Genomic DNA, 54,894 nt, shown 5'->3' on the forward strand with positions numbered 1-54,894 from the left:
CTGCACGACCCACCACTTCCGCAAGGTGATTCCTCTCTGAAGTAAATCCACCCAATGTTATGTATTGCACGTGTCGTGTAGGTGAGAACCTGCGCTCAGGTTTGAGCCGAGCGAAGCGAAACAGCAACGCGCTAGCGTTGACCCCAAAGGGGCGAGGCCAAAGGCCGAGTCATCCTGCACGACCCACCACTTCCGCAAAGTGATTCCTGTCTGAAGTAAATCCACCCAATGTTATATATTGCACGTGTCGTGTAGATAAAATTCTACTCAATTGCTCCGCATTAATTTTATTAATATTCAATAAAATACCGCAGCCTTACTCAGCTACGGCACCTAAATATCATGCCAGTACGGCTAAATCCGCAGCATCAAAACCGCGTAATTGATCAGTCTGACCAGAACGCACTTTTTGTACCCATTGCGCATCAGAAAGCAGGACTCGTCCTACCGCGATCAGATCAAACTCCTGTCGCTCCATCCGCGCATGCAGATTGTCCAATGCCGCCGTGCCAGAACCTTCACCACCAAACGCAGCAAAGAAATCCGAGCTCAACCCCACCGAGCCAACGCTGATTGTCGCCGCACCTGTCAGTTTTTTCGCCCAACCGGCGAAGTTCAGCCCTTCCGTCCCATCAACCTGCGGGAATTCAGGCTCCCAGAAACGACGCTGGGAACAGTGAAGAATATCCACACCGGCCTCAACCAGCGGCGCTAGCCAGTCCGTCATCTCCTGTGGGGAACTCGCCAGACGCGCGCTGTAGTCCTGCTGCTTCCACTGACTCACACGCAGGATCAGCGGGAAATCCTCACCAACAGCGGCCCGGACAGCACGAATTACCTCAGCGGCAAAGCGAGAGCGTTCGCGGATCGTTGCGCCACCAAAGGCATCTTCACGCTTATTCGTGCCCGACCAAAAGAATTGGTCGATCAGGTAACCATGTGCACCATGCAGTTCCAGCGTGTCAAAACCCAATCGTTTTGCATCCGCCGCAGCGCGAGCAAACGCCGCCACGGTATCAGCGATATCTTCTTCGGTCATCACCACACCGCGAGGCTCATCTGGACCGACGATTCCCGAGGGGCTTTCAACAGGCGCATCGGGCTCCCAGCCACGTCCATGGGTTGACCCCGTATGCCAAATTTGCGGCCCAATACGTCCACCAGCGGCATGAACCGCTTTCGCCACCGCGTCCCAACCGGCCAATGCGGCTTCGCCATGAAAAAGCGGGATTCCTGACATATTACGCGAAGCGGGACGATCGACTACCGTTCCCTCTGTCAGAATCAGCCCAACTCCCCCTTCGGCACGGCGGCGATAATATTCAGCCTGCGCTGCGCCAGGAATGCCATTTTCAGCCATACCTCGCGTCATCGGTGCCATAACAATGCGGTTAGGAAGGGTTAACCCTTTCAACGTGAAGGGACTAAACAGAACATCATCAGACATAAATATTTCCTTTTATGATTTAACGCTATCGCGGCGTTGAATATCGATTAGAAACTCAATTCATGCGGTTGTACAACAACTCTTGCCACATAACGCATCGTAACATCACCCTATATCTGGATTTTGATTATTCAGACCGAGTTCCTTTTTCATAACATCTTGTTATTGCATTATTCCCATCCATCATTAGACCGCCACAATCGCGGTGCTATGCTTATCTGCGTTTACGATATTCACGTAATTTTTTGACAGAAAATATCAAATTTATTGGTTTTCTATTCAGCCCCTAAATCGACGACACTGCCGCACTATACAAAGCATTGCCAACAAGAACTTTTTGCTCACTTATGAGGTTGTCTATTATGATTTCTCAGTTGAATCAGTGGTTCACGCGTTTAACCGATCATCCTGATGCAGGTAAACTTTTACTGCGTTTAACCGTGGGTATTCTGCTGCTGTTTCACGGCGTAGCAAAAATTGAGCACGGTGTAGGCTGGATCGTACAGATGCTGCAAGGCGCAGGTCTGCCTGGTTTTATCGCTTATGGCGTTTATATCGGCGAGGTTGTTGCTCCGATTCTGATTATTCTGGGCGTATTTACCCGCATTTCTGGCCTGATTGCCGCGCTGACGCTGGTTGTAGCGACACTGATGGTTGGCACAGGTAAATTCTTCACCCTGACTAAAGTGGGTGCCTGGGCGCTGGAAGTGGAAGCGCTGTATTTCTTCGCGGGCATTATCATCATGCTGGTCGGTAGCGGTCGCTATTCTGTTGCCTCTAACCCCGCTTATCGCTAATCCTTGCCACCCAGCAGGTGTTGACGACAAAAGCAAAAAACCCGCGGATTCGCGGGTTTTTTATTTCGATGCCGTATCGATCAAATTTCCCAATCGTGGCTATAACGCTTGGGTTTGAACTGAATCACATCGCCTTTCTGTAGCCCGTGCAAACTTGCATCGTCTTTTGCAACTTCCGCTTCAATCAGTTCAGACTGCTCACCCAGCTTCAACGACAGACGCGTCAAAGCACCGAGTGGGCGAATATCTCGCACTGTCACTGCCTGATAGCCTTCCTGCGCCTGAACGGATAACGACACTTCATGCGGACGGAACAAAATCGTCTCTTCCGTCTGCGCCACTTTCAACCGGTTACTGTCGCCAAGGAAATGGTAAACAAACTCGCTGGCTGGGTTGTTATACACCTCCGCTGGCGTGCCGATTTGTTCAATCACACCTTTGTTCATCAGCACGATGCGGTCGGCGACTTCCATCGCTTCTTCCTGATCGTGCGTCACAAAGACTGACGTCAGATCGATATCTTCATGCAGTTGAGACAGCCAGCGGCGCAACTCTTTACGTACCTTGGCATCCAGTGCGCCAAAAGGTTCATCCAGCAGCAGGATGCTCGGCTCGACGATCAACGCACGCGCCAGTGCAATACGCTGGCGTTGGCCGCCGGAAAGCTGTTCAGGATAGCGATCCCCCAGCCAATCCAGCTGTACCAAATTCAGCAATTCATGCACTTTCTTTTCGATTTCACTCTTTGATGGCCGGATATTTTTCGGCTTCATTCGCAGCCCAAACGCCACGTTATCGAACACCGTCATGTGACGGAACAGCGCGTAGTGCTGGAATACAAACCCCACGTTGCGTTTACGCACATCGTGAACGGACACATCCTGGCCGTGGAAAATAATACTGCCGCTATCCGGCTGTTCCAGCCCGGCGATAATACGCAGCAGTGTTGTTTTACCGCAGCCCGATGGCCCCAACAACGCCACCAGCTCGCCGCTGTGGATCGACAAATTAATCTCGTTCAGCGCCCGGAACTGACCAAATTGTTTATTAATATTGCGAATCTCAATGCTCATTTTTGGCCAACTCCTGTTGTTTCTCTATTTGCTTCGTCAATCGGCTTTCACTCCACTGGCGCAGCAGCAGCACTACCAGTGACATAATTAGCAGAAGGATCGCCACGCTGAAAGCCGCAACGATGTTGTACTCGTTATAAAGAATTTCAATATGCAACGGCAGCGTGTTCGTCAAACCGCGAATATGGCCGGAAATGACGGAAACCGCGCCAAACTCCCCCATCGCACGCGCAGTACACAACACCACACCGTAGATCAGCGCCCACTTCACATTCGGCAGCGTGATGTGCCAGAACATTTGCCAGCCATTCGCACCCAGCAGCCGAGCCGCTTCTTCCTCCTGCGAACCCTGCTCTTCCATCAGCGGAATCAACTCACGGGCAACATAAGGCAGCGTAACGAAAATTGTCGCCAGCACGATGCCTGGTACGGCGTAAACAATTTGCAGATCGTGTTCGAGCAGGAAGGGATAGATCTTACTTTGCGCCCCAAATAGCAGCACATACACCAGCCCCGCAACCACAGGGGAAACGGAAAATGGCAAATCGATCAGCGCCAGTAGAAAGCTCTTGCCACGAAATTCGAATTTCGTCACGCACCACGCTGTCGCCAGCCCGAACACTACGTTTAGCGGTACAGAAATGACGGTCGCAAGCAGCGTCAGCTTAAGTGCAGAAATCGCATCCGGCTCGGTAATTGCGTCCCAAAATGCGCCGACGCCTTTATCCAACCCCTGAGTGACGACCATCATCAGCGGCAGCACCAGAATCAGGAAAAAGACGACCCACGCGAGTGAAACCAGAATGTAATAGGCGGCGGGCTGTTTTTTTCTTTTAGCCGCGCTGGCCTGAGCGGAAATAACCTGTTCCATGAAGACCAGCCCTTACAGTTTCGGTTGAATGCGGCGCTGCAACACATTAATCAGCAGCAGCATAATGAAAGATACCAGCAGCATGAATACGCCGATCCCAGTTGCTCCTTTGTAGTCATACTGATCGAGCTTAGAGACGATCAGTAGCGGCAGAATTTCGGTTTTAAACGGAATATTCCCCGCGATAAATACTACGGAACCGTATTCCCCAATGCCGCGAGCAAAGGCCAGCGCAAAGCCCGTCAGCCACGCGGGTAACAGCGCAGGCAGCAAGACATGGCGGAAAACCTGAAGCGGACGCGCGCCAAGGCAGGCGGCAGCTTCTTCCACTTCTTTCGGAATATCGGCCAGCACCGGTTGTAGCGTCCTGACCACAAAAGGCAGCGTGACAAAAATAAGTGCCAGCGTGATACCGATGCCGGTGTAGGCAATTTTGAACGGAAACAACGAGCCAATCAGGCCATTCGGCGCATACAACGCCGTCAGCGCAATCCCCGCCACGGCGGTTGGCAGCGCAAAGGGCATATCGATCATGGCATCGATCACTTTACGGCCGGGAAAGGTATAACGCACGAGCACCCAGGCCAGCAGCGTCCCGAGAATGCCGTTAATCAACGCTGCGGCCAGCGCCGTACCAAACGAAAGCCGCAGGGAGAAAAGCACCTGACGGCTGGTGATCAGATCCCAAAACTGACCAAACGTTAGTTGGCTGGCATACAAAAACATCCCCGCCAACGGAATGAGGACAATTAATCCTAAATAGCTCAGGCTAAACCCTAACGTTAGCCCGAAACCGGGGATCACTGAGGAAGAACGTTGTGACATACCGTGCCTTTAATTTTCATACTCACTACCCAGCCAACAACTGCTTGCCGACGCGCGCAACCTGACAGAAAGGTTAAAGCGGCAGATCCTCTGCCTTCTTAACCTGAAAAAAGCCGCTAGGGTGATAGCGGCCTTAATCCGTCAGACATTAAAAACTTACTTATTAATCTCTTTAAAGATGGCGTCGAACACACCGCCGTCGTTAAAGAATTTGTCCTGTGCCGCTTTCCAGCCGCCGAAATCCTTATCAATCGTCACCAGATTCACCGGTGCAAACTGATCTTTAAACTCTTCAGCGATCTTGGCATTACGTGGACGGTAGAAATTTTTACCGATGATGCGCTGCGCTTCATCGCTGTAGAGGTATTGCAGATAGGCTTCGGCCTGCTTCTGCGTTCCCTTACGCTCAACGACTTTGTCGACAACGGCAACCGGTGGTTCAGCCAGAATCGACAGAGACGGTGTCACGATCTCAAGCTGATCGCCGCCCTGCTCTTGCAGAGACAGGTAGGCTTCGTTTTCCCATGCCAGCAGCACATCGCCTAGTTGACGTTGCACAAAGCTGATCGTTGCCCCACGCGCACCGGTATCCAGTACGGGTGCATGGCGATACAGTTCAGTGACAAATTTCAGTGCGGTTTCATCATTGCCACCCGGTTGTGCTTTGGCATACGCCCACGCCGCCAGGAAGTTCCAACGCGCACCACCAGAGGTTTTCGGGTTTGGCGTGATCACTTCAACACCCGGCTTCACCAGATCGTTCCAGTCTTTGATTTGCTTCGGATTACCTTTACGCACCAGAAAAACGATGGTCGAGGTATAAGGGGTGCTGTTGTCAGGCAGACGTGCCTGCCATTTAGGATCGATCAGCTGTTGATTCAGGTTTAAGGCGTCAATGTCACCCGCCAGCGCCAGCGTCACCACATCGGCCTGCAAGCCGTCAATCACCGAACGTGCCTGCTTTCCAGAACCGCCGTGCGAGTTTTTGATAGTGATATCTTCACCGGTGGTCGCTTTCCAATGCTTAATAAACGCCGCATTGTATTGCTGATACAGTTCGCGCGTCGGATCGTAAGACACGTTTAATAATTCGGTAGCCGCCGAGGCCACACCGGAAAACAACAGTGCTGCCGTAGCAACAGATAACCCCAGACGACGTATTGACATTCTTATCACTCCCTAATGCTCGAAAGTATCAGATGAAATCATGACGGATGTGACTGATTAATAAATTAAATAATTCGATTTGCAGGAAAAAAACGTTATCGTTTTGAACCGCGTACATGCCGCTTGAAATAGGACGGATATATCAGGCTGACAACATGGAAGTGACAATAGTGGATATAAGGAAGGGGCAAAAATATTGTTTCGCGATAATTTATGCTATCGCGTTATATTGTTAATGATTATGTAATAGTTTTCAGTCTAAGCAATTTTGTTGCTGCGGTAATATTTTACGACGGGATATGAGGTAACCCTGATGCCGCGCGGCATCAGGTGAATGCGGTGCAAGCTAAACTTGAATCATAGTGGGCGTAAAACAACGAGTCTTTCTGCCTTATTCTTCTTCGTCCAGTTGCAAAGCCACGTACAGCAGCAGACGATCGTCGAAATTCCCCAGATCTAACCCCGTCAGTTCTGAGATGCGGTTAAGGCGATATTCCAGCGTATTACGGTGGATAAACAGCGCTTTCGCCGTCGCGCCGGGCTGGACGTTGTTACGGAACCAGGCACCCAACGTCCGACGCAGCAGACCATTGCCGTCCATTGCTTTAAGCTTCGAAAGCGGACGCACCAGCTCATTTGCCTGCCAGCCGCCGCGCAGGCTGTCCAGCAGCACAGGTAACATCAAATCCTGATAGTAATAACAGCGCTGGGCGGGCATACGCTGCTTACCTACGCTCATGGTCGTTCGTGCCGTGCGGTAGGAGCGTGCGATACTGCCGGGGCCCGAAAAATAGTTCCCCAGCGCCAGCCGTACCCGTAGCCGACTGCTTTCCGCCATACGCGACATCAGCGTATCCACGCGACGTCGGTGTTCCTCTGCATCCCAGCGCCCGTGGCTGTTCAGCGCCGGTTTTAGCACCACCATTTCCGTCAGAGAAACGATAGCGATCAGGTTGTCACGTTCCGGCGTGGTCAGCAACGTCTGCAACTGCTGTAGCTCGGCCATGGCAGAGTCAACACCGAGCTGCCCGCTGTCCACTTCGATCACCGCCGCGACGCGAGGCTTATTTAGATCGATGCCTAAACGCTGCGCCCACTCCATGAGAGCGGGAGACAGATCGTCGGTGCGAATCAGGTTCAGTACCAGCTCTTCACGCAGGCGGCTATCCTGCGCCAGCATATGCAGCAGCCTCGCCTGCTCCAGCATCATTTCCGCCGTCATACAGACAAGCTCGCCGTATTGCCGTAGCTGGCTGGGATTCCCGGTCAGGCCGATGACGCCAACGATTTCACCGTCGATGCGCAAAGGTAAATTGATGCCCGGACGCACACCGTGCAGGTGACGCGCCACGGCATCATCAATATCGACGACCCGCCCCTGTGAAAGCGCCAGCAGCGCGCCTTCGTGCAGTTCCCCCAATCGTTCCTGATCGCCACTGCCGATAATCTTACCGCGAGCATCCATCACGTTGATATTACTATCAATGATCTGCATGGTCCGCGCGACAATATCCTGTGCCATCTTGGCATTGAGATGATACGACGCCATTTTTACCTCTGAGAGGAACATTGACAATTGCACCAGCATACCGCCACACGGTGCGCCACACATTGTGCAAATTAACAAAGAAACGGGAATTAGATTAAATCTGTGGAAGAACTCACAAAAGCACGTTGATAGAGCAGGAAGAAGTGGCCGAGTACCTGAATACCCGGCCAGATAGGTAACGTAACAAATTGTCTTAAAAGGTAATTATTAACGTAGACGCTGAACCGTTCGATTACTGAGCCAGCAGATAAATCGTGTCATTACCGCGACGAACGTTCAAGGCCAATACGGCTGGTTTGCTGTCCAGAATTTTACGCAACTCACCAATATTCTGTACCGGCTGTTGGTTAACCCCCAGAATAATGTCGTCCTTCTTCAGGCCAATTTTAGCCGCCGCGGAACCGGGTTTGACGTTATCCACCTTGACGCCTTTTTTGTCGTCCACCTGAGTATTGCTCAGCTCGGCACCTTCAATGCCAGAGTAGAGATTACCGGAAGCCACCTGAGCCTGATTGCTCTGTTGCAGCGTCACCTCAACCGTCAGCGGTTTACCCTCACGCAGCAGTCCCAGCGCGACTTTGCTGCCCACTGGCAGCGATCCAACCTGCGCACGCAGCGCAGAGAAGCTGCTGACCGCCTTACCATTCAGCGTGACGATCACATCGCCCGCCTTGATGCCCGCTTCATCTGCCGCTGATTTAGGTCGCACTTGACTCACAAACGCCCCGCGCTGTGCATCAACTTTCATCGCCTGCGCCAGTTCGGAGTTCAGCTCCGTCCCGGTGATGCCCAGCTCGCCGCGCTTCACTTCGCCAAATTCGACAATCTGTGCCACGACGCTTTTCACCATATTGCTGGGGATAGCGAAACCAATCCCGATATTGCCGCCATCTGGAGCAAGAATCGCGGTATTCAGCCCAACCAGCTCCCCGTTCAGGTTAACCAGCGCACCACCGGAATTCCCCCGGTTGATCGCCGCATCGGTCTGAATAAAATTCTCATAATTTTCAATATTCAACCCGCTACGCCCCAGCGCGGACACAATGCCCGATGTCGCCGTTTCGCCCAGACCATACGGGTTACCAATCGCGACGGTATAATCACCGACCCGCAGTTGGTCAGAATCTGCGACCTTAATCGCCGTCAGGTTTTTAAAGTCTTTCAACTGCACCAGCGCGATATCTGAACGTGGATCTTTGCCTAACACTTTGCCGTCATATTTGCGGCCATCGCTGAGTCGAACCTGAATCTTATCGGCGTTATCCACCACATGGCTGTTGGTCACCACGTAGCCTTTTTCTGCATTAATCACGACGCCCGCGCCCAGCGCTTGGAAATTTTCCTGCTGCGACGGCTGACCATCGTCGTCACCGTCTCCCTGACACATCGGCGATGACTGGAACGGCGATCCCTCCTGACAGAAAGGCGAGTTTTCACCAAAAAACGGCTGAAGCTGCGGTGGAATACCTTCTTTTCCCGCATTGCCCGCATGGGTCGTATGCCCTTCCACATAGATGCTCACCACGGAAGGCATGACGTTTTCCAGCATAGGGGCCAGGCTGGGTAATTGACCCGATGACGCGGCAGACGCCGCTGACTCAGCGGCATTCGCCGTGGTGGAGCCCATCGCCATCGCCAGACTTAACGCCAGCGCACTCAGAACCAGTGATTTTCTTTTCATAGGAGGTTATCTCATAGTAATCAACACGCGAGTCTTACGGCCCGTGTACCCGACACCGGGTACACTCAGTGGTCGTGCTGTATGAGATAAATATGGACCAACAAGGTTCCCGAGGGGAAGATCGTGAAGCGTAAGGAAATATTGAACGGCTTTACAAAAGTCGCGATTTCCGTTGCGGCCTGTTCATCGCTAATCTGCCGCCATCAGCTTGCGGTATTCGTCGTAGGCGTACAAATCGGTCATACCGCTGATGTAATCCTGAATCAGGCGCGCCCGATAATAATATTCACGGATGACGCGCTCGATTTCGGGTAATCCCTCCAACTCAGCAACCGCTTCACAATAGGCCAGACAGTGCTTGCTGGATAATTTGTGATAAAGCCGCGTTTCAATCGGATAGCGTTTGTGCGTATCGTCGCTAACAAGCTGGCTGAAATCCTGATAGGGCATCTCGAGCAGCGGGCTATAAATATCCAGCAGGCCGCGAATCACGCGATCCCCCTGTAGCTCCAGCTGTTCAACTTCATGATGATTAAAAACGTGCTTTAAAGCGACGCGTTTGAAAATGCCCAGCAGGCGGTTCTGTGGGCTGTCGTCCTCAAGCAACGCCTGATTGAACGAACCGGCATAAATTTCCGGCAGGTTGTCGATAAAACGCTGTGCGGAATGCGGCACCATCTGCCCCACGGTATGAACACGGAGATTCATGAAGAACTGATCGTCGTGGCTACGCCATTGAAAGCGTTCACGTTCTTTGTAAGCACGTTCAATCGTTTTAGCGAAGATGTCTTTCTCTGCCCCTGCGCCCCAATTTTCGCGCAGACGATCGTAAAGTTCGTCGATCGTCAGGATATCTTTCTCGATGGCGTCCTCAAGATCCGCGATGCAGTAGGACACATCATCGGCCGCTTCCATAATGTAACTCAGCGGGTGACGATGAAATTCGCCCATATCCAGCGCTTCACGCAGTGTGGCGACAAACGCTTCCTCTGCCAGATAGTAGCCCGGCTTCTTCATCAAATAATCGTAATCCGCCGGAAGCTCGCCATGCCAATACGCGGGACGGGTGTATTTCAGAATGCAGGCCACCTGCCCGTAGGTCAGATTAAGTTTCAGTAACGTATGCACCAGCCGGATAGCCTGTGCATTACCTTCAAAGTGACTCAGATCCTGCCGGATTTGCCCACGTAGATCGTCCAGTCCGTCCTGCTGCATCCGCAGCGTAGGCACTCTACAGTCATCGACGCGCTCTGGGGATTCACTGTCCAGATAGTGGCTATCCAGTAATTTTCTGAACCACTGATTAATCGCCGATTCGCCAAAATGCCCAAACGGCGGATTGCCGATGTCATGCATCAGGCACGCCATTTCGACCAGACTTTCAAACGGCGTTTCTCTGTCGTTCAGACCCAGCGACGCCAGCCGCCCGTCGACTTTCAGGCGGTGCAAAATCTCTTTGGCGATATAGCGGCCAACCTGCTGAACTTCCATTGAATGGGTCAGACGGGAGCGGACGGCCGCATTACGTTCTAGCGGAAAGACCTGGGTTTTTTGCTGTAAGCGGCGGATGGCAGCGGAGTTAATAATACGACCCCGATCGCTCTCAAACTGGCGCACAATCGTATATTCATCCTCAGCCGTTTTAGGTCGACTGAAATGACGCTGAAAGCTCATTTTTTTGGCGAAATCGATACCAGACATACGGTTCTCCCTATCATCCCGCTACAGCACAATAATGGACATTCCATCTCATCCCGCTAGCCATGATAGACTAACATCAGCGATATACACCTAATGCTGGTCATTTAACGATCGAGATACACGGTGCGACCACAGGGGTGAGGCATCCCTGCGGGAACCTCCCACTGTGTTTCCCCTAAAATGGGACTTCAGTGACCAGCATTAGGTATACGCCTTCCATTTATAACAGAATTTGCGGGGAACCTTATGAAAGTCGGTATTATCGGCGCGATGGAACAAGAAGTAACGCTGCTGCGCGATCGGATTGAAAACCGTCAGACCTTCCAGCGTGCGGGTTGCGAAATCTACACCGGACAAATCAACGGCGTAGACGTCGCCCTGCTGAAATCCGGTATCGGCAAAGTCTCCGCCGCGCTGGGTACCACGCTGCTGCTGGAACACAGCAAGCCAGACGTGGTCATTAACACCGGTTCCGCCGGCGGACTCGCACCGACATTGAACGTCGGTGATATCGTCGTTTCCGATGAAGTGCGCTACCACGATGCTGACGTCACGGCCTTTGGCTATGAACCCGGCCAGATGGCGGGCTGCCCTGCCGCTTTCCTTGCCGATGAAAAACTCATCGCGCTGGCGCAGGAAGTGATTGCCGAGTTGCAACTGAACGCGGTACGCGGCCTGGTTGTCAGCGGCGATGCCTTCATTAATGGCGCAGAGCCGTTAGCCCGTATCCGCACCACCTTCCCGAAAGCGATTGCCGTAGAAATGGAAGCGACGGCGATCGCCCATGTCTGCCACCAGTTCGCCGTCCCGTTTGTGGTTGTACGCGCGATTTCTGATGTGGCCGATAAAGCCTCACACCTGAGTTTCGATGAGTTCCTGAGCGTTGCAGCACAGCAATCAACGCGGATGGTAGAAGCGATTCTGGCCAAGCTGGCCGCACGCTAATCGTGACAGTCAGGCTCCTCTGCTGGCTGACTGGGCTGCTGCTCTGCTCTGTCGCTTATGCCATTCCGCAACGTGTGATCAGTCTCGCACCACACGCGACGGAAATGGCCTATGCGGCAGGCATGGGCGAGCAGTTGATTGCGGTCAGCGCCTGGTCAGATTACCCGCCAGAAGCGAAAAAGCTGGAACAGGTGGCTTCCTGGCAGGGAATCAACCTGGAGCGGATCCTTGCCCTCAAGCCCGATCTGATTCTGGCGTGGCGCGAGGGTAATCCGCAGCGGCCGCTGGAACAGCTCGCCAATTTCTCGATTCCTATCGTTTATCTGGATGCGAAGACGTTAGACGATATCCCAGCGTCACTACGACAGCTGGCAACCTACAGCCGCGATCCTGAGCAAGCCGAACGCGCCGCGACAGATTTTCAGCAGGAAATAAGTGAACTCCAGCACGCTGGCAAGGCACCTCACGCCGCACCATTGCGGGTATTCATTCAATTTGGCACTCAACCGCTGTTTACTTCTTCGCAAGCAACGCTGCAAAGCCAGATCGTTTCACTGTGCGGCGCCGAAAATGTCTTTAGCGACAGCCCGGTGCCCTGGCCGCAGGTCAGTCGTGAACAGGTGTTAAGACGCCAGCCGCAGGCCATTATTGTCGGCGGTGCGCCAGATAGAATTGCCAGCGTGCAGGCGTTTTGGCAGCCGCAATTAGCGGTTCCGGTCATCACCGTCAATGAAGACTGGTTTAGCCGCAGCGGCCCTCGTTTACGCTTGGCTGCCCGGCAAATTTGTTCTCAATTAGCCGAGTTAAGACCCACGCTTTCGTCAGCGAAGTGATTGTTAATTAACAGAGTGAAATCATAGACACTATTCCGTGTTGATTACCACCCAGCGATAAAACCAAAGCAAAACGAAATAAGAAAACGTTGAACCGATATCGGTTCTTTAAACCAGTTAGCTTTAACTATGAAAAATGCGTTGCTTTACGCAGGCTTACTTATGGCAGCCTGTAGCACGGCATATGCAGGAAGTCAGGGCGGGCAGATTAACGCTCAACTGACGATACTACCGGCGTGCGACGTAACGCCTCAGTCCGGTCAATATCAAATGTAACGTAGCTTCTGTACCACAACCTAAAATGACTAAGTCACATATTCAGGTCGATCAGGCAAAATTTTCGACCTCTGCGGCAAAAATCGCATAGGGTACGGAAACGCGTCTGATTACGGTCGAATGGTAATCACAGTAAAAACACGAGACGTATTCTTTTAATTAACGCGTCTTGTGACAGATTGCTTGTTTACTATGCCCTAAATAATTCGAGTTGCATGAAGGCGGCAACCGAGCGAATCCCCAGGAGCTTACACAGGTAAGTGACTGGGGTGAGTAANNACAAGCAGCTTGAAGTATGACGGGCATATAAAAAAACCGTGTCTTGTTGCCGAGACACGGTTTTTATTTTTCAGTCGGTCAATCACCGCAATGCAGGATCAGACGCTGAAAGAGGAACCACAGCCGCAGGTGGATTTCGCATTCGGATTCGTCACGATAAAGCGAGAACCTTCCAGACCTTCGGTATAATCCACCGCACCGCCGACCAGATATTGCAGGCTCATCGGATCAACCACCAGCGCCACACCTTGTTTCTCAATGGTCATATCGCCGTCGTTGATTTGATCATCAAAGGTAAAACCATACTGGAAACCGCTACAGCCGCCGCCTGTGATATACACACGCAGTTTCAGCTCTGGGTTTTCTTCATCAGCAATCAGGTTTTTCACCTTGCTTGCCGCCGCATCGGTAAATTGCAGAGGCAGTGCTGCTATATCATCGCTCATATTTTTACTCCCAACTCAGGGCTTATCAGGTGATAGACCCATATTCATACGCTTATTATCCGGCAGTATGCGAAAACGTTCAAGATTTGACAGAAATTGTTGAATTAATCGCCGCATTATGCCGCCTCCTCTCCCCCACAGCCAGTACTCTCTGTGGGTATGGCGCGGTGAGTTTTCAAGTGAAAACCCGCACAGCGATTTCATAACGGCGGTCAGTTCATTAGAATACCCCTACATTTTACGATCAAGACCAGTCAGGACTGCGTAATGAACAAATCTGAAAGCCTGTATGCTGCGGCGCAACAACTTATTCCCGGCGGTGTAAACTCACCCGTTCGTGCTTTTAACGGCGTTGGCGGGACTCCGCTGTTCATCGAACGGGCTGATGGCGCTTATCTCTATGACGCTGACGAGCAAGCGTACATTGATTACGTGGGATCGTGGGGCCCGATGGTGCTGGGGCACAATCACCCGGCAATCCGTGATGCGGTGATCGCCGCAGCAGAACGCGGCCTGAGCTTTGGCGCGCCGACAGAAATGGAAGTGCAGATGGCGCGTCTGGTCACCTCGCTGGTGCCGAGCATGGATATGGTGCGGATGGTCAACTCCGGTACAGAAGCCACAATGAGCGCGATCCGTCTGGCGCGCGGTTACACCGGTCGCGACAAAATCATCAAATTTGAAGGCTGCTACCACGGCCACGCCGACTGTCTGCTGGTGAAAGCCGGCTCTGGTGCGCTGACGCTGGGCCAACCTAACTCCCCCGGCGTTCCGGCTGATTTCGCCCGCCACACGCTGACCTGCGTCTATAACGATCTGTCATCCGTTCGCGCCGCGTTTGAACAATATCCTGACGAGATCGCCGCGATCATTGTCGAACCTGTTGCGGGCAACATGAACTGCATCCCACCGCTGCCAGATTTCCTTCCTGGCCTGCGTGCTCTGTGCGACGAGTTTGGTGCCCTGTTCATCATCGATGAAGTGATGACCGGTTTCCGTGTGGCGTTGGCAGGTGCACAGTCGCACTACGGCGTAGTGCCGGATCTGACCTGTCTGGGGAAAATCATCGGCGGCGGCATGCCAGTCGGCGCATTCGGCGGTAAGCGTGAAGTTATGCAGGCGCTGGCACCGACCGGCCCGGTTTATCAGGCGGGAACGCTGTCCGGTAACCCGATTGCCATGGCCGCAGGCTTTGCCTGTTTGACTGAAGTCGCGAAACCCGGCGTACATGAAAAGCTCACCGCGTTGACCAATCAGTTGGCTGATGGCCTGCTGGCTGCCGCGAAAGCCGAAAACATTCCGCTGGTGGTGAATCAGGCAGGCGGCATGTTCGGCCTGTTCTTCACCGATGCGGAGAGCGTCACCTGCTATCAGGATGTGATGAAGTGTGACGTCGAACGCTTTAAGCGGTTCTTCCACATGATGCTGGAAGAAGGTGTTTACCTCGCGCCGTCCGCGTTTGAAGCGGGCTTTATGTCGCTGGCGCATACGCCACAGGACATCGATCGCACCATCGAAGCCGCGCAACTCTGCTTCTCCCGCCTGTAAAACGGACTCGTACACAATGGCGTCATTCAGTGACGCCATTGTTGCTCAATACCCGCCTCTGCTCCGCCCCCACTTTTTTCGTCAGGATTCTCGTTTGAGAATGACAAGCCCTCTTAAATTGGTTATGAGTAAGGCTATGTTCCTGAAAATAGCGGAGAGATCATGTTAAAGGTTCTAGGACGCACGTCGTCAATCAACGTTCGGAAAGTGCTGTGGCTGTGTGATGAGTTGGCGATTCCCTTTGACCGCGAAGACTGGGGTGAGGGCTATCAGTCACCGCAGTCACCGGCATTTCTGGCGCTCAATCCTAATGCCATGATACCGGTGATTCAGGACGACGATTTCGTCATGTGGGAATCGAACGCGATTATACGCTACCTCGCCAACGCGAAGGACGGTGCCTGGCTCTACCCACAGGATCCGCGTAGTCGTGCTTTGGTCGATCAATGGATCGACTGGCAGGCCAACGAGCTCAATCCCTCATGGCGTTACGCCTTTATGTCGCTGGTGCGCCAATCCCCCGCACATCAGGATCCGGCGCTCTTAGCTGCATCCTGCAATCTTTGGTCCCGCACCATGGGCATTTTGAATCAGCAATTAGAGCGAACCGGCCACTACGTCGCAGGAAAAACGTTCACGCTGGCCGATATTCCCATCGGGCTATCGGTAAACCGCTGGTATGAAACGCCGCTGGAACACACAGACTATCCCGCCGTCCGCGCCTACTATGAGCGCTTAAGCGAACGCGCGGGCTACCTGACCTGGGGACGCAACGGCACGCCATAAGGCTACTCATAAAACGACGCTACGCTACCCGGCTCGATACCGCTCATCTCACAGGCCAGCGCCCCCGCGCGCTTAAGCGCATAGGTGTAGCGTTCATCAAACGGGTAGCAGCACGATAGCCGAAGCGCATGTTTACAGCGACCGCTCAGCGTGTAAAGTTCGCCGGGCGTGACGCAAATCCGCTCTTGCAGCAGGCGATGGAATAACTCAACGCCATCTACACCGCCCGGTAACTCCAGCCAGAAGACAAAACCGCCCTGCGGCTGCGTCGCCCGTGTCCCCTGTGGGAAATGTCGGGCAATCAATCCACGCGCTTCATCCATCTGCGCGGCATAGCGGCGACGCAGGGTGCGTAGATGGTGGTCGTAACCGCCGGACTCCAGAAACTGCGCCAGCGTTTCCGATAGCAGCGCCGATTCCGCCATTGACGAGACCGCTTTCAGCCGCGCCACTTTGGCACGGAAACGACCCGATGCCATCCAGCCGATGCGGAAATCGGGTGCCAGCGTTTTCGTGAAGCTGGAGCAGTAAATCACCCAGCCGTCGCGGTCGAAGGCTTTCACCGTCGGCGACAGCGGCCAGGTAAACTGAAGTTCGCTGTATAACCCATCCTCGATCAGCGGAACCTGATAGTCGTTCACCAGCTTTGCCAGCCGTTTTTTATCCGCCAGCGTCATGCTGCATCCGAGCGGATTCTGCGCGTTCGGCATGGCAATAATCGCCTGTAATCGCTGTTCTGACAGCAGCAGTTCCAGCGCATCCAACGCAAGACCACGCTGCGGATCGGTGGGAATTTCCACCGTTTTCAATCCCAGACTGGCAAGCAGAGGAAAGAGATAAAAATAGGTTGGCGTTTCCAGCCCCACACAGTCGCCCGGCTGCGTGACCGTGCGTAGCGCAAGCTGTAGCGCTTCCATACAGCCGTGGGTGATCGTGATGTCCTCGCGGGTCAATGTCATACCCAAATCCATCGCCCGCCGCGCCACTTCGCGCCGCAGCCGTTCACTGCCCGGCGGCAGCACATAGCGACCAATCAGGTCGGGCTGTCGCCGCAGCAAGGAAGCGGTAATACGGCTGATCTTTTCGGTCGGATAGAAATCGGCATGCTGCGGGCACGCCAGAGAAATGTTGATGTAATCTGGATGCGTCTGAGCAGCAAACACGGTATCAATCAGATCCAGTTGCTCACTGCCCGGCACAATCACCTGCGCACGGTGGGGCTTGCTCTCCGTCAGCGACGGCAGACGTCCTCGCACAAAGTAGCCGGACTGCGGCCGTGCTTCGATCAACCCGCGATCTTCGAGAATACGCCAGGCATTCAACACCGTATTCACACTCACCTGATGCGATCCGGCAACGCGGCGAATAGAAGGCAGGCGGCTCCCCGGCGCTAACGTCCCTTGATGAATCGCCGTGGCGAAGGTTTCCGCGAGCTGTTGATAGAGCGTACTTTCTTGTGAATCGATAATGGACACAGTTCCCCCGCCAGTCGATGAGTACAGTTAACGATTAATGCATTTTGTACCCATAACAATAATCGTTTTGTGTATCTGTAACCATTTCTTTTTTCTGCCTACCATAGTGTTCTCCCCCATCATCAGGATAACACCATGCTCGACCCTTCTTTTTTCAGCTACGTCACCGTCATGTCTATCACGCCGGGGCCCAATAATCTGCTGCTGGCAACTTCTGGCGTCAATTTTGGCCTGCGTCGTACGTTACCGATGATGATGGGCATTTCCGTTGGCTGCGGGATACAAACGGCGCTGATGGGCGTGGCCTTGGAACTTCTGCTGAACTGGATGAGCATGATTCGCCTCCCCCTTACCGTGCTGGGGTGCGTCTATCTGCTGTGGCTATCGTGGAAAATCGTGCGCTCATCGGCACCGGAATTACAGGGGCGAGTACAGCCGATGACCGTACTGCAAGGGACGCTATTTCAGGCGGTAAATCCGAAAGCCTGGCTGATGTCCAGTAACATCGCGCTGCTTTATGCCGCCAGCGGCGGCCTTTTCACCACAGTAGTCGCCTTTATGGCGCTCAATCTGCCCTGTATTTTAGTCTGGGCACTACTCGGCGATCGCATCGGTAAACATCTTCAGGAACCGTGGAAATTGAAAGCCTTCAACGGCATCATGGCGCTTTCTCTGGTGCTCACCACCTTCTGGATGCTGGTCGAAGCTATTAACCTCTCCGGCTAATCACACGGCGTCGGCGGGCTTCCCTCACCGCCGAGGCTCGCATTATTTCACCTGTTTCCGCAATAGATAAACAAAGTAAGGCGCACCGATAAACGTCGCGAGCAGCCCCGCCGGAATCTGCGCCGGAAAGAGAATCATCCGGCCAAACCAGTCTGCAATCACCATCAGCGCGCCGCCAATCAATGCAGAGCAGGCAATTTGCGGTAACACGCGGCTAAAGCCCAGCATCCGTGCCATATGGGGTGCCATTAACCCCACAAAGCTCATCGGCCCAACCATCAGCGTTGACATCGCGGTCAGTACCGATGCCAGGAGCAAAACCAGCAGACGAACCGGCGTAACGGCTATTCCGAGCGCTCTGGCTGTCGTGGTGCCCAGCGGCAGAATACGCAGCCAGCGCTGACACAGCGGGACAATCAACAATAGAAGAACGGCAATCACCGCCGTGCGTATCGCGTCCGTCGGTTCAACCGCATAGGTTGATCCCGACAGCCAGGTCAACACGGTTCCCATACGCGGATCGCCACTGGCCAGCAGCAGCGCAATGACGGTGGTGAACGCCATGCTCAGTGCAATCCCCGCCAGCAGCATACGCTGCGTGGAGAAACCACCGCGCCCGGCGATCATCACCATGACCAACAGCGTCAGCGCCGCGCCCGCACTACCGGCAGGAAGTAGCCACACGAACGCATTGCCGGGAATGAAGAACAGCAAAATAATGACGCCAAACGACGCGCCGGAGCTAATTCCCAGCACTTCCGGGCTTCCCATCGGGTTACCCGTCAGCTTCTGTATTAACGTTCCCGCGACCGCCAGCATCACTCCAGCAGTTAACGCCGCCAGCACCCGAGGCCAGCGCCATGAGAGCAACTGCGTTAACACATCACCGCCGCCCCACTGCCAGCCGTCGGCATCTTTCCCTAACATCAGCGCCGTAATCACCACCATTCCCAGCAGCGTGACGCCAAGTACCAGCCACGTTCCCCACAGGCGACGTTCAGCCGTCGGCGTACTGCTGCTGTCGACCATCGCAGGTTGACCGCTATTACGCAGGCGCGGCAACAGCCACAGTAGCAGCGGCGCACCAATCAGCGCCGTCGCAGCACCCGTTGGAACGTCAAGCCACACGCGGCTCAGCCAGATAACGCCCTGATCGGTAACGCCAAGCAGCAGCGCACCCAGCAGCGGCGCTAATAAGAGACGGTGAAGTAACCGCCGCGCGCCTAGCATTTTCGCCAGCAGCGGCGCAAACAGACCGATAAAACCGATGATGCCTGCTGCATTCACTAATTGCGCACACAGGAAAATCCCCAGCCCAAGCGCGCTCAGACGAGCCAGCGACAGCCCAAGCCCCAAGTTACGTGCGACGCCGTCATCCAGCCCCAGCAAGGTTAGTGGGCGAATCAACAGCAGCGCCAGACAGAAACACATCAGAAGACGTGGGAGAACAAACTGCACATTGCTCCAGTCCTGCTGGTTCAGCACGCCGCTGCTCCACAGGAACAGGCCTTGAAGCTGCTCATGATGGAAGAGCACCAGCAGTTGATTGACCGCGCTACAGTAGAAACTCAGCACCAGCCCCGCCAGTATCAGCGTCACCGGTGATAAACGCTTGCCCCAGGCGACGCCAAAAACCAACGCGCCAACCACCAGCGCGCCGATCATCGCCGCGGCCTGCTGGGTCCATACGCCGCCGGGCAACGCCCACAGCGTAACGACCGTGATCCCGAGTTGCGCCCCCGTAGCGATCCCCAGCGTTGACGGCTCAGCCAGCGGATTACGCAAGACCTGCTGGAACAGTACGCCACACAGCCCCAGCCCTGCGCCAATCAGCAGCGCCAGCACCATGCGTGGCAACAGACTGTAATGGAACAGAAGCTGTTGCATATTGTTCAAGGCGGGATGGGTCAGCCCTGCAACCCACTGTGATACCGGTAATTGCTGCTGCAAATTGTAGCTGCCCATGCCCAGCATCACGATCAGCAGCAAACCCATCACGACCACTGGCAGCACCAGCGGATGACCAACACGCGGGTGCGCGTGCGAGGAACCGACAGACAAAGGATTAGCCATGATTTCTCGCCTCCAGTGCCTGATTCAATACGCGGCAAAAGCGCATCGCCGAGAGCGTTCCGCCATACAGCCAGACGGCAGGCACGCGTTGCACACGCTGTTGACGCACAAACGGCATCGCCTGCCAGAGCGGGTTCTTATCAAGCTGCGCGATAATGGCGCTATCGCCATGCTCGAAGCAGAGCACATTGGCATCACCGATCTCCGCCAGACTCTCAATACCCACAATCGTACTGCCCCAGAAGCTGGTTTCACCACGCCAGGCATTTTCTATCCCGATATGATCCATCACTTCCTGAAAAAGACTGTTCTTGCCAATCACTAACACATGGCGACTGTCGACCAGCGTGATCAGCAACAGCGGCCGCTGGGTATAGGGTTGAAGCGTGATTTTTTCCTGCTGGAGAAACTGCGCCAGCTCCATCAGGTGCCGTTCACCAGCCGCCTTCATATTTAGCGCATCGGCCAGCTTCATGACCGAGGACTGTGCCGCCGTCAGCGGCTTCCCCTGTTCGCTGCTAAAGCCAAACCCCAGCATCGGAGAGATGCGGGACATTTTCGCGACCGAAGGGCCGTAGCCTTCAGAGTAAAGAATCATGGACGGGCGAATCTGCGTCAGCAACTCCAGATTTGGCTCGGTACGCAGCCCCACATCAATCACCGAGTCAGGCAGCGCAGGCTCTTTCACCCACAGGTTATAGTTATGCTTATCCGCGATCGCAAAGGGGGTAATGCCTAGCGCCAGAAGCAGCTCAACGGGCAACCATTCCAGCGCCACAATGCGGTTTACATCGGGGAATGTGGCAGTCGTTCCCCTGCTCGCCGCCGAATACACCAGCGGCGACAATAGCAGCGCCGTCAGCAAACGACGGCGTAGCGGATCGGGAGAGGATGGAGAAGAAAAACGTTCAGGCATCATGAGCAGAAAAACCGAGTTAACAAACGAAGCTGACCGGTGCGCCACCAGCCGGATGAGGCAGAATGCCCATGGGAATGCCGTAGATGCTTTCGAGCACATCCCCTTGCATCAGCGCGACAGGCTCACCCTGTGCAATCATCTTGCCACCGCGCAGTGCCACCAAGTGATCGCAGTAGCGGGCAGCCATATTGATATCATGCAACACCGCAATGACAGTGATGCCGCGCTCGCGGCTCATGCGCTGGATCAGCGCCAGCACCTCAACCTGATGGGCAATATCCAGTGCGGAGGTCGGTTCATCCAGTAACAGACAGCGGCTATCCTGCGCCACCGTCATCGCCAGCCAGGCTCGCTGCCGTTCACCGCCGGACAGGCTGTCCACCAGACGGTTGGCGAACGGTTTCAGCCCCACCAGCGTGATGGCTTCCTCGACCTTTTCCCGATCGGCGCTGCCGAAACGGCCTAATGCGCCGTGCCACGGGTAACGCCCTACGGCAACCAGCTCACGCACGGTCATCCCTTCGGCAGCGGGAAGCTGCTGCGGTAAATAAGCCACCTGACGGGCGAATAATTTGCTGTCCCAGCTTCCGGTAGCCTGTTCCCCCAGTAATGCGGTTCCGCTGCTGGCGGGCTGGTGACGGCCCAAAATTTTCAGCAAGGTCGATTTGCCCGAGCCGTTATGCCCAATCAGGCCGCACACTTTCCCGACAGGGAACGTGATAGAGAGCGGGTGTAGCAGCGTGCGTCCGGCGACGGAAAAGCTGACGTCGTCCAGTCTGAAGGTGGTATCAGGCAGTACAGTTTGATTTTGCATAGCGTGTTTGATTTTTAATGTCACTGAAGGACAGGAGTAAGCAGCGATCGCGACGCCCGTCACTATCGAATTCAGCCCGAAATGAACGGGCTAAAAGAGAACGATAATGATTACGATAAAGGCAGCATGATAGGCGCAACAGAATACCAATCGCAAGACTTTTACCTGTCAGCGCTGGAATGGCATGACAGGAAAAGTGGTATCAGGCGGGATGCGGTGCTCGTCTCAAAATAGCAGGCACAAAAAAAATACCTCCAAATTAATCCTGTCCCTTATACACAAGCCTAGAAGTATCGCGGTTTTTGCCGTGGTCAGGCGTAAAAAATTATGCTGAGGAGGTAGCTGGCTTCGGATGAGCCGCAGGACGCGGCGAAAGCTTGCGCCACGTCGGACAAAAACGTCAGAGACGTTTTTGAACAGCACTCGTGCTGGCCCGAAGGGCGAGCCCCATTTATAGGGCGAGTAAACGTGTCGCAAGCGGTCCGCTAAGCCAGATACCGACGAAGGTACCGCGTCAGCGGCATAATTTCCGCCGAAAGCCTGGGGTCACGGGGCGGCGGCGTTTGAGTCGCCTCGTGTCGGGCGCGTGCTACGCGGTAGCATAAAATAACCGTATTGTAAGCGCACGAAACCGTCTCTCAGGCTGCATAAGATATAGCTAAGAGACGGCAACCAGTTGAAGCAACGATAGATTATTGACCAAACATTTGTTTGATCCAGTCGGCGACGCCTTCTCCATCTTGCTGTCCCTGCTGTGCGGAAGGCTGCGGCTGGCTGGACTGACATAGCGCCTGCGGGTTATCCGTCCAGACCGGCAAGACACGCCCGGCGCTGCTGCCGTTACAGATAAAGTTACCGCTGGCATCCACCGTCATGGTCGTAATGCCTTCCGGCGGCGTCAGCATTAACGGCAGCGGCGTTTGGTTTTCCAGATAGCGACGATAAATCGTCAGCGCACCGTTCGCCCCGGTCAGCTTGGCCGGACCGTTGTTATCGCGCCCTACCCAGCTAATCGCCACTTCTTTACCGTCGATCCCCGCAAACCAGCTGTCACGCAGGTCATTGGTGGTACCGGTTTTCGCCGCCAGATGATAATTCGGGAATTTCACCGCCAGCGAGCGCGACGTACCGCGTTCGACAACCTGTTGCATGCCATACAGCGTCAGATAAGCCGCCTGCGCCGGCACCGCGCGTTCCGCCTGCGGGAAGCTCTGATACAACACCGTACCGTCTTCCGCAATCACCGAACGCAGTGAGGAAAGCGGTGCGCGGTTGCCGCCGCTGGCGATCGTCTGGTATTCCTGTGCCACTTCCATCGGTGTCAGGCTGATCGCCCCCAGCAGCATCGCCGGTACAGGCTGAATCACGTTTTCTGGGATCCCCAGACGCTTCAACGTTTCCGTAATCTGATTCAGCCCCACGGCCATACCCAGATTGACGGTCGGCACGTTCAGCGAGTTCGCCAGCGCATCGACCAGCATGACGCGGCCGCGGAACTCACGATCGTAGTTCTTCGGCTGCCACACCTGCCCGTTAGGCTGTTTGATTGACAGCGGTTCATCCGCCAGCAGGGTGTTCAGACGATAGGTGTCCGGCTGGCTCAGCGCGGTCAGGTAGGTTGGCGGCTTCGCCAGCGACCCGACAGGGCGACGCGCCTGTAGCGCACGGTTAAACCCGGCGTATTGCGTTTGGGCACCACCGACCATCGCGCGAATTTCACCGCTAAAACGATCGACAATCACCATCGCCGCTTCCAGATCGCTCACGTTACGCCCTGCGCGCAGTGCCGGAACCCCAACTTCCACCGCTTTTTCCGCCGCATCCTGCGAGACCGGATCGAGCGTGGTAAAGATCTTCACGCCTGAGAGATCGTTAACCTTGTCGCCAAGCCGCTGTTGCAGTTCCTGACGCACCAGTTGCATAAACGCCGGTTGCGGGCTGATGACGCCACCTTTCGGCTGTACGCCCAACGGACGCGCACTCAGCATGTTGTACAGATCGGCATCAATCACCTGCTGATTCTGCAACAGGCGCAGCACCAGATTACGTCGCTCTAACGTAATATCAGGGTTACGCCACGGGTTATACAGCGACGCCCCTTTCACCATCCCCACCAGCAGCGCCTGCTGATCGAGGCTCAGTTCATTCACTGGACGGCCAAAGTAATACAGGCTGGCAAGCGGGAAGCCGCGGATCTGATCGTTACCGCTCTGACCGAGATACACTTCGTTCAGATACAGCTCAAGGATACGATCCTTGCTGTAGCGATAATCCATGATCAGCGCCATATAGGCTTCGTTAGCTTTACGCCACAGCGAACGCTCGTTAGTCAGGAACAGGTTCTTAACCAGTTGCTGCGTCAGCGTACTGCCGCCCTGAACCGCGCGTCCCGCCGTGATGTTGGCTAAAAACGCACGGCCAATGGAGTACAGGCTAATACCATCATGTTCATAAAAGTGGCGATCTTCGGTCGCGACCAGCGTATCAACCAGCAGATCGGGGAAACCGGCACGCGGCACAAACAAACGCTGTTCGCCATTCGGCGACTGCATCATGGTGATCAGCTTCGGATCGAGGCGGAAAAAGCCGAAGTTACGCTGGTTGTCCAGATTCTGGATCTGCGACAGGCGATCGTTGGCAAACGTCAGACGTGCCTGAATCTGCCCTTCTTTCCCATCGGGGAAATCAAACGGACGGCGCAGCATATCGATGCTGTTACCACGCACGCTGAATTCACCCGGACGGGTAATGCGGCTCACCTGACGGTATTGCATACCTTCCAGCAGGCTGATCATCTCTTTCTGGCTGTAGGCCATGCCCGGCTCAAGGTTGACCATGCGGCCATAGACAGCGGCCGGCAACTGCCAGACTTTGCCTTCAATACGGCTACGGATCTGGCTATCGAGATACACACCATAGATAGCCATCGCCACGGCAAAGATCAGGAACAGCTTAATCGCCAGCCCCAGCCAGCGCCGTCTTCTCTGCGGTTTACGCGTCATAGTGTCATCGCCGTCGTAATCATCATCGTCGTCATAGTCGTCCTGATAATCGTCATAATCTTCATCATCATAGTCGTCATCCCTGCGACGTCGTATGGCCTGCTTGCGTTCAGGCTTACGTTTTGGCGCTCTCCCTTTGCGTCCGATAGGTTCGCGGTCATCCCGAGACATTACAATCACTTCTCCGTCAGGTTGTTCACGGCTATCCGCTCTGCGCTCAAGCCGCCTACTCTGTTTCCAGCCCCTTGTTTGGGAAAGCGGAAACGTCTGAAATTAGTGGTTCTGATATTTCTTGGTACGTCTCGTCGGAGCCGTATTCGCCGGATCGTCCGGCCAGACATGCTTGGGGTAACGCCCCTTCATTTCTTTTTGCACCTCGCGGTACGTACCTTGCCAGAATGCCGCTAAATCCCGCGTAATTTGTAGTGGTCGCTGTGCGGGTGATAAAAGTTCCAATACCAGCGCCACACGCCCTTCCGCCAGCAGCGGGCTCTGCTGCTCACCGAACATTTCCTGCATCCGCACCGACAGTACCGGAGGCTTATCGTCATAATAGGCGATAGGCAAGCGACTGCCGCCGGGTGCCGTGTAGTGCGTGGGCAGCGCGCTATCCAGCCGCTGGCGCAGCGACCAGTCCAACAGCCGCAGCAGCGCCTCGCTCAAATTGATCTGGTGCAGCGCCCGTAAATCACGCACGCCGACAAGTGACGGCTGTAGCCAGATGTCCAGCGTTGCCAGCAGCGTTTCATCATCCACTTGCGGCCAGTCAAGCTCCGGCAACCACTGGCGAGCACACTGTAGCCGGGCGCGTAGCTGCAACGCCGTGGCGTCCCAGTTTAATGCATCAATCCCCTGCTCCCGAATCCAGAATAACAGCGCCTGCTGCAGTGCTTCATCGGAAGGCTTGTTCAGCGGGCGTGTTCTCAGGATCAGGCAACCTATCTGGTCACGCTGGCTGGCGCGCAGAGTACCCTTTTCTTCGTCCCAGTGCACCACGTTATGTTCATTTATTAGTCCGGGTAGCCGCCGTTCCAGCCGCTCAATATCCAGCGGCAATGCCAGCAGGATCCGTGCCTCTGCGTTCTGATTGTTTTGTGCTGATCGATCGTTCTGTAAGAGCGCCGGAGCCAGCAACCACTCCGTACCCGACAGCGCCTCATCAGCCGACATCATCGCGCCGCTGCCGTTAGCAAGCTGGTAGCGTCCATCCTGACTGCGCCGCCGGGCGATGCGGTCGGGGAAAGCCTGTGCCAGCAGCCAGTCGGCTTCCCCGCCGTCAATGCGTCCCGAAGCCGTCGATAAACGGCGCGTCAGTTGCTTTGCCCGCCGCAGCCAGTGTGGCAATGGACGATGCAGCCAGTCAGCCAGATTGATCGACCCGCTACGCGGCGGTTCTTCGAGGATCGCCGCCAGACATCCGGCAGTTGCCAATGCATCTGAACCTTGCTGTGACGCGGCATACAGCATCGTCGCCAGTCGGGCATCGCAGCCTAACGCGGCGATCTTCCGTCCCTCGGCGGTCAGCCGATCCTGTTCATCGGTAATACCAAGCTGGCGTAGCAGCTGGCATGCGGCATAAAGCGCAGGAGCGGGTGGCGTATCCAGCCAGGTTAACTGCGCCACATCGGTACAACCCCACTGTAATAAATCCAGCCAGACGCTACTTAAATCACTGTTCAGTATTTCAGCTTCGCTTTGCGCCGCCGCGCGTTCTGCCTGTTCACGTGAGCACAGATGCCAGCACATACCGGGGCTTAAACGTCCGGCACGTCCGGCACGCTGCACCATCGACGCCTGACTGATTCGCTGCGTCACCAGTCGCGTGACGCCGCTTTTCACATCAAAGCTGGCGACACGCTCAAGGCCACTATCCATCACCAGCCGGATCCCTTCAATCGTCAGGCTGGTTTCAGCAATATTGGTGGCTAACACCACCTTACGACGACCCGGCTCCGCGGGCAGAATCGCCTTTTGCTGCTCCGCCAGCGTCAACGCACCATATAAAGGGCAGAGATCCGTCTCGCTCGATACGCTATTTTCCAGCAGCGCCTGCACACGGCGAATCTCCGCGACACCGGGCAAAAACAGCAGCAGCGAACCGTCTTCTTCACTGAGCAAACGCCGCACCTGCCGCGCAATGCCCTCTTCCAAACGCTCCTGATTATTCAGCGGCGCATAACACCGTTCAACCGGATAGCTACGACCTTCGGAAACCACGCAGACGGCTTCCGGCAGCAGCGCCGCCAGCCGCGCATTGTCGAGCGTCGCGGACATAATCAGCAGTTTTAAGTCTTCACGCAGCCCTTGCTGCACATCAAGCAGCAGCGCCAATGCCAAATCAGCCTGCACGCTACGCTCGTGAAATTCATCAAGGATAATCAGCGCCACGCCTTGCAGTTCCGCATCCTGTTGCAGCAAACGGGTTAACATCCCTTCGGTGACGACTTCCAGCTTCGTTGAGTCACTCACGCGGCTTTCCGACCGCATGCGATAACCTATCGTCTGCCCCGGTTCTTCACCGAGCTGCTGCGCCAGCCGCCAAGCCACGCTCTTCGCCGCCAGACGGCGCGGTTCCAGCATGATGATTCGCCCGTTCACATTGCCCTGTTGCAGCAATTGCAACGGCAGCCAGGTCGATTTCCCCGCCCCTGTTGGCGCATTAAGCAGCACCTGAGGCGCGGTATGTAGCGCCGTTATGACATCATCCAGCACAGCGCTGACGGGCGGTAAAATCACAGACATCTCCGTATAAAGTTAACTTTCAGCGGCGAGCATTGTAGCATCTGGATGAATGTAGCATCTGATGGAATCAGAACAGAGAGATCGCCATGTCAGCCACACGCCGCCTGTTTTTTGCCTTATCACTGCCGGAAACCACACAGCAAGAGATTCTCCGCTGGCGTGCCGAGCACTTCCTTCTGGAAGCCGGTCGTCCGGTCGCGGCGGCCAATCTTCATCTGACGCTGGCGTTTTTAGGCGATGTCAGCGAGCAAAAAGCGCAGGTTTTGCAAACGCTGGCGAGCCGCATCCGTCAGCCCGCCTTTTCCCTTACGCTGAATGACGCCGGACACTGGCCGCGCCCTGGCGTGGTCTGGCTGGGCTGCCGCCGTGCACCGCGCGGGCTGTTGCAGTTGGCGGAACTGCTGCGTTCTCAGGCGGCGCGCAACGGCTGCTATCAAACGGCATTGCCGTTTCACCCGCACATTACGCTACTGCGCGGCGCGACTCGCCCCGTTGCGATTCCCCCCGCCACCTTTAGCTGGCAGGTCGACATGACGCACTTTTCGCTTTACGAGTCACTTTTTGACAACGGCAAAACCCGCTATCAACAGTTGGAAAGCTGGCCATTTATTAAATAAGTGAGCAGGCGGATAAAACGAACAAAACAGGATACGCATGAACTATACCCCACGTTTACAACCTGCCCGGTTGATTAAACGTTACAAACGCTTTTTGGCCGATGTCGTGACCCCGGAAGGCGAGACGCTTACGCTGCACTGTGCCAATACCGGTGCGATGACGGGCTGTGCAACGCCCGGCGATACTGTCTGGTACTCCACATCGGATAACCCTAAGCGCAAATATGCTCAGAGCTGGGAACTGACTGAAACGCAACAAAATCACTGGGTTTGTGTCAATACTCTGCGTGCCAACACATTATTGTACGAAGCCTTATTGGAGAATCGCATAGAAGAGCTGGCAGGCTACCCGGACGTAAAAACGGAAGTAAAATACGGTACGGAAAATAGCCGAGTCGACCTGCTTTTACAGGCGCCGGACAGGATTGACTGCTATATTGAGGTGAAATCTGTCACATTATTGCAACATGAATGTGGTTACTTTCCCGATGCGGTGACACTCAGAGGGCAAAAGCATCTGCGTGAACTGCAACAAATGGTTGCCAATGGAAAACGCGCAGTCCTTTTTTTCGCCGTGCTCCATTCAGGTATTCAGCAGGTTTCTCCCGCCCGGCATATTGATCCACGCTATGCGGAATTATTTACAGAAGCACAACGGGCAGGGGTTGAAATTTTATGTTACGGCTCCACCTTATGCCCTGACGGTATTACATTGACGCATAAGCTACCGTTGTTGGGATGACGTACAAGCATTGCATAACACGCCGAACGTACCACTAAAGGCGTAACACATTGTTTATTATTTAATGTAAGCAGGTTGTTCCTCACACTTTATCAGGCCGGTGTCAGGAAGCATTGCCAACCCCATCTTCATCTGCTATTTATAGCGGCCTGTTTTTCCCCCCTTTGGGGGCCGATATACCCAGATAGCTGAAGTTATGGCCAACAACGCCGCAATTTCACTACATAAAAGGGTATTATGCGTGTCGTGTTATGTAGGAGAAGCAACATGCAAGAAGGGCAAAACCGTAAGACATCTTCTCTGAGCATTCTCGCAATTGCCGGAGTAGAGCCGTATCAGGAGAAGCCGGGCGAAGAGTATATGAACGACGCTCAACTGGCTCATTTCAAACGCATTCTTGAAGCATGGCGCAACCAACTCATGGATGAAGTGGATCGTACGGTATCGCACATGCGCGATGAAGCCGCTAACTTCCCCGATCCCGTGGATCGTGCAGCGCAGGAAGAAGAGTTCAGTCTCGAACTGCGTAACCGTGACCGTGAGCGCAAGCTGATCAAGAAAATCGCCAAAACCCTGGTGAAAATCGAAGAAGAGGATTTCGGATTCTGTGAATCCTGTGGCGTCGAGATTGGCATACGCCGTCTGGAAGCCCGTCCGACCGCCGATCTGTGTATCGACTGCAAAACGTTGGCAGAGATACGCGAAAAGCAAATGGCAGGCTAATTTTCCTGTCCAGAATCGGCTCCTGCCCGGCGCGGGGGCCGACTCCAGGAACACGACCGCTGATGAATGATGTTCATCACTCTATCTTTTGTCTGGATAAAGCGCTGACGAGATAGCATCAACCTCTTATGTCTGGAACAACTGGTTTCACCGAAACGCATCGTTACGTCGGGCGTTTTGCCCCCTCTCCTTCTGGTGACCTGCATTTTGGCTCACTGATCGCCGCACTCGGTAGCTATCTGCAAGCGCGTTCCCAACAAGGGCGCTGGCTGGTACGCATTGAAGACATCGACCCGCCACGGGAAATTCCCGGCGCAGCCTCTCGTATCCTTGCACAATTAGAACATTACGGCCTGTATTGGGACGGCGAGGTGATGTACCAATCACAGCGGCATGCGCGTTACCGCGAGATCCTTCAGCAGCTTCGACAGCAGGGAGTGAGCTACTACTGCACTTGTACGCGTAGCCGTATTCAGCAGCTAGGTGGACACTATGACGGTTATTGCCGGACGCGTAACCTGCCCTCCGATAACGCCGCACTACGCCTGCACCAGACAACGCCGGTATTTCACTTTCATGATAAATTGCGTGGTGAGCTGTATGCCGACACGGCACTCGCGCAGGAAGATTTTATTATCCACCGCCGCGATGGGCTGTTTGCCTATAATCTGGCCGTCGTGATCGACGATAACGATCAGGGTATTACGGAGATCGTGCGTGGCGCCGATCTGATCGAGCCGACAGTGCGACAAATTTCGCTCTATCAGCAATTGGGCTACGCGATCCCTACCTACGTTCATCTGCCGCTGGCGCTGAATACCGAGGGAAATAAGCTTTCCAAGCAGAATCATGCACCGGCACTACCGAATAGCGATCCGCGTCCCGTGCTGCTGGCTGCACTGCAGTTCTTGAACCAACCGCTGCCGGACAACGGTCAGGAGATGACACTTTCCGCACTTCTGGCCTGGTCTGTCGCGCACTGGTCCCTTGATGTTGTTCCGTTGCAGCCGGCAATAAACCCGTCCGCGATCACATCGGCATTCTCAAAGGGGCATTGGTGAGCTATGATTAGCCGCTATTTTTAGTGACGCACTCTCTTTGGCCGTCACATTTGCAGGCCGTCACTGGGTCGACGTCAAAAACGTTTCCCGGAAATTTTTTGCTGTGCCGTTGATTTATCCATCACTATCGAGGTGTATTATCTTTTCCCGAGTTGCTAATTTTTGTCGTAAGGTACTGAATCGTGAGAACGAAATGGTCGAATCAGAGGAACCGCGCCAGCGTCTGACGGTGATTCCGCGTGACCAGCATACTATTTCACGCAGCGATATCAGCGATAACGCGCTGAAAGTACTTTATCGCCTGAACAAAGCGGGCTACGAAGCTTATCTGGTTGGCGGCGGCGTACGCGACCTGCTGCTGGGCAAAAAGCCGAAAGATTTTGATATCACCACTAACGCCACCCCCGATCAGGTGCGCAAATTATTCCGCAACTGCCGTTTGGTCGGGCGTCGTTTCCGTCTCGCCCACATCATGTTCGGGCCAGAGGTGATTGAAGTTGCCACGTTCCGTGGTCACCACGAACAGCATCAGGAACAGCAAGAAGTCAAAAACTCCTCTCAGCAAGCCCAAAGCGGCATGCTGTTGCGCGACAATATTTTTGGTTCCGTTGAAGAAGACGCCCAGCGCCGCGATTTCTCGATCAACAGCCTCTACTACAGCATTTCTGATTTCAGTGTACGTGATTATACCGATGGCCTGAACGATCTGCGTCAGGGCGTCATCCGTATGATTGGCGATCCCGAAACACGCTACCGTGAAGACCCGGTGCGTATGTTGCGCGCTGTCCGTTTCGCCGCCAAGCTGAACATGACGGTCAGCCCGGAAACCGCTGAGCCGATTCCTCGTCTGGCCTCATTGCTGCACGATATTCCTGCGGCGCGCATGTTTGAAGAGTCGCTGAAGCTGCTTCAATCAGGCTATGGCTACCCAACCTATAAAATGCTGTGTGAATACCAGCTGTTCCAGCCGCTTTTCCCGCTGCTGAGCCGCTATTTCACACCAAATGGCGATTCCACATTGGAGCGCATGGTTGCACAGGTGCTGAAAAATACCGATCAGCGCCTGCAAAATGATATGCGAGTCAATCCAGCGTTTTTGTTTTCCGCCATGCTGTGGTATCCGCTGGTTGAACATGCACAAAAGCTGGCTCAGGAAAGCGGTCTGGCTTATTTCGATGCCTTCTCGCTGGCGATGAACGATATACTGGATGAACAGTGCCGTTCTCTGGCCATTCCTAAGCGCATTACATCTTTAGTTCGTGATATTTGGCAATTGCAAACGCGTCTGTCTCGTCGTCAGGGTAAACGTGCTTATAAGCTGATGGAACACCCTAAATTCCGCGCCGCGTATGACCTGCTTTGCCTGCGTGCCGAAATCGAAAACCATCAGGAGCTGCTGCGCCTGGCTCAGTGGTGGGGTGAATTCCAGGTTGCCGCACCGCCACGTCAGCAAAACATGCTGAAATCGCTGGATGACGGCCCGACACCACACCGTCGTTCCCGCCCTCGTCGACCGCGTAAACCGACAACGGCACACAGAGATCAAGCATGACAATCCGTGTGTATCTGGCGCTGGGCAGCAATCTTGCCCAGCCTTTGCAACAGGTGCGCACAGCATTGTCTGCGCTGGATGCGATTCCACACACTCGCGTCGTTTGCTGCTCCTCATTTTATCGTAGCCGTCCGCTTGGCCCGCAGGATCAACCAGACTACCTCAACGCCGTCGTTGAACTGGAAACCGCATTAGCGGCCGAATCGCTACTGGATCACACACAGGCTATCGAGTTGGAACAAGGTCGTGAACGCAAGGAACATCGCTGGGGTCCGCGCACGTTGGATCTGGACATTCTGCTGTTTGGCGATGCCATCATCCAGACTGAACGTCTGACCGTGCCACATTACGACATGAAGAATCGTGAATTCATGCTCTACCCGCTCGCAGAAATCGCCCCAGAACTGACATTCCCCGACGGCGAAACCCTCGCCCAACGGTTAACCCATGTCGACCGCAACGGTTTGACCTTATGGGATAATAAAGAACGGGATAATAAAGAGTGGGATAATACACAGCGGGATACTGAACCGTGTGATGACGATAAGCTGACCGGAACAGTCGACCACTAATCATCCCCCCCTATCTGTAACTTGAAGCGCGACGGGTATATCGCTACACGTCGGCTTACATTAGAATGTCCCCCTCAATTCTTCGCCCTATTGACATAGGAAGACCGTCATGAAACCGACGACTATCTCCCACTTGCGCCAATGGAAACAAGATCAGCGAAAATTCGCTACGATTACCGCTTACGACGCCAGCTTCTCTCGCTTGTTTTTCGAGCAAGGCATCCGCGTGATGCTGGTGGGTGACTCACTGGGAATGACCGTGCAGGGTCACGATTCCACATTGCCCGTGACCACACACGATATCGTTTACCACACGCAGTGTGTCCGCCGTGGCGCACCGCTGGCGCTGGTTCTCTCCGATATGCCTTTTATGACCTATGCCACGCCAGAACAAACGTTCAGCCAGGCCGCCGAGCTGATGCGCGCAGGTGCAAATATGGTGAAGCTGGAAGGCGGAAGCTGGCTTGCCCCGACGGTAAAAATGCTGACCGAACGTGCCGTGCCAGTTTGCGGCCATCTAGGTCTGACACCGCAGTCCGTTAATATCTTCGGCGGCTATAAAATTCAGGGCCGGAGCGAAAGCGATGCCAATCAGCTACTGGCCGATGCCCTTGCGCTTGAAGAAGCGGGTGCACAGTTGCTCGTGCTGGAATGCGTGCCTGTCGCGCTGGCAAAGCGCGTAACAGACGCCCTGTCGATTCCAGTGATCGGCATTGGCGCAGGCAACGTGACCGACGGACAGATTCTGGTCATGCATGATGCCTTCGGTATTACCGGCGACAGCACACCTAAATTTGCCAAGAATTTTCTGGCGCAAAGCGGTGGTGATATCCGCGCGGCAGTGCGTTTGTATGCACAAGAAGTCGAACAGGGTATTTACCCGGCCGAAGAACATTCGTTTCATTGAGACATTCATTTCATTGAGAAATGTCGTTTCATTAAAGAACGAGCATTCCATTAATCAGGCTATTTTTTTAGGAGTACGGGTGTGTTAATTATCGAAACCCCTCTGCTGCTGCGCCGCGAGGTTCGCCGCTGGCGTCAGGAAGGGAAACGCATTGCTTTAGTCCCCACCATGGGTAATTTGCATGACGGGCACATGACACTGGTCGATGAAGCCAGAGCACGTGCCGATATCGTTATTGTCAGCGTTTTTGTCAATCCTATGCAGTTTGAGCGGCCGGATGATTTAGCCCGCTACCCCCGGACGTTGCAGGAAGACTGCGAGAAATTGAATCGCCGCGGTGCCGATCTGGTTTTCGCACCGAGCCCGGATGTGATATACCCCAATGGGCTGGAGTCGCAAACGTTTGTCGATGTGCCCGGCCTGTCTTCCATGTTGGAAGGTGCCAGCCGTCCCGGTCATTTTCGGGGCGTTGCGACCATCGTAAGTAAGTTGTTCAATATGGTACAACCGGATGTCGCCTGCTTCGGTGAGAAAGATTACCAGCAGCTAGCGCTGATTCGGCAGCTTGTCCGCGATATGGGCTATGACATTAATATTATTGGTGTCCCTACCGTGCGTGCCAAAGACGGTTTGGCATTGAGTTCACGTAATGGCTATCTCAGTGCGGAAGAACGCCAGCAGGCACCGTATGTTCATCAGGTAATGATGGACATGGCGACACAGTTGGACAACGGCGATCGCCAGATAGACACCTTGCTGGAACAAGCGGCAGACAAGCTGCGTGAAGCGGGCTTTACGCCTGATGAACTGTTTATCCGCGATGCAGATACGCTGCAACCGCTGAGCGCGGCCAGCACGCGTGCAGTGATTTTGATGGCTGCCTGGTTAGGCAAGGCCAGATTGATTGATAACCACCAAGTCGATTTGACTGTATGAACCGAGGTAACAAAGCGATGATACGTACCATGCTGCAAGGCAAGCTGCACCGGGTCAAAGTGACTCAGGCTGACTTGCATTATGAAGGCTCTTGCGCCATCGATCAGGATTTTATGGATGCCGCCGGCATTCTGGAATACGAAGCGATTGATATCTACAACGTTGATAACGGTCAGCGTTTCTCTACCTACGCCATTGCGGGCGAAAGAGGTTCACGCATTATCTCCGTAAACGGCGCCGCCGCGCGCCTTGCCTGCGTGGGCGACAAACTGATTATCTGCTCCTACGTGCAGATGTCCGACGAACAGGCCAGAAGCCACAGCCCGAAGGTTGCCTATTTCTCTGGCGATAATGAGCTACAGCGTCAGGCCAAAGCGATTCCGGTTCAGGTTGCCTGATCGCTTTAGATAAGCAAAAGGCGGTGTTACCACCGCCTTTTCATTTACAGAATTGACACACTATGTCCGTAACCCGCGACCGCGTTCAATCAGCCACCAGACCAGCAGATAAAACACCACGATAAAGGCAATCAGCACCGACATTGTGAACAGCAGCGGTACATCCTGAATCCCGAGGAAGCCATAGCGGAAGCCGCTAATCATGTACACAACTGGGTTCAGCTTGGAGACGGCCTGCCAGAACGGCGGCAACAGCGTCAACGAGTAAAACACCCCGCCCAGATAGGTCAGCGGCGTTAACACAAACGTCGGAATCAGGCTGATATCATCAAAAGTTTTTGCAAACACCGCATTCAATAAGCCTGCCAGCGAGAACAGTGTCGCCGTCAGCAAGAGCGTCAGAACAATGATCCACCAGGCATGAACATGCAGCGGGACGAAGAACAGCGATACGGCAGTCACCAGTACCCCGACGCACAGGCCACGTGCAATCCCCCCACCAACATAGCCCGCAATGATCACGTGAGTCGGCACTGGCGCGACCAGCAGTTCTTCAATATTGCGTTGAAACTTGGCGCTGAAAAAAGAAGAAGCAACGTTGGCATAGGCGTTGGTAATGACCGCCATCATGATCAGGCCCGGCACGATAAATTGCATGTAGGTGAAACCGTGCATGTCACCAATACGCGAGCCGATCAGGTTGCCAAAAATAATGAAATACAGCGTCATGGTGATCACTGGCGGCACCAGCGTCTGAATCCAGATACGCCCAAATCGAGTGACTTCTTTCACCCAAATACTCTGTAGCGCTACCCAATACAAATGCATCATGCCTTTTCTCCCTTACTGTTCGCCCCGTCCCCATTAACCAAGGTGACAAACAGCTCTTCCAACCGGTTCGCTTTATTACGCATACTTAGAATCGTTATCCCCTGCGCGCTTAGCTGGCTGAATAACGCATTCAGACCTTGCTCACGCATCACATCCACTTCCAGTGTTGACGTATCCACCAAGCGGAACACATAGCCTTCCAGCTGTGGCAGCGGGCTTTTCGCCGCCAGATCGAAAATAAACGTTTCGGACTTCAACTGAGCAAGTAACTGCTTCATCGAGGTGTTCTCCACCAGCTCTCCCCGCTGGATGATCCCGATGTTGCGGCACAGCATTTCCGCTTCTTCAAGATAGTGCGTCGTCAGGATAATCGTGGTGCCCTGCGCGTTCAGTTCCTTCAAAAAGCCCCACATGGAACGACGTAATTCGATATCCACACCTGCGGTCGGTTCATCAAGAATCAGCAGCTTAGGCTCATGCATTAACGCACGCGCAATCATCAGGCGGCGCTTCATCCCGCCGGACAACATCATCGCTTTTTCGTTGCGTTTTTCCCACAGATCGAGCTGTTTCAGGTATTTTTCGGCACGCTGCAATGCATCCTGACGTTTCACGCCATAATAGCCAGCCTGATTAACCACAATCTGTAATACCGTTTCGAAAGGATTGAAGTTAAATTCCTGCGGGACCAGCCCCAGTTGGCGTTTCGCATTCACTTTGTCCAGCTCAAGGTCATAGCCGAAGACGCGAACTTTACCAGCAGTTTTATTCACCAGCGAGCTGATAATCCCAATCGTGGTCGATTTTCCCGCGCCATTTGGCCCCAGAAGCGCATAGAAATCCCCCGCTTCCACGTTCAGGTCGATCCCCCGTAGCGCCTGGACGCCTCCCGAATAGGTTTTGGTTAGTTGCGCCAGTTCCAGTGCATATGTCATAAGAAATGGATTGCCTTATTATCAGTGAATTCTACAAATTTGAAGTATGACGGAGATAAACTATCGTTTTTCAAACGACGCATGTTGCCTTATATTACTCCTCACTGCCCCTTGTTTGTTACAGGTCATTTACTTTCATGAAAGAAATTGAAACGCTCATCGCCAATAACCAGCTTTGGTCTAAAACGATGGTGGAAGAGGATCCTGGCTATTTTGAACGTCTGGCGCAGGCACAACGTCCCCGTTTTCTATGGATTGGATGCTCGGACAGTCGCGTACCTGCGGAAAGTCTGACCAGCCTTGAGCCTGGTGAACTGTTTGTTCACCGCAACGTCGCCAATCTGGTTATTCACACCGACCTCAATTGCCTGTCTGTCGTGCAATATGCCGTCGAAGTTCTCGAAGTCGAACATATCATTATCTGCGGTCACTACGGCTGCGGTGGTGTTCAGGCTGCGGTGGAAAACCCGGAACTGGGTTTGATTAACAACTGGCTGCTGCATATCCGTGATTTGTGGTACAAGCATAGTTCGCTGCTGGGGGAATTACCTCCCGAACAGCGGCTGAATACGCTCTGTGAAATCAACGTTGTCGAGCAGGTTTATAACCTCGGCCACTCCACCATCATGCAGTCCGCCTGGAAGCGTGGTCAGAAAGTCACGATCCACGGTTGGGTTTACGGTATTCAGGATGGCCGTCTGCGCGATCTGGAAGTGACGGCGACCAACCGGGAGACGCTGGAACAGCGTTATCGCCGCGCGATTTCCTCCCTGCCTTGATACGCTGTCTGACGCCCACTCGCTGGGCGTCGCTCACGGCATCGGCCTTATCTGATACGCTATTCCTGTGGAACAACCTTGCCGACGTAAGGTAAGTGGCGATAGTGCTGGGCATAGTCGATGCCGTAACCCACAACGAATTCATCAGGGATCGAGAACCCAACCCACTCAACTTTCACCGCCACTTCACGGCGCTCTGGTTTGTCCAGCAGCGTACAGATAGCCAGCGATTTTGGCTCACGCAGTTGCAGAATTTCCCGCACTCTGCTCAGTGTGTTGCCCGAATCGATAATATCTTCAACGATCAACACGTCTTTGCCGCGAATATCTTCATCCAGATCTTTCAGGATTTTAACATCGCGCGTACTGTTCATACCGCTGCCATAGCTGGATGCCGTCATGAAGTCCACTTCGTGAGGGACATCAATCGCCCGACATAAATCGGCCATAAAGATAAACGATCCACGCAATAGCCCCACCAGCACCATATCGCTGCCGCTATCACGGTAGTGTTCGCTGATCTGTTGCCCCAGTTCGGTAACCCGCGCCATCACTTCCTGCTCAGAAATCATGACTTCCACGGTATGTTTCATCATACTGATAACTCTTTGAAGTAAGGTATTCAGCACCCTCGGTAGAATGACAGACTCATTATCGATGATGCGCCAATGCTGACTTTTGAATCAGTCTGGGCAATGCCCAAGCGCGCGAAGTATATCAGAAACCACACCATGAAGGAGACACCATGAGCACACCACCAGTGGATGTTTGCTACAAAGTGAACGCCCCGCTTTCCAGTCAGCAGTTCATTGAGCTGTTGGCGAAAACGTCATTGGGGCCGCGCCGCCCGCTGGATGATGAGACGGCAATTGCAGGTATGCTTAAGCACGCCAACCTGCTGGTTTCCGCCTGGCAAGGAGAGACGCTGGTTGGGATCGCGCGCAGCGTGACAGATTTTCATTTTTGCTGCTATCTGTCCGATCTGGCGGTATCAGAGGACTGTCAGCACGCAGGAATAGGCAAGAAGCTGATTCAACAAACCGCTCAGCAGCTTGAAAAAGGCTGCAAAATTATTTTGCTGGCCGCGCCGCTGGCGGTAGATTACTACCCGAAATTAGGGTTTGAAAAGCACAATAGCACGTGGATCATGCCTGCGTCAGACCTGCACACAGAGGCATAATCATTTCGTTTCAGAACCGTCAACCGGAGTGCTGGCGGCAGGCAAAGCAGGATACAAGACTGGCGGATCCGTCTTAATGCTTAAACGCACCTGCTGCCCCGGTTCAAACCAGTTGCCAGTCTGCACCAGCAGCATCAGTTCTCCCATCTTCACCCGATACAAGTTTGATGTGCCCATGAATAGCCTGTCTTCGATCGACGCCGGACCATCGGGATCGAGCGCCAACGCCACGTCTGCCGGGCGTACCATCCAGTCGCATTGTGAATCCATCGGCTGATTGAGCGGATGGGTCGCCTGATGATCGCCCAATGGGCTTTGCCATTGATGGTCGCTCATAATTTTCACAGGCAAATAGTTCGTATTCCCCATAAAATCAGCGACAAAGCGGCTATTCGGGCGATGGTACAGCTCGGATGGATAGCCCTGCTGCATAATCTTCCCTTCATCCAGCAGAATCAGATGGTCGGCGCAGGCAAAAGCTTCCTCCCGACTGTGCGTAGCGAAAACCGCCGCCACATGACGCTGTTTGAGAATCTGCCGCAATTCGGTGATCAGGCGATAGCGGGTCTGGCTGTCCAGACCGGGAAACGGCTCATCCAGCAACAGCAGTTTCGGCTCACAGGCCAGCGCGCGGGCTATCGCCAAACGCTGCTGCTGTTCATTGGATAGCTCGTGTGGATAACGTGCGGCAACCTCATCCAGTTGCAAGAGCGTCAGCATCTCCGCACAGATTGGCTTTACCTCGCTGTCTGGGCGGCCATACAACCCAAACGCAATGTTGCCTTCCACGGTGAGATGCGGAAAGAGCGCGTAGTCCTGAAAAATCAGGCCAACCTGGCGCAGCTCGGGCAGGACGTACGCTTGCGGCGAGCTGACGGGTTCACCTTCCAGAACAATCTTGCCTTGAGTAATCGGCAGCAAGCCGGCGATCACCTGTAACAGCGCCGTTTTACCACAGCCGTTTCGCCCCAACAGGCAGATCGTCTCATCATCACGCACGGTAAATGAGATGTTCTCCAGCACGGGAGACTGCTGCAACGTACAACTTACTGCCTGAACGCTCAGAATATCTATCGGCGCGGCCATGTGATTATCCTTTTATATTCAGTGCGCGATTCAGCCAGAAAACAGGGATTAACCCTACCGCTACCAGCACCAGCGCAGGAAAGGCAAATGACGCAATCTGCTCATCCGCCGTAAAGCGGAAAACATACGTTGCCAACGTATCAATCCCGAAAGGGCGCAGCAGTAACGAGATATTCAGCTCTTTCATACTTTCCGTAAAAATCAGCAGTGCCCCGATGAACAGGCTGCGACGCAACAGCGGAATATGTACGCGTGACCAGCGGCTGAGGGGAGAAGCACCCAGTACAAGACTTGCACTGTCCAGCGATCGTGGAATGCCTTCCATGCTGCGCTCAAGGCTGTCCAGCATCAGACGCCCAAATTTAACGCTATAGGCGAGGATGAGAATAAACAACGATCCCGCCAGCAAAGCCTCCGCGGGAGGTAACCCCGCCGCGTTGGCAAATAGATTAATTCCACTGTCCACCAGCGACAGCAAAGTAAACAGTCCGACGGCAAGTACCGCGCCGGGCAAGGCAAAACTCAGGCTGACTAGCCGAACCGGTGTCTGATTGACAAATATCCCAGCCGTGCGCGTGTAAAAGATAAACGACAGCGCCATTAGCGTAATGATGATAGTCGCGATGGCAGAGGCTAACAGGCTATTCATCACTGCATGGAGGAACGCCATATCCCACACTGACATCATGTGTCGGAGTGCCAGAAAGAGTAGATATAGCACCGGGAACAGAAACGACAGACAAACGATGCCCCAGCAGTAACTGCGAACCACTTTGCTGCGCCACCCGCTCAACACAGGCGGAACCACCTGAGAAGGATTGGCTTGAGCTTGATAAATTCTCTGCTTGCGACGCCAGACATTAACCAGAAACATCAAGAGGAAGATCGCGGGCAAAATCAACACGCCAACGCGTGCCGCCGCGCCGAGATCGCCCTGCTTCTGCCAGATATCCAGCACCTGTGTTGTCATCGTTGGGGTATCAAGATAAGACGCCGCGCCATAATCGCCCAGCGTTTCAACCACCACTAGCGCGCCACCGCAGGCAATCGCAGGCAGTGCAATAGGCAAACATAAGCGGCGTAAAACCTGGGTACGTGTTTGATTCAGTAATCGAGCCGAATGAATCAAGCTGGCAGGCTGTTTCGCCAGCGCTTCACGCACCAGCAGGTAAATATAGGGATAAAGCACCAGCGCCAACACCAGACTGATGCAGCCCAGCGAAACGGGTAGCCCAGCGATGTGGGATTTCCCCCACGACGAGGCTATCTGCAGCCCGCCTTCCTGCAACAACCGGGATAGGTGCCGTAGCACATCGGTATAAAGGTAGGCGAGTAGAAACGCGGGCATCGCGAGCGGCAGGCAAAGCGCCCATTGCAGTACGCGATGACTGGGAAAACGGTACATGGCGATAAACCAGGCGGAAGGCAACCCAAACAGTAAACTGAAGAAAAGCGTGCCAATCACGATGACCACTGAATGTATCAGATAGGTGGGTAACCCGATTTGCCACAGTTGGCTAAATCCCATCCCATCGGCAAAAAAAGCCTGATAAAAAACCGTTGCTAAAGGAAGCAGCAACAGTCCCGCCAACAACCAACTACTGACGCGCCAAACACCGGAGATCATAGAATAAAAACTGTATTAGATGAGATCGCTGTTATTAATAACAGAGGCTGACGGTGGCGTCATCGTATCAAACAGCGATAAATGGGCTTTAATCCTGCGATTAACCTGAGGCGATTGCCATCACCGACTGCCACTAAAATAAAATTCAACCATTTCAATAGATTGCAATTATGCGTTTTCCGCCTTTTCACCATTCATTTTTTATCGCAATCCCCTAAATAATTCGAGTTGCAGGCAGGCGGCGACACAGCGACAAATTCGTCAGGAACGAATTTGACCAGCCAGTGGCTGGCCTCTGGTGAGAGACAGGATGTCTCTCATTCATCCCCAGGAACTTACATAAGTAAGTGACTGGGGTGAGCGAGGACAAATCGGCTTAGCCGATTTGAGCGCCGCTTGCGGCGACCCTTCAGGGCGAGGCTCAGAGATGAGCCGAGTATTGCCAACGCACATGCAGCTTGAAGAATGACGGGGATATCAGATGTTTCCCGTAAGAAAACTTGGAACCTCATGGGATATCTGTGATAACGTCATCTGACAACATTTGGAACAGGTTCAACCATGAAAAACTCTGCGCTGGCTCTGCTCCTGCTAAGCCTGATGAGCTTCTCTTCCGCCAGCAAGGCGCTGAATGAATTTGAAGCGGAAGATCTGGCCGATCTGACCGCGATCTTTGTTTATCTGAAAAACCACTGTGGCTATCAAGACCTGCCGAATGAACAGATTCGTCGAACGCTGGTCGCTTTTGCTCAGCAAAACCGCTGGGATCTCAGCAATTACAGCGCGTACGACATGACGGCGATGGGTGAAGACAGCTATCGCGATCTGAGTAACATCGCTATCCCGACACCGAAGAAATGTCAGTCTCTGGCACGTAATTCACTGGGTCTGCTCTCCTACGCACAGTAGCTCCCCCTCCTCCTCCGCGCTGACTGAAATTTGACCGTGCAAGCGGCAAAAGAGTCAGCTATGATGGCGCGCCAATTTTCATGGCTGTTATCGCGGAGGAAGCCCTAACATGTCCCAGAAAGAAATTTGGTATGAAACCCTGCATGCCAACTTCGGCCAGTATTTTTCGGTTGATCGCGTGCTGTATCACGAAAAGACCGATCATCAAGATCTCATCATCTTTGAAAACGACGCATTAGGTCGCGTGATGGCGCTTGACGGCGTGGTGCAAACCACCGAGCGCGATGAATTCATCTATCACGAAATGCTCACCCACGTTCCCCTTCTGTCACACGGCAGCGCCAAACGCGTACTGATTATCGGTGGCGGCGATGGCGGTATGCTACGGGAAGTCAGCCGGCACCGCGGCGTCGAACATATCACGATGGTAGAAATCGATGCCGGCGTGGTGGAATTTTGTCGCCAATATCTGCCCAATCACAGTGCTGGTAGCTATGACGACCCGCGTTTTAATCTGGTGATTGATGACGGCGTTAACTTCGTCAGACAGTGCAACGAAAAATTTGACGTCATTATTTCCGATTGCACCGACCCCATCGGCCCCGGTGAAAGCCTGTTCACCTCCGATTTCTATCAGGGCTGCGCCCGCTGCCTGAACGAAGGCGGGATTTTCGTCGCGCAGAATGGGGTGTGCTTCCTGCAACAGGATGAAGCCGTCGGCAGTCATAAAAAACTCAGCCACTATTTCAAAGATGTCAGCTTTTATCAGGCAGCGATCCCGACTTATTACGGCGGCATTATGACGTTTGCCTGGGCCAGCAATAACCCTGCGCTGCGCCAGATAGAGGCCACCACGCTGCGCAAGCGTTTTGCGCAATCCGCTATCGCTTGTCGCTATTACACGCCTGATGTTCACATCGGCAGCTTTGCCCTGCCACAGTATCTGTTGAGCGCGTTACAAAATGCCCAATAATCCATTACTTAGGGAATCACACAGCCATAAGGGGGTGACGTAAATTGCACAAGCTGAAGCTACACGGCTTTAACAACCTAACGAAAAGCCTGAGTTTTTGTATCTACGATATCTGTTACACCAAAACGGCCGACGATCGCGATGCTTATATCGCCTATATCGACGAACAATATAACGCTAACCGTTTAACAGAAATCCTCACTGAAACCTGCTCAATTATTGGTGCCAACGTCCTTAACATCGCCCGTCAGGACTATGACCCACAAGGTGCCAGCGTGACCATTCTGGTCAGCGAAGAACCCATCGATCCACGAGATGTCGATACCTCAGAACATCCAGGGCCGTTGCCTAACTCCGTCGTTGCCCATCTGGATAAAAGCCATATCTGTGTCCATACCTATCCGGAAAGCCACCCGGAAGGCGGACTCTGTACCTTCCGCGCAGATATTGAAGTTTCTACCTGCGGCGTGATTTCACCGCTGAAAGCGCTGAACTACCTCATCCACCAGCTTGAATCCGATATTGTGACCATCGACTATCGCGTGCGGGGATTTACCCGTGATGTTAATGGCATAAAGCATTTCATCGATCACCAGATCAATTCGGTTCAGAACTTCATGTCCGAGGACATGAAAGCGCTCTATCACATGATGGACGTGAACGTGTATCAGGAAAATATCTTCCATACCAAAATGTTATTGAAAGACTTCGACCTGAAACACTACCTGTTCAACGTCAGTCCAGAAGAGCTCAGCGCTGCTGAACGGAAAAGAATCACCGATCTGCTGTATCACGAAATGCAGGAAATCTATTACGGCAGAAACCTGCCCGTTCTGTAATCGATACATCTCACCTCACAGGGCTGTCTCTTAGTCACATTTGTATGCCAACTAAGAGACGGTTTCGTGCGCGATGATGTCATCATTTTCATGCTACCACGTAGCACGCGCCCGACGCAGGGTTGCTCAATCGCCGCCCCCCTGCGAACCCTGGCTTCCGGCTAAATTATGCCGCTACGCGGAGCCATCGGTGTTCATGACCACCGCTGCATAATTTTTACGCCAGATAAGGACAAAACCCATGATGACTCCCTGTATTTATGTATAAGGTACAGCGCCTGAGGAAGATTGAGGTGTAGTGAGTTCATATGTCTTTCATTTCTTCGCACACTATTTCGTCAAAAATGCTGCGCGTCACATTTATTTCTTTCTGCATTTTTTGCTTGCATTCTCTCCCAGCCTTGCTGCATCTGGGTTCGCGTCAATAGGTATAAGGTCAACTAAAAATCATATATCTTGTGTGGTTGAAATTCAAAACACCCACATCTAGTATTCTTTGTGTAGCGCTCGCGTAACGGGTCGCTGCCCAGTGGATCGGTTCGGGTGAACACGCCCTGAAGATAGCCGCTCCGATAGACTTTTTTCACGCTAAAGGGTAAATACGAATCATGCGTATTACTATTTTCACTAAGCCAGATTGTGTTCAATGCAACGCCACATGCCGTGCGCTGGACAAGCAAGGAATTCACTATCAACTGGTCGACTTAACTGAAGATGAACAGGCGTTGCAGCAGGTAAGAGCGTTGGGCTATCAACAGGTACCCGTCGTGATGACGGCCGACGATCATTGGAGCGGCTTCCGCCCGGATAAGATCAGTACTCTGAACGCAGCCCTGCAATTGCAGTAAGGGGGCAATATGAACCCGCTGGTCTATTTCTCCAGCCAGTCGGAAAACACGCATCGCTTCATTTCCAGGGTTGGCTTGCCAGCCCTGAGAATCCCGATAGCGACAGAACAGCCTGCATTGAAAGTTGATCGCCCCTATATTCTGGTTGTCCCCAGCTACGGCGGAGGCAGCACGAAAGGGGCGGTGCCGCGTCAGGTCATCATCTTTCTCAACGATCCTCATAATCGCGCTTATCTGCGCGGCGTGATTGCCGCAGGCAATACCAATTTCGGTGCAGCGTACTGTATCGCTGGCGACATCATTGCGCAGAAATGTCAGGTGCCTTACCTGTACCGCTTTGAATTGCTCGGCACGGCAGAAGACGTTGCAAACGTGCGTAAGGGAGTCACTGAATTTTGGCAACAACAGACCACGTGAGTGCAAAGGCAACCAAGGCCGATGCAGATGCTCACTCACTCGATTACCATACACTCGACTACCATGCGCTGAACGCGATGCTCAACCTCTACGACACAGAGGGGAATATCCAGTTCGAGATGGATAAGCTCGCGGCGCGCCGTTATTTCCTACAGCATGTAAACCAGAACACCGTGTTTTTCCACAATCTGGAAGAAAAGCTGCGTTATCTGGTGGAAGAAGGCTACTACGAAGCGGAAGTGCTGGATCAATATCAGTTCGATTTCATCAAGAGTCTTTTCCAGCAGGCCTACGCTCACAAGTTCCGCTTTCAAACCTTTCTGGGTGCGTTCAAATACTACACCGGCTATACGCTGAAAACCTTTGACGGCAAGCGCTATCTGGAGCGCTACGAAGATCGCGTCTGCCTTGTGGCGTTGACTCTCGCTAAAGGGGACACGGCACTCGCTAGCGCGCTGGTCGATGAAATCATCAGCGGACGCTTCCAGCCCGCCACCCCCACGTTCCTCAACTGCGGTAAAAAGCAGCGCGGCGAACTGGTTTCCTGCTTCCTGCTGCGCATTGAAGACAATATGGAGTCGATTGGCCGAGCAATTAACTCCGCGCTTCAGCTCTCAAAACGCGGCGGCGGCGTGGCCTTCATGCTCAGCAACATCCGCGAAACCGGTGCGCCGATCAAACGTATTGAAAACCAGTCGTCCGGCATTATCCCTATCATGAAAATGCTGGAAGATGCGTTTTCCTACGCCAACCAGCTTGGAGCGCGTCAAGGTGCGGGGGCGGTATACCTCAATGCACACCACCCCGATATTCTGCGTTTTCTAGATACCAAGCGGGAAAATGCCGATGAGAAAATCCGCATCAAGACGCTGTCTTTAGGTGTGGTCATTCCCGATATCACGTTCCAGTTGGCGAAGAATAATCAGGTGATGTACCTGTTCTCGCCCTATGATGTCGAGCAGGTTTATGGCGTGCCGCTGTCAGAAATTAGCGTCACCGAAAAATACCATGAGATGGTCAACGACAAGCGCATCCGTAAATCCCAAATTAAGGCGCGCGAATTTTTCCAGATCCTCGCCGAAATCCAGTTCGAGTCCGGTTATCCCTACATGATGTTTGAGGATACGGTGAATCGCGCGAACCCGATTCACGGCCGTATCAATATGAGTAACCTGTGCTCTGAGATTTTGCAGGTCAACGAGGCCAGCCTGTACGACGACGATCTTGGCTACAGCCACATTGGCAAGGATATCTCCTGTAACCTCGGCTCAATGAATATTGCCAACGCGATGGCCTCGCCCGATTTCGGCCAGACGGTTGAAATGGCAATCCGCGCGCTGACTGCCGTTTCCGATATGAGCCACATCAGCTCTGTGCCGTCCATCGAAAAAGGCAACGACCAATCGCACGCCATTGGTTTAGGTCAGATGAACCTGCATGGCTATCTGGCGAAAGAACGGATTTTTTACGGCACAGAAGAAGCCGTCGATTTCACTAACATTTATTTCTATACCGTCGCTTTCCACGCAATTCGGGCATCGAATGCGTTAGCGATAGAGCGGAACCAGCGCTTCTCAGGCTTTGAACTCTCAAAATATGCTACGGGTGAGTATTTTGATAAGTACATCGAGCAAATCTGGGAACCCACAACAACACGCGCACGTGAACTGTTTGAACAGGCAGGCATCCACATTCCCACTCAGCAGGACTGGACGGCACTGCGCGAATCCGTGATGGCGCACGGTATTTACAACCAGAACCTGCAGGCGGTTCCGCCGACCGGTTCGATTTCGTATATCAACCACTCGACGTCTAGCATCCACCCGATTGTGTCACGTATCGAAATTCGTAAAGAGGGCAAGATTGGTCGCGTCTACTACCCTGCCCCTTACATGAACAATGACAATCTCGAGTATTACCAGGATGCCTATGAAATCGGGCCGCAGAAGATTATCGACACCTATGCCGCCGCGACGCAGCACGTCGATCAGGGGCTTTCGCTGACGCTGTTCTTCCGCGATACCGCCACCACGCGCGACATCAATAAAGCGCAGATCTACGCCTGGACCAAGGGCATTAAGACTATTTATTACATTCGCATACGGCAGATGGCGCTGGAAGGCACCGAAGTTCAGGGCTGTGTGTCCTGTGCGCTCTAAGCCATCGCGGAAGGAAATCGAAGCATGACCGCACTCACTCGCGTCCAGGCGATTAACTGGAACAAAATTGAAGACGACAAAGATTTGGAAGTCTGGAACCGGCTGACGTCTAACTTCTGGCTGCCGGAAAAGGTGCCACTTTCTAACGATATTCCGTCGTGGAGTACGCTGAATGCCCGCGAGCGTCAGTTGACGATCCGTGTCTTCACTGGACTAACGCTGTTAGATACCATCCAAAATACGCTAGGCGCACCAACACTCATGCCCGATGCTGTGACGCCACATGAAGAAGCCGTGCTGTCTAACATCAGCTTTATGGAAGCGGTGCATGCTCGTTCGTACAGCTCTATTTTCTCGACGCTGTGTCTAACCAGCGAAGTCGATGATGCGTATCGCTGGAGCGAAGAGAATACCGCGCTACAGAAAAAGTCCGACATTATTCTGTCGCACTATCGCAGTGACGATCCGCTGATGAAGAAAGTCGCCAGCGTGTTTCTGGAGTCGTTCCTGTTCTACTCGGGGTTCTACCTGCCTATGTACTGGTCAAGCCGTGCCAAGCTGACCAACACGGCGGATTTGATCCGGCTTATCATCCGCGACGAAGCGGTACACGGCTACTATATTGGCTACAAATTCCAGCGCGGCTTAGCGAAGGTCGATTCCGCTCGTCAGCAGCAGGTGAAAAATTTCGCCTACGATCTGCTACAGGATTTGTATGACAATGAGGTGTTATATACGCAGGAACTCTATGACGGCGTCGGCTGGACGGAGGATGTGAAGAAATTCCTCCACTACAACGCGAACAAAGCGCTGATGAATCTGGGTTATGAAGCGCTGTTCCCCGCCAGCATGACGGATGTGAATCCCGCAATTCTCTCGGCGCTATCGCCAAACGCGGATGAGAACCACGACTTCTTCTCTGGCTCGGGTTCATCTTATGTAATCGGTAAAGCCGTCAACACCGAAGACGAAGACTGGGACTTCTAAAAAAATGGCCGCTGCTTTTCGGGTGGCCACATTTTTCTCCAAAACGCTTCTCTACAGTCTTTTTTCGATAAACCCAGAAATGAAAAAACCCTGAACCATTTCTGATTCAGGGCCTTCATATAAGTGGCGGAACGGACGGGGCTCGAACCCGCGACCCCCTGCGTGACAGGCAGGTATTCTAACCAACTGAACTACCGCTCCACTCGTGCTCACTGAGCGGGATGAATACTAAGATGACGGCACTATTACGTCAATGCTTTTTATAACTAACCGTTTCTGTTTGCTTATAATTTCATCTTGCTGGCTATTCTCTCACCCGCAGTGCGATCAGCCGATTCTTTTTACTGCGCAAAAGGCGAATATCACGGCGATGCTATTCTGCCCGCCAAAGGCAACTCCCGCCTTTTTTAGCAATCAGATCCAGACGTTGTTCATGCGCTAATAGCTCTGACTCATCAGCGTAAAGTACCTTTAACGCCGATTGAGGGCGGACGATTCTCTGGATCGTTTCGGTATTCTCATTCTTCTGCTGCGTTTCACCTTCCATCGAAAAAGTCAGTGACGTCTGACCACCGGTCATCGCCAGATAAACTTCTGCCAGAATCTCGGCATCGAGCAATGCGCCGTGCAGCGTACGCTTGCTGTTATCTATCTGGTAGCGATCGCAGAGCGCATCCAAACTGTTACGCTTACCGGGGAAGATCTTCCGCGCCATTAACAGGCTATCGGTAATCTTACAGAACGTCTCCGTTTTAGGAAGATCTCGGTTCAGCAGCCGAAATTCGTAATCCATAAAGCCGATATCAAACGTTGCGTTATGGATGACCAGCTCTGCGCCACGGATAAAATCGAGAAAATCATCCACGATATCCGCATACGTCGGCTTGTCAGCCAGAAACTCATCGCTAATACCGTGTACGTTATACGCTTCGGGATCCACTAAACGATCGGGTTTGATATAGACGTGAAAATGACGGCCCGTCAGGCGGCGGTTAATCACTTCAACTGCACCGATCTCGATAATTTTATGCCCTTCATAGTGAACCCCCAGCATATTCATACCGGTGGTTTCTGTATCCAGGACGATTTGTCGCGTAATTTCAGTGCTCATCGTTTTCGTTTATGTCAGACTTGCCGTTTTTATCATAAGGGAGAGTCTACCAGAGATGCGCAAACAGGTAGAAATTTTCACCGACGGATCTTGCCTCGGTAATCCCGGCCCCGGCGGCTATGGCGCCCTGCTGCGCTACAAGCAGCACGAAAAAGCATTGAGTGCTGGTTATCGTCTTACGACGAATAACAGAATGGAGCTAATGGCCGCAATTGCAGCGCTTGAAACACTGACCACCGACTGTGAGGTCGTACTCAGCACAGACAGTCAATATGTTCGTCAGGGAATCACCAGTTGGATTCATAACTGGAAAAAGCGGGGTTGGAAAACCGCCGATAAAAAACCGGTCAAGAACGTCGATCTCTGGCAAAGACTGGATACCGCGATTCAACGCCATTCCGTGCGCTGGGAATGGGTAAAAGGGCACGCTGGGCATCCAGAAAACGAGCGCTGTGATGAACTTGCTCGCGCCGCCGCCAGTGCACCAACGCTTGATGACACCGGTTATCAGGCTGAGTAAATCACCGTAGGCGTCCGCCTTATCTTCGATATATCTTTGTTGCGCCCACCGTGCGGCGCACTGATGCTTTGCGCAATCTCGCCCTCATCGGCGTAAACGTCAGCGGAATTGTGCGCTTCCGGGCAATAATCAGCGTCAGACACCCCAACATCGGAATATGTTTATTCAACTTCCCTTTGTTTCTTCGCCATGGCGTAACGTGAAAATGGGTCTGTTCGATAACCTCATAGTTCAATAGCCCCAGCCAGTCCGTAATACGCATTTGAGTAAACATGCGGCTGCAATAAGGATGTTTTTTATTGAGTCTGGGGATCAGTTTACCCAAGCCAACCAGACTGATCGGATTAAACGTGCTCAGGATTAACCAACCATCATCGATCAAGACACGATCAACCTCCCGCAGAATACGATGCGGGTCCGATGAATATGACAGCGTTTGAGCAAGCAGGCAGGCGTCGATCGACTTTTCAGAGAACGGTAATTGATGAGCATCTGCGATGACATGAAGATTATCGCCGTGTGGAGCAACATTAACCTGATGCGCAATCGCACACTCTGTTACATGGATTTCCGCGCTTAGCGCCCCTACCTTGATAAGATGAAAACCAAAGAGTTTTGGCCACCATGGCAACAAAGCCAGTTCAATCGACTCGCGATAAAATTGCCCACAGGTGATATCATCCCATGAATCAGGTGCAACAATGGTCTGAGGGGTTCGTGCCAATTTCATCTTCTGTTCTCGTCCTCAGGCTGCTAGAAAAAAGAGGTGATGAATGAATCTTATCAGTATCCCCGCACTTCAGGACAACTACATTTGGCTATTGAGCAATAAAGAAAATCGCTGTGTGATCGTCGATCCTGGTGAGGCGCCCCCGGTGCTTAATGCGCTCGATCAGCATTCACTTTTCCCCGAAGCAATCTTGCTCACCCACCATCATAACGACCATGTAGGAGGCGTCAGCGTGCTCCTCAAGCATTACCCTAATCTGCCTGTTTTTGGCCCAAAAGAAACCGCTAAATGCGGCGCGACCTACCTGGTGGAAGAAGGAAATGCCGTCTCTTTGTTAAATTCGGAATTTTCTGTAATTGAGGTTCCAGGGCACACATCTGGTCATATTGCTTACTACAGTGCGCCATTTTTGTTCTGTGGCGACACCCTATTTTCAGCGGGATGCGGTCGTATTTTTGAAGGCAGCCCGAGACAAATGCATGAATCTATTCAAAAAATAGCAAAACTTCCTGATGATACGATAGTGTGCTGCGCTCATGAATACACGCTATCAAACTTAAGATTTTCTAATGCGATATTGCCAGAAGATCCCATTATTGAAGCTTATCTCCATGAAATCAGTCAGATACGAGAAAAATCGCAGTCTAGTTTACCAACGACATTAGGGCTGGAGAGAAAAATCAACCTATTCCTCCGCTGTCATGAAATTGATTTAAAAAGGAAATTATCAAAGGAACCTGAAAATATAGAGAATTGGCAAGTTTTTGAGATGCTACGTAGCAAGAAAGACTGCTTCTGAAGGTTTAGGTTGTGCTATTCCTCTAATCAAAGTATCCTTGCTCGTCTTTTAAGCAACTATTGACCAACATATGAAGGCTAAAGCGATACTTATCGCCTCAGTCTTGCTGGCGGGTTGTCAGGTCTCACCACATGACACCTCTCAACCCAAGCAGCATGCACAGAGTTTGTCTTCGGCAAGTCAAAGTGAAGCAGGAAAGTACACAGATGGTCGAGAGGCCTCCGCGCGATGGCTAGATGACGATAGCCTCGCGCAACGAAATCTGTGGAACTTCATTGGCGACGAGCTGAAGATGGAGGTTCCGGAAAACGCCCGGATCCGCGAGCAAAAAATGCGTTATTTGAACAATAAGAGCTATCTCCACGATGTAACATTACGGGCAGAGCCGTACATGTACTGGATAGTCGAGCAGATTAAGCAACGTAAAATGCCGATGGAACTGGTACTGCTACCCATAGTGGAGAGCGCTTTTGATCCAAGTGCCACATCATCCGCCAATGCCGCTGGGCTATGGCAGATTATCCCTGGCACAGGACGCAATTATGGTTTGAAACAAAACCAGTGGTACGACGGACGTCGCGACGTGATTGCGTCTACGACGGCTGCGCTGGATATGATGCAACGACTCAACACGATGTTTGATGGCGACTGGTTATTGACCGTTGCCGCATACAACAGTGGTGAAGGCCGGGTTATGCAGGCGATGAAAGCGAATAAAGCAAAAGGAAAATCAACCAGCTTCTGGGCGCTGGCGTTACCACGGGAAACGTCAATCTATGTTCCTAAGATGCTGGCTTTGAGCGATATTCTTAAAAACAGCAAGAAGTATGGCGTGAGTCTGCCGCAACCCAATGAAAGCCGCGCATTAGCAAAGGTTGAGCTGGGTCAGCAGATAGAGTTGACGCAAGCTGCTGAGATGGCTGGTTTGTCGTTGAATAAGCTGAAGAGCTATAACTCGGGCTATAAACGTAATGTTACCGCGCCAAATGGCCCACATTACATTATGGTTCCTAAAGCTCACGTTGAGCAGTTGAAAGATTCACTGGCTGATGGTGACATCGCAGCGGTTCAACCAACACGCTTAGCGCAAACGCAGCCAACGCCAGCATCACAGCAGTATAAGGTACGCTCAGGTGATACCTTATCAGCCATTGCGGCACGGCTTAATGTCAGCGCGAAAGATTTGCAGAGCTGGAACAATCTGCGTAGCGCTGGTGCGCTCAAGGTTGGCCAGACGTTGCAAGTAGCCAAAGCGTCAGGCAATAGCAGTTCTATCACCTACCAGGTTAGGAAGGGTGATTCACTGGCAAGTATTGCTAAACGGCATGGCGTAAATATCGCTGATGTGATGCGTTGGAATACGGTTATCAACAAGAATGCCAACATCCAGCCAGGCGATCGTCTGACGCTTTATGTTAGCAGCAACATAAAACCTGATTCTTAACGTCATATCAGAATCAGTGACGATAAGCAGCCCTCTACATCTGTAGATGGGCTGTTTTTTTATAGCGATTAACTCAGGCTAAATTCAACGAGCAGTGGGTTATGATCTGAGGCCTGAGTCACCAATACAGAAGACTGGTTAACGGTCAGCTCACGGTAAAAGACGAAATCGAGCGGGCGACCAAACGCCTTTCGCCGTTGGTCATCAACGAAATGTACCTCCTGCAACCCCATACTTATCGCAAACCGATTAAGTGCGTTAATACGCTGCTGACTCCACGCATTAAAATCTCCGGCCATAATAGCTGGCCCCTGATGATGTACGAGTTGTTCCCCAATCGCAGCCAACTGCTTGGTATAAACCTCAACACCAAAACTAAAGTTAACCGCATGGATATTGATAACCATCAGCCTCTGGCCATTCTGAAGCGCGTAGACCGTCACCAAAGAGGACTTAGCCAAACGCAACAGGGGTTCCCTTTCACGTAAAGGACAGCAATATACTGGCTGAGCTGCTGATAGCGTCATCACACCAGATGGATGCTGCGGGAGAATAATGGCAGGAACCTGATCGGCAGAAAGGTAGTTAGTGGTTGCGAAACGGATGAGTTCTGGCGTGCTTTGCGCTTCCTGCAACAGAACTAGCTGGGTACCTTTACCGAAATTCTGCAACACGGAAAGCCAGTTCACTCGTTGTTGCTTAAAAATATTCCACACCATGACGCGTAACACATCACCCTCCAGCAACAATGAGCCTGTCGGTAGCACTTGTCCCGGATAATGCATTTCCCCAGGAGGAAAGATACGTTCAGCCGGTTGGCCGGCAACATACCTCATTGCATAGGTTCTTTTCCGCACGCCTAATCCACTATCGGTTTTAATACTCTAAATACCCTATCAAAAAAGAGTACTCTTCTGTTATAGAATTTTATCGCAGACTTACAATGTACGCTCGGCGATAGGGTAGGAAAAATGAAGTGATCGGCAAAAACAAAAAAGAAGAGAAGGAGAAAGGAACGAACTTATATACAAACTCTAATATTCAGAAACGAAAGAGCCCCAAGGGTTAACTTAGGGCTTTTTTACAATAAGTGGCGGAACGGACGGGGCTCTAACCCGCGACCCCCTGCGTGACAGGCAGGTATTCTAACCAACTGAACTACCGCTCCACCGAATTTCTCTACAACCACCAGATTGCTCCGGCTTACTGCTTAATTTGATGCCTGGCAGTTCCCTAC

At 53.1% G+C, this 54,894-nt stretch carries 50 protein-coding genes, 2 tRNA genes and 1 other RNA gene; 28 read left to right on the forward strand and 25 right to left on the reverse strand.

Going from position 1 to position 54,894, the window contains the following annotated elements; translation table 11 throughout:
- Positions 1-61 precede the first annotated feature (61 nt).
- Positions 62-189, forward strand: a non-coding RNA gene (locus H0248_RS17605) — RtT sRNA.
- 151 nt (positions 190-340) lie between these two features.
- Here the strand turns inward: H0248_RS17605 and H0248_RS17610 are convergent.
- Complete coding sequence (locus H0248_RS17610; protein ID WP_180786901.1) at positions 341-1,447, reverse strand: NADH:flavin oxidoreductase; 1,107 nt, start codon at positions 1,445-1,447, stop codon at positions 341-343.
- A gap of 362 nt (positions 1,448-1,809) precedes the next feature.
- Here H0248_RS17610 and H0248_RS17615 point away from each other — a divergent pair, with 362 nt between their 5' ends.
- The gene (locus tag H0248_RS17615; protein ID WP_180786902.1) at positions 1,810-2,244 is read left to right on the forward strand and encodes a DoxX family protein; all 435 of its coding nucleotides are present in this window, start codon (positions 1,810-1,812) and stop codon (positions 2,242-2,244) included.
- 80 nt (positions 2,245-2,324) lie between these two features.
- Here H0248_RS17615 and H0248_RS17620 read toward each other — a convergent pair whose 3' ends face one another.
- The 7 genes from H0248_RS17620 to dgt all read right to left on the reverse strand — a co-directional run bounded on the left by H0248_RS17620 (position 2,325) and on the right by dgt (position 11,111).
- Positions 2,325-3,317, reverse strand: coding sequence for a sulfate/molybdate ABC transporter ATP-binding protein (locus H0248_RS17620; RefSeq protein WP_180786903.1), 993 nt, complete (start codon positions 3,315-3,317; stop codon positions 2,325-2,327).
- Positions 3,307-4,188: a sulfate ABC transporter permease subunit CysW gene (cysW, locus tag H0248_RS17625; protein ID WP_039476046.1), complete on the reverse strand. Its 882-nt coding sequence runs from the start codon at positions 4,186-4,188 to the stop codon at positions 3,307-3,309. Before cysW ends, H0248_RS17620 begins: the two co-directional genes overlap by 11 nt.
- 12 nt (positions 4,189-4,200) lie before the next feature.
- Positions 4,201-5,013, reverse strand: a complete 813-nt coding sequence (gene cysT / locus H0248_RS17630) for a sulfate ABC transporter permease subunit CysT (RefSeq protein WP_180786904.1) — start codon at positions 5,011-5,013, stop codon at positions 4,201-4,203.
- A 156-nt stretch (positions 5,014-5,169) separates the two neighbouring features.
- On the reverse strand, positions 5,170-6,174 hold the full coding sequence (locus H0248_RS17635; protein WP_369987577.1) for a sulfate ABC transporter substrate-binding protein: 1,005 nt from the start codon (positions 6,172-6,174) through the stop codon (positions 5,170-5,172).
- A 397-nt stretch (positions 6,175-6,571) separates the two neighbouring features.
- Positions 6,572-7,729 carry a CdaR family transcriptional regulator gene (locus tag H0248_RS17640; RefSeq protein WP_010280713.1) on the reverse strand — a complete coding sequence of 386 codons (1,158 nt, stop codon included), beginning with the start codon at positions 7,727-7,729 and terminating at the stop codon, positions 6,572-6,574.
- A 232-nt stretch (positions 7,730-7,961) separates the two neighbouring features.
- Positions 7,962-9,410 (reverse strand): serine endoprotease DegP, encoded by a 1,449-nt coding sequence (degP, locus tag H0248_RS17645; RefSeq protein WP_180786905.1) that lies wholly within the window; start codon positions 9,408-9,410, stop codon positions 7,962-7,964.
- A gap of 189 nt (positions 9,411-9,599) precedes the next feature.
- Positions 9,600-11,111: a dGTPase gene (dgt, locus tag H0248_RS17650; protein ID WP_180786906.1), complete on the reverse strand. Its 1,512-nt coding sequence runs from the start codon at positions 11,109-11,111 to the stop codon at positions 9,600-9,602.
- Between the two features lie 246 nt (positions 11,112-11,357).
- On the opposite strand from dgt, the gene mtnN reads away from it, so the two are divergent.
- Positions 11,358-12,056: a 5'-methylthioadenosine/S-adenosylhomocysteine nucleosidase gene (gene mtnN, locus H0248_RS17655; RefSeq protein ID WP_039280650.1), complete on the forward strand. Its 699-nt coding sequence runs from the start codon at positions 11,358-11,360 to the stop codon at positions 12,054-12,056.
- A 2-nt stretch (positions 12,057-12,058) separates the two neighbouring features.
- A complete protein-coding gene (gene btuF / locus H0248_RS17660) occupies positions 12,059-12,889 on the forward strand; it encodes a vitamin B12 ABC transporter substrate-binding protein BtuF (protein ID WP_180786907.1) in 831 nt (276 codons plus the stop codon).
- A 653-nt stretch (positions 12,890-13,542) separates the two neighbouring features.
- On the opposite strand, the gene erpA is transcribed toward btuF, so the two are convergent.
- A complete protein-coding gene (gene erpA / locus H0248_RS17665) occupies positions 13,543-13,890 on the reverse strand; it encodes an iron-sulfur cluster insertion protein ErpA (protein ID WP_005969047.1) in 348 nt (115 codons plus the stop codon).
- Between the two features lie 267 nt (positions 13,891-14,157).
- Here erpA and hemL point away from each other — a divergent pair, with 267 nt between their 5' ends.
- Positions 14,158-15,438: a glutamate-1-semialdehyde 2,1-aminomutase gene (gene hemL / locus H0248_RS17670; protein WP_039551475.1), complete on the forward strand. Its 1,281-nt coding sequence runs from the start codon at positions 14,158-14,160 to the stop codon at positions 15,436-15,438.
- A gap of 162 nt (positions 15,439-15,600) precedes the next feature.
- Complete coding sequence (locus tag H0248_RS17675; protein WP_180786908.1) at positions 15,601-16,224, forward strand: glutathione S-transferase family protein; 624 nt, start codon at positions 15,601-15,603, stop codon at positions 16,222-16,224.
- Between the two features lie 2 nt (positions 16,225-16,226).
- On the opposite strand, the gene H0248_RS17680 is transcribed toward H0248_RS17675, so the two are convergent.
- Complete coding sequence (locus H0248_RS17680; protein WP_180786909.1) at positions 16,227-17,699, reverse strand: aminotransferase-like domain-containing protein; 1,473 nt, start codon at positions 17,697-17,699, stop codon at positions 16,227-16,229.
- Positions 17,700-17,834: 135 nt separating this feature from the next.
- On the opposite strand from H0248_RS17680, the gene H0248_RS17685 reads away from it, so the two are divergent.
- Positions 17,835-18,425: a LysE family translocator gene (locus H0248_RS17685; protein ID WP_180786910.1), complete on the forward strand. Its 591-nt coding sequence runs from the start codon at positions 17,835-17,837 to the stop codon at positions 18,423-18,425.
- 42 nt (positions 18,426-18,467) lie between these two features.
- Here H0248_RS17685 and fhuB read toward each other — a convergent pair whose 3' ends face one another.
- The 5 genes from fhuB to hrpB all read right to left on the reverse strand — a co-directional run bounded on the left by fhuB (position 18,468) and on the right by hrpB (position 27,969).
- Complete coding sequence (fhuB, locus tag H0248_RS17690) at positions 18,468-20,420, reverse strand: Fe(3+)-hydroxamate ABC transporter permease FhuB (protein ID WP_374705280.1); 1,953 nt, start codon at positions 20,418-20,420, stop codon at positions 18,468-18,470.
- A gap of 70 nt (positions 20,421-20,490) precedes the next feature.
- Positions 20,491-21,417 carry a Fe(3+)-hydroxamate ABC transporter substrate-binding protein FhuD gene (gene fhuD / locus H0248_RS17695; protein ID WP_180786912.1) on the reverse strand — a complete coding sequence of 309 codons (927 nt, stop codon included), beginning with the start codon at positions 21,415-21,417 and terminating at the stop codon, positions 20,491-20,493.
- Between the two features lie 16 nt (positions 21,418-21,433).
- On the reverse strand, positions 21,434-22,231 hold the full coding sequence (gene fhuC / locus H0248_RS17700; protein WP_180786913.1) for a Fe3+-hydroxamate ABC transporter ATP-binding protein FhuC: 798 nt from the start codon (positions 22,229-22,231) through the stop codon (positions 21,434-21,436).
- A gap of 692 nt (positions 22,232-22,923) precedes the next feature.
- Positions 22,924-25,404, reverse strand: coding sequence for a bifunctional glycosyl transferase/transpeptidase (gene mrcB / locus H0248_RS17705; RefSeq protein ID WP_180786914.1), 2,481 nt, complete (start codon positions 25,402-25,404; stop codon positions 22,924-22,926).
- A 102-nt stretch (positions 25,405-25,506) separates the two neighbouring features.
- The gene (hrpB, locus tag H0248_RS17710; RefSeq protein WP_180786915.1) at positions 25,507-27,969 is read right to left on the reverse strand and encodes an ATP-dependent helicase HrpB; all 2,463 of its coding nucleotides are present in this window, start codon (positions 27,967-27,969) and stop codon (positions 25,507-25,509) included.
- Between the two features lie 92 nt (positions 27,970-28,061).
- On the opposite strand from hrpB, the gene thpR reads away from it, so the two are divergent.
- The 9 genes from thpR to panD all read left to right on the forward strand — a co-directional run bounded on the left by thpR (position 28,062) and on the right by panD (position 35,483).
- A complete protein-coding gene (gene thpR, locus H0248_RS17715; RefSeq protein WP_180786916.1) occupies positions 28,062-28,592 on the forward strand; it encodes an RNA 2',3'-cyclic phosphodiesterase in 531 nt (176 codons plus the stop codon).
- Positions 28,593-28,629: 37 nt separating this feature from the next.
- Positions 28,630-29,334, forward strand: coding sequence for a DNA/RNA nuclease SfsA (gene sfsA, locus H0248_RS17720; RefSeq protein ID WP_180786917.1), 705 nt, complete (start codon positions 28,630-28,632; stop codon positions 29,332-29,334).
- Positions 29,335-29,601: 267 nt separating this feature from the next.
- Positions 29,602-30,057, forward strand: a complete 456-nt coding sequence (dksA, locus tag H0248_RS17725) for an RNA polymerase-binding protein DksA (RefSeq protein ID WP_010280759.1) — start codon at positions 29,602-29,604, stop codon at positions 30,055-30,057.
- A 128-nt stretch (positions 30,058-30,185) separates the two neighbouring features.
- Positions 30,186-31,118 (forward strand): tRNA glutamyl-Q(34) synthetase GluQRS, encoded by a 933-nt coding sequence (gene gluQRS / locus H0248_RS17730; protein ID WP_180786918.1) that lies wholly within the window; start codon positions 30,186-30,188, stop codon positions 31,116-31,118.
- Between the two features lie 139 nt (positions 31,119-31,257).
- Positions 31,258-32,670 carry a polynucleotide adenylyltransferase PcnB gene (pcnB, locus tag H0248_RS17735; protein ID WP_205558376.1) on the forward strand — a complete coding sequence of 471 codons (1,413 nt, stop codon included), beginning with the start codon at positions 31,258-31,260 and terminating at the stop codon, positions 32,668-32,670.
- Positions 32,667-33,242, forward strand: coding sequence for a 2-amino-4-hydroxy-6-hydroxymethyldihydropteridine diphosphokinase (gene folK, locus H0248_RS17740; protein ID WP_110164197.1), 576 nt, complete (start codon positions 32,667-32,669; stop codon positions 33,240-33,242). Before pcnB ends, folK begins: the two co-directional genes overlap by 4 nt.
- Positions 33,243-33,351: 109 nt before the next feature.
- The gene (gene panB, locus H0248_RS17745; protein ID WP_180786919.1) at positions 33,352-34,149 is read left to right on the forward strand and encodes a 3-methyl-2-oxobutanoate hydroxymethyltransferase; all 798 of its coding nucleotides are present in this window, start codon (positions 33,352-33,354) and stop codon (positions 34,147-34,149) included.
- An 81-nt stretch (positions 34,150-34,230) separates the two neighbouring features.
- Positions 34,231-35,085, forward strand: coding sequence for a pantoate--beta-alanine ligase (gene panC / locus H0248_RS17750; protein ID WP_180786920.1), 855 nt, complete (start codon positions 34,231-34,233; stop codon positions 35,083-35,085).
- Between the two features lie 17 nt (positions 35,086-35,102).
- Entirely contained in the window at positions 35,103-35,483 is a 381-nt protein-coding gene (panD, locus tag H0248_RS17755; RefSeq protein WP_014916285.1) for an aspartate 1-decarboxylase, read from the forward strand.
- Positions 35,484-35,543: 60 nt separating this feature from the next.
- Here panD and H0248_RS17760 read toward each other — a convergent pair whose 3' ends face one another.
- Complete coding sequence (locus H0248_RS17760; RefSeq protein ID WP_014916286.1) at positions 35,544-36,314, reverse strand: ABC transporter permease; 771 nt, start codon at positions 36,312-36,314, stop codon at positions 35,544-35,546.
- Complete coding sequence (locus H0248_RS17765; protein WP_180786921.1) at positions 36,311-37,249, reverse strand: ABC transporter ATP-binding protein; 939 nt, start codon at positions 37,247-37,249, stop codon at positions 36,311-36,313. The genes H0248_RS17760 and H0248_RS17765 overlap by 4 nt, the downstream gene beginning before the upstream one ends.
- 137 nt (positions 37,250-37,386) lie before the next feature.
- Here H0248_RS17765 and can point away from each other — a divergent pair, with 137 nt between their 5' ends.
- Entirely contained in the window at positions 37,387-38,028 is a 642-nt protein-coding gene (can, locus tag H0248_RS17770; protein ID WP_010280785.1) for a carbonate dehydratase, read from the forward strand.
- 59 nt (positions 38,029-38,087) lie between these two features.
- On the opposite strand, the gene hpt is transcribed toward can, so the two are convergent.
- Positions 38,088-38,621, reverse strand: a complete 534-nt coding sequence (gene hpt, locus H0248_RS17775; protein WP_011094841.1) for a hypoxanthine phosphoribosyltransferase — start codon at positions 38,619-38,621, stop codon at positions 38,088-38,090.
- A 152-nt stretch (positions 38,622-38,773) separates the two neighbouring features.
- Here hpt and H0248_RS17780 point away from each other — a divergent pair, with 152 nt between their 5' ends.
- Positions 38,774-39,208, forward strand: coding sequence for a GNAT family N-acetyltransferase (locus H0248_RS17780; protein WP_180786922.1), 435 nt, complete (start codon positions 38,774-38,776; stop codon positions 39,206-39,208).
- Here the strand turns inward: H0248_RS17780 and H0248_RS17785 are convergent, their stop codons facing one another.
- Together H0248_RS17785 and H0248_RS17790 are read right to left on the reverse strand one after the other, a co-directional pair.
- Positions 39,209-40,294: an ABC transporter ATP-binding protein gene (locus tag H0248_RS17785; protein ID WP_180786923.1), complete on the reverse strand. Its 1,086-nt coding sequence runs from the start codon at positions 40,292-40,294 to the stop codon at positions 39,209-39,211.
- A 4-nt stretch (positions 40,295-40,298) separates the two neighbouring features.
- Positions 40,299-41,921 (reverse strand): ABC transporter permease, encoded by a 1,623-nt coding sequence (locus tag H0248_RS17790; protein WP_180786924.1) that lies wholly within the window; start codon positions 41,919-41,921, stop codon positions 40,299-40,301.
- Positions 41,922-42,482: 561 nt separating this feature from the next.
- Here H0248_RS17790 and H0248_RS17795 point away from each other — a divergent pair.
- From H0248_RS17795 to nrdF, 7 genes are all read left to right on the forward strand, one after another.
- Positions 42,483-42,830 carry a YacC family pilotin-like protein gene (locus H0248_RS17795; RefSeq protein ID WP_180786925.1) on the forward strand — a complete coding sequence of 116 codons (348 nt, stop codon included), beginning with the start codon at positions 42,483-42,485 and terminating at the stop codon, positions 42,828-42,830.
- A gap of 109 nt (positions 42,831-42,939) precedes the next feature.
- Positions 42,940-43,803, forward strand: a complete 864-nt coding sequence (gene speE, locus H0248_RS17800) for a polyamine aminopropyltransferase (RefSeq protein ID WP_180786926.1) — start codon at positions 42,940-42,942, stop codon at positions 43,801-43,803.
- A gap of 44 nt (positions 43,804-43,847) precedes the next feature.
- A complete protein-coding gene (gene speD, locus H0248_RS17805) occupies positions 43,848-44,642 on the forward strand; it encodes an adenosylmethionine decarboxylase (protein ID WP_180786927.1) in 795 nt (264 codons plus the stop codon).
- A gap of 608 nt (positions 44,643-45,250) precedes the next feature.
- Entirely contained in the window at positions 45,251-45,490 is a 240-nt protein-coding gene (gene nrdH / locus H0248_RS17810) for a glutaredoxin-like protein NrdH (protein ID WP_039352306.1), read from the forward strand.
- A 9-nt stretch (positions 45,491-45,499) separates the two neighbouring features.
- A complete protein-coding gene (gene nrdI, locus H0248_RS17815) occupies positions 45,500-45,907 on the forward strand; it encodes a class Ib ribonucleoside-diphosphate reductase assembly flavoprotein NrdI (protein WP_010280810.1) in 408 nt (135 codons plus the stop codon).
- Positions 45,904-48,066 carry a class 1b ribonucleoside-diphosphate reductase subunit alpha gene (gene nrdE, locus H0248_RS17820; RefSeq protein ID WP_180786933.1) on the forward strand — a complete coding sequence of 721 codons (2,163 nt, stop codon included), beginning with the start codon at positions 45,904-45,906 and terminating at the stop codon, positions 48,064-48,066. Before nrdI ends, nrdE begins: the two co-directional genes overlap by 4 nt.
- A gap of 24 nt (positions 48,067-48,090) precedes the next feature.
- Positions 48,091-49,053 (forward strand): class 1b ribonucleoside-diphosphate reductase subunit beta, encoded by a 963-nt coding sequence (nrdF, locus tag H0248_RS17825; protein ID WP_014916297.1) that lies wholly within the window; start codon positions 48,091-48,093, stop codon positions 49,051-49,053.
- Positions 49,054-49,177: 124 nt separating this feature from the next.
- Here the strand turns inward: nrdF and H0248_RS17830 are convergent.
- Positions 49,178-49,254, reverse strand: a tRNA-Asp gene (locus H0248_RS17830).
- 172 nt (positions 49,255-49,426) lie between these two features.
- The gene (gene dnaQ, locus H0248_RS17835; RefSeq protein WP_104210413.1) at positions 49,427-50,164 is read right to left on the reverse strand and encodes a DNA polymerase III subunit epsilon; all 738 of its coding nucleotides are present in this window, start codon (positions 50,162-50,164) and stop codon (positions 49,427-49,429) included.
- On the opposite strand from dnaQ, the gene rnhA reads away from it, so the two are divergent.
- Positions 50,118-50,684 carry a ribonuclease HI gene (gene rnhA / locus H0248_RS17840; protein ID WP_180786928.1) on the forward strand — a complete coding sequence of 189 codons (567 nt, stop codon included), beginning with the start codon at positions 50,118-50,120 and terminating at the stop codon, positions 50,682-50,684. The genes dnaQ and rnhA overlap by 47 nt on opposite strands.
- A 19-nt stretch (positions 50,685-50,703) precedes the next feature.
- On the opposite strand, the gene H0248_RS17845 is transcribed toward rnhA, so the two are convergent.
- Positions 50,704-51,414: a class I SAM-dependent methyltransferase gene (locus tag H0248_RS17845; protein ID WP_180786929.1), complete on the reverse strand. Its 711-nt coding sequence runs from the start codon at positions 51,412-51,414 to the stop codon at positions 50,704-50,706.
- Between the two features lie 43 nt (positions 51,415-51,457).
- On the opposite strand from H0248_RS17845, the gene gloB reads away from it, so the two are divergent.
- Together gloB and mltD are read left to right on the forward strand one after the other, a co-directional pair.
- A complete protein-coding gene (gene gloB, locus H0248_RS17850) occupies positions 51,458-52,213 on the forward strand; it encodes a hydroxyacylglutathione hydrolase (protein ID WP_180786930.1) in 756 nt (251 codons plus the stop codon).
- 70 nt (positions 52,214-52,283) lie between these two features.
- Positions 52,284-53,657, forward strand: a complete 1,374-nt coding sequence (gene mltD, locus H0248_RS17855; RefSeq protein WP_180786931.1) for a murein transglycosylase D — start codon at positions 52,284-52,286, stop codon at positions 53,655-53,657.
- Positions 53,658-53,725: 68 nt separating this feature from the next.
- On the opposite strand, the gene H0248_RS17860 is transcribed toward mltD, so the two are convergent.
- Both H0248_RS17860 and H0248_RS17865 read right to left on the reverse strand, forming a co-directional pair.
- Positions 53,726-54,514 carry an endonuclease/exonuclease/phosphatase family protein gene (locus H0248_RS17860; RefSeq protein ID WP_180786932.1) on the reverse strand — a complete coding sequence of 263 codons (789 nt, stop codon included), beginning with the start codon at positions 54,512-54,514 and terminating at the stop codon, positions 53,726-53,728.
- Positions 54,515-54,748: 234 nt separating this feature from the next.
- Positions 54,749-54,825: transfer RNA gene (locus tag H0248_RS17865), tRNA-Asp, on the reverse strand.
- Positions 54,826-54,894 lie beyond the last annotated feature (69 nt).

This window comes from Pectobacterium brasiliense, from assembly GCF_013449685.1.
GTDB lineage: Bacteria > Pseudomonadota > Gammaproteobacteria > Enterobacterales > Enterobacteriaceae > Pectobacterium > Pectobacterium brasiliense_A.

Coding starts and splice junctions, on each gene's coding strand:
- H0248_RS17780 (WP_180786922.1), top strand. CDS start 38,774: ATGAGCACACCACCAGTGGATGTTTGCTACAAAGTGAACGCCCCGCTT.
- sfsA (WP_180786917.1), top strand. CDS start 28,630: ATGAACTATACCCCACGTTTACAACCTGCCCGGTTGATTAAACGTTAC.
- nrdH (WP_039352306.1), top strand. CDS start 45,251: ATGCGTATTACTATTTTCACTAAGCCAGATTGTGTTCAATGCAACGCC.
- degP (WP_180786905.1), bottom strand. CDS start 9,410: ATGAAAAGAAAATCACTGGTTCTGAGTGCGCTGGCGTTAAGTCTGGCG.
- mrcB (WP_180786914.1), bottom strand. CDS start 25,404: ATGTCTCGGGATGACCGCGAACCTATCGGACGCAAAGGGAGAGCGCCA.
- H0248_RS17620 (WP_180786903.1), bottom strand. CDS start 3,317: ATGAGCATTGAGATTCGCAATATTAATAAACAATTTGGTCAGTTCCGG.
- gloB (WP_180786930.1), top strand. CDS start 51,458: ATGAATCTTATCAGTATCCCCGCACTTCAGGACAACTACATTTGGCTA.
- mtnN (WP_039280650.1), top strand. CDS start 11,358: ATGAAAGTCGGTATTATCGGCGCGATGGAACAAGAAGTAACGCTGCTG.
- dksA (WP_010280759.1), top strand. CDS start 29,602: ATGCAAGAAGGGCAAAACCGTAAGACATCTTCTCTGAGCATTCTCGCA.
- can (WP_010280785.1), top strand. CDS start 37,387: ATGAAAGAAATTGAAACGCTCATCGCCAATAACCAGCTTTGGTCTAAA.
- H0248_RS17785 (WP_180786923.1), bottom strand. CDS start 40,294: ATGGCCGCGCCGATAGATATTCTGAGCGTTCAGGCAGTAAGTTGTACG.
- dnaQ (WP_104210413.1), bottom strand. CDS start 50,164: ATGAGCACTGAAATTACGCGACAAATCGTCCTGGATACAGAAACCACC.
- nrdF (WP_014916297.1), top strand. CDS start 48,091: ATGACCGCACTCACTCGCGTCCAGGCGATTAACTGGAACAAAATTGAA.
- H0248_RS17790 (WP_180786924.1), bottom strand. CDS start 41,921: ATGATCTCCGGTGTTTGGCGCGTCAGTAGTTGGTTGTTGGCGGGACTG.
- H0248_RS17845 (WP_180786929.1), bottom strand. CDS start 51,414: ATGAAATTGGCACGAACCCCTCAGACCATTGTTGCACCTGATTCATGG.
- H0248_RS17760 (WP_014916286.1), bottom strand. CDS start 36,314: ATGATGCATTTGTATTGGGTAGCGCTACAGAGTATTTGGGTGAAAGAA.
- speE (WP_180786926.1), top strand. CDS start 42,940: ATGTCCCAGAAAGAAATTTGGTATGAAACCCTGCATGCCAACTTCGGC.
- hpt (WP_011094841.1), bottom strand. CDS start 38,621: ATGAAACATACCGTGGAAGTCATGATTTCTGAGCAGGAAGTGATGGCG.
- H0248_RS17615 (WP_180786902.1), top strand. CDS start 1,810: ATGATTTCTCAGTTGAATCAGTGGTTCACGCGTTTAACCGATCATCCT.
- hemL (WP_039551475.1), top strand. CDS start 14,158: ATGAACAAATCTGAAAGCCTGTATGCTGCGGCGCAACAACTTATTCCC.
- panB (WP_180786919.1), top strand. CDS start 33,352: ATGAAACCGACGACTATCTCCCACTTGCGCCAATGGAAACAAGATCAG.
- H0248_RS17675 (WP_180786908.1), top strand. CDS start 15,601: ATGTTAAAGGTTCTAGGACGCACGTCGTCAATCAACGTTCGGAAAGTG.
- panD (WP_014916285.1), top strand. CDS start 35,103: ATGATACGTACCATGCTGCAAGGCAAGCTGCACCGGGTCAAAGTGACT.
- dgt (WP_180786906.1), bottom strand. CDS start 11,111: ATGTCTGGTATCGATTTCGCCAAAAAAATGAGCTTTCAGCGTCATTTC.
- fhuB (WP_374705280.1), bottom strand. CDS start 20,420: ATGGGTTTGCTGCTGATCGTGATGCTGGGCATGGGCAGCTACAATTTG.
- H0248_RS17640 (WP_010280713.1), bottom strand. CDS start 7,729: ATGGCGTCGTATCATCTCAATGCCAAGATGGCACAGGATATTGTCGCG.
- erpA (WP_005969047.1), bottom strand. CDS start 13,890: ATGAGCGATGATATAGCAGCACTGCCTCTGCAATTTACCGATGCGGCG.
- folK (WP_110164197.1), top strand. CDS start 32,667: ATGACAATCCGTGTGTATCTGGCGCTGGGCAGCAATCTTGCCCAGCCT.
- gluQRS (WP_180786918.1), top strand. CDS start 30,186: ATGTCTGGAACAACTGGTTTCACCGAAACGCATCGTTACGTCGGGCGT.
- H0248_RS17610 (WP_180786901.1), bottom strand. CDS start 1,447: ATGTCTGATGATGTTCTGTTTAGTCCCTTCACGTTGAAAGGGTTAACC.
- fhuD (WP_180786912.1), bottom strand. CDS start 21,417: ATGATGCCTGAACGTTTTTCTTCTCCATCCTCTCCCGATCCGCTACGC.
- H0248_RS17765 (WP_180786921.1), bottom strand. CDS start 37,249: ATGACATATGCACTGGAACTGGCGCAACTAACCAAAACCTATTCGGGA.
- mltD (WP_180786931.1), top strand. CDS start 52,284: ATGAAGGCTAAAGCGATACTTATCGCCTCAGTCTTGCTGGCGGGTTGT.
- nrdI (WP_010280810.1), top strand. CDS start 45,500: ATGAACCCGCTGGTCTATTTCTCCAGCCAGTCGGAAAACACGCATCGC.
- thpR (WP_180786916.1), top strand. CDS start 28,062: ATGTCAGCCACACGCCGCCTGTTTTTTGCCTTATCACTGCCGGAAACC.
- cysW (WP_039476046.1), bottom strand. CDS start 4,188: ATGGAACAGGTTATTTCCGCTCAGGCCAGCGCGGCTAAAAGAAAAAAA.
- fhuC (WP_180786913.1), bottom strand. CDS start 22,231: ATGCAAAATCAAACTGTACTGCCTGATACCACCTTCAGACTGGACGAC.
- cysT (WP_180786904.1), bottom strand. CDS start 5,013: ATGTCACAACGTTCTTCCTCAGTGATCCCCGGTTTCGGGCTAACGTTA.
- H0248_RS17685 (WP_180786910.1), top strand. CDS start 17,835: ATGCTCGACCCTTCTTTTTTCAGCTACGTCACCGTCATGTCTATCACG.
- H0248_RS17795 (WP_180786925.1), top strand. CDS start 42,483: ATGAAAAACTCTGCGCTGGCTCTGCTCCTGCTAAGCCTGATGAGCTTC.